Origin of the sequence: Clostridium amylolyticum (assembly GCF_900142075.1) — a bacterium.
GTDB classification, from domain to species: Bacteria; Bacillota; Clostridia; order Clostridiales; family Clostridiaceae; genus Clostridium_AA; species Clostridium_AA amylolyticum.
In genome coordinates, this window is record NZ_FQZO01000001.1 from 115343 (window position 1) to 173013 (window position 57671).

At 31.4% G+C, this 57671-nt stretch carries 57 protein-coding genes, 8 tRNA genes and 3 riboswitches (2 of these 68 running past the window's edge); of the genes, 52 read left to right on the forward strand and 13 right to left on the reverse strand.

The features are described 5' to 3' along the window. Positions 1 to 567 carry the 3' portion of a rod shape-determining protein gene (gene mreB, locus BUA82_RS00580; RefSeq protein ID WP_073003797.1) on the forward strand. It extends 468 nt beyond the left edge of the window, so the window shows 567 of its 1035 coding nt (coding positions 469-1035); its start codon lies off the left edge, out of view; the stop codon is at positions 565 to 567. Between the two features lie 275 nt (positions 568 to 842). On the opposite strand, the gene yyaC is transcribed toward mreB, so the two are convergent. Continuing rightward, positions 843 to 1370 carry a spore protease YyaC gene (gene yyaC, locus BUA82_RS00585; RefSeq protein ID WP_073003798.1) on the reverse strand — a complete coding sequence of 176 codons (528 nt, stop codon included), beginning with the start codon at positions 1368 to 1370 and terminating at the stop codon, positions 843 to 845. Positions 1371 to 1468: 98 nt separating this feature from the next. On the opposite strand from yyaC, the gene BUA82_RS00590 reads away from it, so the two are divergent. The 8 genes from BUA82_RS00590 (at position 1469) to metK (ending at position 4281) form a co-directional block, all read left to right on the forward strand. After that, positions 1469 to 2065, forward strand: coding sequence for a hypothetical protein (locus tag BUA82_RS00590; RefSeq protein WP_073003799.1), 597 nt, complete (start codon positions 1469 to 1471; stop codon positions 2063 to 2065). Positions 2066 to 2286: 221 nt separating this feature from the next. Continuing rightward, positions 2287 to 2372 (forward strand) — tRNA-Tyr (locus BUA82_RS00595). 22 nt (positions 2373 to 2394) lie between these two features. Next, a tRNA-Thr gene (locus BUA82_RS00600) sits at positions 2395 to 2469 on the forward strand. 5 nt (positions 2470 to 2474) lie between these two features. Beyond that, positions 2475 to 2560, forward strand: a tRNA-Tyr gene (locus BUA82_RS00605). Positions 2561 to 2576: 16 nt separating this feature from the next. After that, a tRNA-Val gene (locus BUA82_RS00610) sits at positions 2577 to 2652 on the forward strand. Positions 2653 to 2670: 18 nt separating this feature from the next. Continuing rightward, a tRNA-Thr gene (locus BUA82_RS00615) sits at positions 2671 to 2745 on the forward strand. Positions 2746 to 2750: 5 nt separating this feature from the next. Further along, positions 2751 to 2836 (forward strand) — tRNA-Tyr (locus BUA82_RS00620). 58 nt (positions 2837 to 2894) lie between these two features. Then, positions 2895 to 2995, forward strand: a riboswitch (SAM riboswitch). 101 nt (positions 2996 to 3096) lie between these two features. Then, positions 3097 to 4281 (forward strand): methionine adenosyltransferase, encoded by a 1185-nt coding sequence (gene metK, locus BUA82_RS00625; RefSeq protein ID WP_073003800.1) that lies wholly within the window; start codon positions 3097 to 3099, stop codon positions 4279 to 4281. A gap of 54 nt (positions 4282 to 4335) precedes the next feature. Here the strand turns inward: metK and nagA are convergent, their stop codons facing one another. Further along, positions 4336 to 5463: an N-acetylglucosamine-6-phosphate deacetylase gene (gene nagA, locus BUA82_RS00630; protein ID WP_073003801.1), complete on the reverse strand. Its 1128-nt coding sequence runs from the start codon at positions 5461 to 5463 to the stop codon at positions 4336 to 4338. A gap of 137 nt (positions 5464 to 5600) precedes the next feature. On the opposite strand from nagA, the gene recD2 reads away from it, so the two are divergent. The 6 genes from recD2 to prfB all read left to right on the forward strand — a co-directional run bounded on the left by recD2 (position 5601) and on the right by prfB (position 14522). After that, positions 5601 to 7832, forward strand: coding sequence for an SF1B family DNA helicase RecD2 (gene recD2, locus BUA82_RS00635; RefSeq protein WP_073003802.1), 2232 nt, complete (start codon positions 5601 to 5603; stop codon positions 7830 to 7832). A 13-nt stretch (positions 7833 to 7845) separates the two neighbouring features. Continuing rightward, entirely contained in the window at positions 7846 to 8871 is a 1026-nt protein-coding gene (locus tag BUA82_RS00640) for a hypothetical protein (protein ID WP_073003803.1), read from the forward strand. Next, positions 8847 to 9521, forward strand: a complete 675-nt coding sequence (locus tag BUA82_RS00645) for a ComF family protein (protein WP_073003804.1) — start codon at positions 8847 to 8849, stop codon at positions 9519 to 9521. The genes BUA82_RS00640 and BUA82_RS00645 overlap by 25 nt, the downstream gene beginning before the upstream one ends. A 497-nt stretch (positions 9522 to 10018) precedes the next feature. After that, a complete protein-coding gene (gene hpf / locus BUA82_RS00650; RefSeq protein ID WP_073003805.1) occupies positions 10019 to 10552 on the forward strand; it encodes a ribosome hibernation-promoting factor, HPF/YfiA family in 534 nt (177 codons plus the stop codon). Between the two features lie 260 nt (positions 10553 to 10812). Continuing rightward, positions 10813 to 13323, forward strand: a complete 2511-nt coding sequence (gene secA / locus BUA82_RS00655; RefSeq protein ID WP_073003806.1) for a preprotein translocase subunit SecA — start codon at positions 10813 to 10815, stop codon at positions 13321 to 13323. A 79-nt stretch (positions 13324 to 13402) separates the two neighbouring features. Next, positions 13403 to 14522 (forward strand): peptide chain release factor 2 gene (gene prfB / locus BUA82_RS00660; protein WP_143148543.1). Its coding sequence is split into 2 segments (ribosomal slippage): positions 13403 to 13480 and positions 13482 to 14522, totalling 1119 coding nucleotides; the frame shifts between segments, so codons are not numbered across the junction. Positions 14523 to 14570: 48 nt separating this feature from the next. On the opposite strand, the gene BUA82_RS00665 is transcribed toward prfB, so the two are convergent. Next, positions 14571 to 15899 (reverse strand): M28 family metallopeptidase, encoded by a 1329-nt coding sequence (locus BUA82_RS00665; RefSeq protein WP_073003808.1) that lies wholly within the window; start codon positions 15897 to 15899, stop codon positions 14571 to 14573. 139 nt (positions 15900 to 16038) lie between these two features. Between BUA82_RS00665 and BUA82_RS00670 the strand changes: the two genes are divergently transcribed. Beyond that, positions 16039 to 18195: a Tex family protein gene (locus tag BUA82_RS00670; protein ID WP_073003809.1), complete on the forward strand. Its 2157-nt coding sequence runs from the start codon at positions 16039 to 16041 to the stop codon at positions 18193 to 18195. A 73-nt stretch (positions 18196 to 18268) separates the two neighbouring features. Beyond that, positions 18269 to 18383: riboswitch (FMN riboswitch) on the forward strand. 139 nt (positions 18384 to 18522) lie between these two features. Beyond that, positions 18523 to 19104, forward strand: a complete 582-nt coding sequence (locus BUA82_RS00675) for an ECF transporter S component (protein ID WP_073003810.1) — start codon at positions 18523 to 18525, stop codon at positions 19102 to 19104. A 66-nt stretch (positions 19105 to 19170) separates the two neighbouring features. Here BUA82_RS00675 and rimI read toward each other — a convergent pair whose 3' ends face one another. From rimI to tsaE, 3 genes are read right to left on the reverse strand one after another with little or no spacing between them, the layout of a single operon-like run. Next, entirely contained in the window at positions 19171 to 19614 is a 444-nt protein-coding gene (gene rimI, locus BUA82_RS00680; RefSeq protein WP_073003811.1) for a ribosomal protein S18-alanine N-acetyltransferase, read from the reverse strand. A gap of 2 nt (positions 19615 to 19616) precedes the next feature. Then, positions 19617 to 20318: a tRNA (adenosine(37)-N6)-threonylcarbamoyltransferase complex dimerization subunit type 1 TsaB gene (gene tsaB, locus BUA82_RS00685; RefSeq protein ID WP_073003812.1), complete on the reverse strand. Its 702-nt coding sequence runs from the start codon at positions 20316 to 20318 to the stop codon at positions 19617 to 19619. Beyond that, a complete protein-coding gene (gene tsaE / locus BUA82_RS00690) occupies positions 20315 to 20776 on the reverse strand; it encodes a tRNA (adenosine(37)-N6)-threonylcarbamoyltransferase complex ATPase subunit type 1 TsaE (RefSeq protein WP_073003813.1) in 462 nt (153 codons plus the stop codon). Before tsaE ends, tsaB begins: the two co-directional genes overlap by 4 nt. Before the next feature lie 199 nt (positions 20777 to 20975). Here tsaE and BUA82_RS00695 point away from each other — a divergent pair, with 199 nt between their 5' ends. Continuing rightward, positions 20976 to 21893 carry a metal ABC transporter substrate-binding protein gene (locus tag BUA82_RS00695; protein ID WP_073003814.1) on the forward strand — a complete coding sequence of 306 codons (918 nt, stop codon included), beginning with the start codon at positions 20976 to 20978 and terminating at the stop codon, positions 21891 to 21893. Between the two features lie 84 nt (positions 21894 to 21977). Continuing rightward, complete coding sequence (locus BUA82_RS00700) at positions 21978 to 22598, forward strand: CBS domain-containing protein (protein WP_073003815.1); 621 nt, start codon at positions 21978 to 21980, stop codon at positions 22596 to 22598. A gap of 145 nt (positions 22599 to 22743) precedes the next feature. Here the strand turns inward: BUA82_RS00700 and BUA82_RS00705 are convergent, their stop codons facing one another. Beyond that, positions 22744 to 22944: a hypothetical protein gene (locus BUA82_RS00705; protein ID WP_073003816.1), complete on the reverse strand. Its 201-nt coding sequence runs from the start codon at positions 22942 to 22944 to the stop codon at positions 22744 to 22746. Between the two features lie 371 nt (positions 22945 to 23315). Between BUA82_RS00705 and BUA82_RS00710 the strand changes: the two genes are divergently transcribed. Next, a tRNA-Trp gene (locus BUA82_RS00710) sits at positions 23316 to 23391 on the forward strand. Between the two features lie 22 nt (positions 23392 to 23413). Continuing rightward, positions 23414 to 23488 (forward strand) — tRNA-Trp (locus BUA82_RS00715). A gap of 232 nt (positions 23489 to 23720) precedes the next feature. Here BUA82_RS00715 and BUA82_RS00720 read toward each other — a convergent pair. Beyond that, positions 23721 to 24113 (reverse strand): hypothetical protein, encoded by a 393-nt coding sequence (locus tag BUA82_RS00720; protein ID WP_073003817.1) that lies wholly within the window; start codon positions 24111 to 24113, stop codon positions 23721 to 23723. A gap of 349 nt (positions 24114 to 24462) precedes the next feature. Beyond that, positions 24463 to 24879 carry a DUF2871 domain-containing protein gene (locus BUA82_RS00725; RefSeq protein ID WP_073003818.1) on the reverse strand — a complete coding sequence of 139 codons (417 nt, stop codon included), beginning with the start codon at positions 24877 to 24879 and terminating at the stop codon, positions 24463 to 24465. Positions 24880 to 25109: 230 nt separating this feature from the next. Here BUA82_RS00725 and BUA82_RS00730 point away from each other — a divergent pair, with 230 nt between their 5' ends. The 7 genes from BUA82_RS00730 (at position 25110) to BUA82_RS00760 (ending at position 33889) form a co-directional block, all read left to right on the forward strand. Beyond that, positions 25110 to 25637, forward strand: a complete 528-nt coding sequence (locus BUA82_RS00730; RefSeq protein WP_073003819.1) for a type 1 glutamine amidotransferase domain-containing protein — start codon at positions 25110 to 25112, stop codon at positions 25635 to 25637. A gap of 114 nt (positions 25638 to 25751) precedes the next feature. Next, on the forward strand, positions 25752 to 26936 hold the full coding sequence (locus tag BUA82_RS00735) for a Y-family DNA polymerase (RefSeq protein WP_073003820.1): 1185 nt from the start codon (positions 25752 to 25754) through the stop codon (positions 26934 to 26936). 153 nt (positions 26937 to 27089) lie between these two features. After that, the gene (locus BUA82_RS00740; RefSeq protein WP_073003821.1) at positions 27090 to 27275 is read left to right on the forward strand and encodes an alpha/beta-type small acid-soluble spore protein; all 186 of its coding nucleotides are present in this window, start codon (positions 27090 to 27092) and stop codon (positions 27273 to 27275) included. 198 nt (positions 27276 to 27473) lie between these two features. Further along, positions 27474 to 28598 (forward strand): metallophosphoesterase family protein, encoded by a 1125-nt coding sequence (locus BUA82_RS00745; protein WP_073003822.1) that lies wholly within the window; start codon positions 27474 to 27476, stop codon positions 28596 to 28598. Then, positions 28595 to 31369, forward strand: coding sequence for an ATP-binding protein (locus BUA82_RS00750; protein WP_073003823.1), 2775 nt, complete (start codon positions 28595 to 28597; stop codon positions 31367 to 31369). Before BUA82_RS00745 ends, BUA82_RS00750 begins: the two co-directional genes overlap by 4 nt. 129 nt (positions 31370 to 31498) lie before the next feature. Then, positions 31499 to 32782: a CapA family protein gene (locus BUA82_RS00755; protein ID WP_073003824.1), complete on the forward strand. Its 1284-nt coding sequence runs from the start codon at positions 31499 to 31501 to the stop codon at positions 32780 to 32782. A 156-nt stretch (positions 32783 to 32938) separates the two neighbouring features. Next, positions 32939 to 33889 carry a metal ABC transporter substrate-binding protein gene (locus tag BUA82_RS00760; RefSeq protein ID WP_073003825.1) on the forward strand — a complete coding sequence of 317 codons (951 nt, stop codon included), beginning with the start codon at positions 32939 to 32941 and terminating at the stop codon, positions 33887 to 33889. A gap of 59 nt (positions 33890 to 33948) precedes the next feature. Here the strand turns inward: BUA82_RS00760 and BUA82_RS00765 are convergent, their stop codons facing one another. Continuing rightward, positions 33949 to 34506 (reverse strand): biotin transporter BioY, encoded by a 558-nt coding sequence (locus BUA82_RS00765; protein WP_083599712.1) that lies wholly within the window; start codon positions 34504 to 34506, stop codon positions 33949 to 33951. A gap of 214 nt (positions 34507 to 34720) precedes the next feature. On the opposite strand from BUA82_RS00765, the gene BUA82_RS00770 reads away from it, so the two are divergent. The 3 genes from BUA82_RS00770 (at position 34721) to yaaA (ending at position 37194) form a co-directional block, all read left to right on the forward strand. Next, a complete protein-coding gene (locus tag BUA82_RS00770; protein ID WP_073003826.1) occupies positions 34721 to 35620 on the forward strand; it encodes a 3'-5' exonuclease in 900 nt (299 codons plus the stop codon). 268 nt (positions 35621 to 35888) lie between these two features. Continuing rightward, positions 35889 to 36296, forward strand: a complete 408-nt coding sequence (locus tag BUA82_RS00775; RefSeq protein ID WP_073003827.1) for a CBS domain-containing protein — start codon at positions 35889 to 35891, stop codon at positions 36294 to 36296. A 127-nt stretch (positions 36297 to 36423) separates the two neighbouring features. Further along, positions 36424 to 37194, forward strand: coding sequence for a peroxide stress protein YaaA (yaaA, locus tag BUA82_RS00780; RefSeq protein ID WP_073003828.1), 771 nt, complete (start codon positions 36424 to 36426; stop codon positions 37192 to 37194). Positions 37195 to 37320: 126 nt separating this feature from the next. Here the strand turns inward: yaaA and BUA82_RS00785 are convergent, their stop codons facing one another. The 3 genes from BUA82_RS00785 to BUA82_RS00795 are packed head-to-tail and all read right to left on the reverse strand — an operon-like array spanning position 37321 to position 39206. Further along, on the reverse strand, positions 37321 to 37968 hold the full coding sequence (locus BUA82_RS00785; protein WP_073003829.1) for a DUF1292 domain-containing protein: 648 nt from the start codon (positions 37966 to 37968) through the stop codon (positions 37321 to 37323). 8 nt (positions 37969 to 37976) lie between these two features. After that, positions 37977 to 38627 carry a PspA/IM30 family protein gene (locus BUA82_RS00790; RefSeq protein WP_073003830.1) on the reverse strand — a complete coding sequence of 217 codons (651 nt, stop codon included), beginning with the start codon at positions 38625 to 38627 and terminating at the stop codon, positions 37977 to 37979. Positions 38628 to 38648: 21 nt separating this feature from the next. Next, positions 38649 to 39206, reverse strand: coding sequence for a hypothetical protein (locus BUA82_RS00795; protein WP_073005066.1), 558 nt, complete (start codon positions 39204 to 39206; stop codon positions 38649 to 38651). Between the two features lie 359 nt (positions 39207 to 39565). On the opposite strand from BUA82_RS00795, the gene rpsA reads away from it, so the two are divergent. From rpsA to mgsA, 21 genes are all read left to right on the forward strand, one after another. Then, positions 39566 to 40735, forward strand: a complete 1170-nt coding sequence (gene rpsA, locus BUA82_RS00800; RefSeq protein ID WP_073003831.1) for a 30S ribosomal protein S1 — start codon at positions 39566 to 39568, stop codon at positions 40733 to 40735. A 194-nt stretch (positions 40736 to 40929) separates the two neighbouring features. Further along, on the forward strand, positions 40930 to 41211 hold the full coding sequence (locus tag BUA82_RS20400) for a hypothetical protein (RefSeq protein ID WP_143148544.1): 282 nt from the start codon (positions 40930 to 40932) through the stop codon (positions 41209 to 41211). Between the two features lie 137 nt (positions 41212 to 41348). Further along, a complete protein-coding gene (locus tag BUA82_RS00805; protein ID WP_073003832.1) occupies positions 41349 to 41870 on the forward strand; it encodes a tetratricopeptide repeat protein in 522 nt (173 codons plus the stop codon). Positions 41871 to 41904: 34 nt separating this feature from the next. After that, positions 41905 to 43359, forward strand: coding sequence for an aminoacyl-histidine dipeptidase (locus BUA82_RS00810; protein WP_073003833.1), 1455 nt, complete (start codon positions 41905 to 41907; stop codon positions 43357 to 43359). Positions 43360 to 43486: 127 nt separating this feature from the next. Beyond that, complete coding sequence (locus BUA82_RS00815) at positions 43487 to 44362, forward strand: FUSC family protein (RefSeq protein WP_073003834.1); 876 nt, start codon at positions 43487 to 43489, stop codon at positions 44360 to 44362. A 36-nt stretch (positions 44363 to 44398) separates the two neighbouring features. Next, the gene (locus BUA82_RS00820) at positions 44399 to 45064 is read left to right on the forward strand and encodes a TVP38/TMEM64 family protein (protein ID WP_073003835.1); all 666 of its coding nucleotides are present in this window, start codon (positions 44399 to 44401) and stop codon (positions 45062 to 45064) included. A 102-nt stretch (positions 45065 to 45166) separates the two neighbouring features. Beyond that, on the forward strand, positions 45167 to 45679 hold the full coding sequence (locus tag BUA82_RS00825) for a GNAT family N-acetyltransferase (RefSeq protein WP_073003836.1): 513 nt from the start codon (positions 45167 to 45169) through the stop codon (positions 45677 to 45679). Positions 45680 to 45748: 69 nt separating this feature from the next. Further along, positions 45749 to 45914: riboswitch (cyclic di-AMP (ydaO/yuaA leader) on the forward strand. Positions 45915 to 45918: 4 nt separating this feature from the next. Next, entirely contained in the window at positions 45919 to 46527 is a 609-nt protein-coding gene (locus tag BUA82_RS00830; RefSeq protein ID WP_073003837.1) for a C40 family peptidase, read from the forward strand. Positions 46528 to 46626: 99 nt separating this feature from the next. Continuing rightward, entirely contained in the window at positions 46627 to 47328 is a 702-nt protein-coding gene (locus BUA82_RS00835; RefSeq protein WP_073003838.1) for a hypothetical protein, read from the forward strand. 203 nt (positions 47329 to 47531) lie between these two features. Then, positions 47532 to 47789 carry a DUF4321 domain-containing protein gene (locus tag BUA82_RS00840; protein WP_073003839.1) on the forward strand — a complete coding sequence of 86 codons (258 nt, stop codon included), beginning with the start codon at positions 47532 to 47534 and terminating at the stop codon, positions 47787 to 47789. An 11-nt stretch (positions 47790 to 47800) separates the two neighbouring features. Then, positions 47801 to 48367, forward strand: coding sequence for a Maf-like protein (locus tag BUA82_RS00845; RefSeq protein ID WP_073003840.1), 567 nt, complete (start codon positions 47801 to 47803; stop codon positions 48365 to 48367). 38 nt (positions 48368 to 48405) lie between these two features. Next, positions 48406 to 49092 carry a RadC family protein gene (gene radC / locus BUA82_RS00850; RefSeq protein ID WP_073003841.1) on the forward strand — a complete coding sequence of 229 codons (687 nt, stop codon included), beginning with the start codon at positions 48406 to 48408 and terminating at the stop codon, positions 49090 to 49092. A gap of 18 nt (positions 49093 to 49110) precedes the next feature. Next, positions 49111 to 50127: a rod shape-determining protein gene (locus tag BUA82_RS00855; RefSeq protein WP_073003842.1), complete on the forward strand. Its 1017-nt coding sequence runs from the start codon at positions 49111 to 49113 to the stop codon at positions 50125 to 50127. Positions 50128 to 50129: 2 nt separating this feature from the next. Continuing rightward, positions 50130 to 50975, forward strand: coding sequence for a rod shape-determining protein MreC (gene mreC, locus BUA82_RS00860; protein WP_073003843.1), 846 nt, complete (start codon positions 50130 to 50132; stop codon positions 50973 to 50975). Between the two features lie 16 nt (positions 50976 to 50991). Beyond that, positions 50992 to 51486 (forward strand): rod shape-determining protein MreD, encoded by a 495-nt coding sequence (gene mreD / locus BUA82_RS00865; protein ID WP_073003844.1) that lies wholly within the window; start codon positions 50992 to 50994, stop codon positions 51484 to 51486. 9 nt (positions 51487 to 51495) lie between these two features. Beyond that, positions 51496 to 54315: a penicillin-binding transpeptidase domain-containing protein gene (locus tag BUA82_RS00870; RefSeq protein WP_178140665.1), complete on the forward strand. Its 2820-nt coding sequence runs from the start codon at positions 51496 to 51498 to the stop codon at positions 54313 to 54315. Between the two features lie 160 nt (positions 54316 to 54475). Continuing rightward, positions 54476 to 55111, forward strand: a complete 636-nt coding sequence (gene minC / locus BUA82_RS00875) for a septum site-determining protein MinC (protein ID WP_073003845.1) — start codon at positions 54476 to 54478, stop codon at positions 55109 to 55111. Positions 55112 to 55130: 19 nt separating this feature from the next. Next, positions 55131 to 55928, forward strand: coding sequence for a septum site-determining protein MinD (gene minD / locus BUA82_RS00880; protein WP_073003846.1), 798 nt, complete (start codon positions 55131 to 55133; stop codon positions 55926 to 55928). A 15-nt stretch (positions 55929 to 55943) separates the two neighbouring features. Beyond that, on the forward strand, positions 55944 to 56210 hold the full coding sequence (minE, locus tag BUA82_RS00885; RefSeq protein ID WP_073003847.1) for a cell division topological specificity factor MinE: 267 nt from the start codon (positions 55944 to 55946) through the stop codon (positions 56208 to 56210). Positions 56211 to 56352: 142 nt separating this feature from the next. Then, entirely contained in the window at positions 56353 to 57462 is a 1110-nt protein-coding gene (rodA, locus tag BUA82_RS00890; protein ID WP_073003848.1) for a rod shape-determining protein RodA, read from the forward strand. 18 nt (positions 57463 to 57480) lie between these two features. Next, positions 57481 to 57671: the 5' portion of a methylglyoxal synthase gene (gene mgsA, locus BUA82_RS00895; RefSeq protein WP_073003849.1), read on the forward strand. It continues 178 nt past the right edge of the window; the window shows 191 of its 369 coding nt (coding positions 1-191); it begins with the start codon at positions 57481 to 57483; the stop codon falls past the right edge of the window.

The window sequence follows — 57671 nt, forward strand, 5'->3', positions numbered from 1 at the left end:
GATATTGGAGGCGGAACCACTGATGTAGCGGTTATTTCTTTAGGAGGAGTAGTAGTAAGAGCCTCCATTAAGGTAGCTGGTGATCAATTTGATGAAGCTATTATAAAATACATAAGAAATAAGTATAAGTTAATGATTGGTGAAAGAACCGCTGAAGAATTAAAAATCACCGTTGGTTCTGCATACCCAGGGTTAAGAAATGAATCTATGAACATTAAAGGGAGAAATCTTGTAACAGGTCTTCCAGATAATGTGTTAGTTACCACCAATGAAATGGTAGAAGCTTTGTCAGATACGGTTAAAATTATAGCTGAAACTGTTCATTCTGTTTTAGAAAAGACTCCACCAGAGCTAGTAGCCGATATAATAGACAGCGGCATAGTTATGACTGGGGGAGGGGCCTTACTCTTTGGTTTGGACATACTTATCGAAAAACAAACAGGCGTAAAAGTTATTTTTACAGAGGATTCTGTATCCTGTGTAGCAGTTGGTACCGGAAAAGTTTTGTCATATCTAGACAAGCTAGAAGTAGCACTTTCTGAAAGTGAAGTAACTATGATAGAGTAATTTAGAATTTAGAATTGAGAATTTAGAATGAAGGAGGAAACTCGAAGAGTTTCTTTGAATATATGAGAAAAGAAAGAAGCTTCAGCTGAAGCTTCTTTCTTTATTAGAACTAGAAAGCGTAAAATTACATTTTTCAAAAGCTTTTTATAGAATTTAGGAATTATTAAGTCTATCTCTTAAAGCTAAAAAACTCCATTAGGAGTTTTTGCTTTGTATCCTTCATTTTAAATTCTAAATTTTAAATTCTCAATTAAATAAGCATTCTAAGTTTTTAATTATTTTTGATTACTTAGATAATATGAGTAAATAATACCATCCACTATCACCTTAGCCATATCCATAATTAAGCTTAACCTAATACTTCTTGAAGTGAAAATTTCTGCATTGTCACAAGAATCTACTATTCCAATTATAGAAAACTCACCAACCTCGGGTAAGTTTTTTCCTACACCTTTTCCAGGGTGTATGGAATAATCTCTACAGTGAATTTCTCCCACAGAATCACTATCTCCTAAGCATGCATCTATTCCTAGTATATTACAATCTGGATGCTTAGCCTTTATTTCTGACAGCTTTTTTTCTAAGTTTAGAGCATGCATAGGTGATTTTATTGTTCCATATACAGGTAAAGGAATAAATTTTTCTAAAAGCATAGTGCCTACCAGCGGACCTAAACAATCTCCTATACATTTATCTGTTCCTATGCATACTATCACTGTTTTGTTGGTGATATAATTTCTCATAAAATATGCTATTTCATAATACGCAATATTAGATTGATGATGAATCTTCACCTTATTCAAAAACCACACCCCCTTTTTAATTTATATGAAGCTAATAGTATAAATATTAGAATAAAAAGTGCTATATTTGGAAAAATATATATAGAGGGGTGATTTATATGAAAAAAAAGTTTTTATCTATATTTGTGATATTAATAACCGCAATAACAGTATTTACAATGTTTCAAGGGTTTAAAGAAAAAGATGCAAATATTGATAGCAACCTATTTAAGGAAAAGTCTCCAAAAGTAAATTCTCTTAATACAGAAGAAAAGGAATCCAAGATAGACATAAGTAAAAACAATGAAGATGAAAACAAAAATATTAATCATGAAAAAGAAAATGATATCCATAATGAAGAAGATACAAATGATGTTCTTAAAGAGAAGAAAGTAGAAAAGGAGGAAGATTATAATCAAGATAAAAACTATGAAACTGCAGAAGTATTTAAGGTTAACAAAGATGAAATTAAAGATAAAATAACCTTAAATGAAAAAAGTAAGTTGCTACTTATTGCAGGAAAGCTGTCTATGCTGGATTATGCTAAAATAGTGGAAACAATGAAAAGCAGTGATGAAATGAATAGTGCATCTGAAATTTTTCAAATATTAAAGACTAGATTAAATGATGAGGATTATGCAAAAGTGAAAAAAATCTTAGAACCTTATATGTTTGTAGAAAATATTGAAAATAATATTTCTCAAAACAAAAATTAAATTGTAGAAATACTTATAATGTTCTTAAAAATAGTTATGTTATCTATACAAAAAAAATTGTGTCAAATGTATATTTTGATTATAATTAAAGAAATAATGAGCTTTAAAGACTATTAATGATTTAAATTGCTAATATTGACTTATATGGCAGCTTGAAATATAATGTATATGATTGTATACTATTCCTTGTCGGTTGGCATGTATGTGCTAATCAATAACAAGGAGGAGTTCCCGAGTGGCTAAAGGGGGCAGACTGTAAATCTGTTGGCTGACGTCTTCAGTGGTTCGAATCCACTCTCCTCCACCATTAAGTTAAATTTAGATATAATGCTGGCATGGCTCAACGGTAGAGCAGCTGACTTGTAATCAGCAGGTTGTAGGTTCGATTCCTATTGCCAGCTCCAAATATGGAGAAGTTCCCGAGTGGCTAAAGGGGGCAGACTGTAAATCTGTTGGCTGACGTCTTCAGTGGTTCGAATCCACTCTTCTCCACCATTATATCTATATTTATGGGAGCATAGCTCAGCTGGGAGAGCATCTGCCTTACAAGCAGAGGGTCACAGGTTCGATCCCTGTTGTTCCCACCATTTAATTTAATATATAATGCTGGCATGGCTCAACGGTAGAGCAGCTGACTTGTAATCAGCAGGTTGTAGGTTCGATTCCTATTGCCAGCTCCAATCATGGAGGAGTTCCCGAGTGGCTAAAGGGGGCAGACTGTAAATCTGTTGGCTGACGTCTTCAGTGGTTCGAATCCACTCTCCTCCACCACAAAAGACACTAATAATAGGTGTCTTTTATTGTTAAAATTGAATATGAATAAGTAATACTCTTATCAAGAGAGGTGGAGGGAAAGGGCCCGATGAAACCCGGCAACCGATGCATGTGCATTATGGTGCCAATTCCTGCAGTGATACTGCGAGATAAGAGGAGATGCAAGTAAGCCTCTTCTCTATGAAGAGGCTTTATTTATATTATTTTATGAAAGGAGTGAAAATTGTTTTTAACCTCTATGTTAAAAACAGAAAATTATGAAAAGATTATTTACATCTGAATCAGTAACTGAAGGACATCCAGATAAAATCTGTGATCAAATTTCCGACTCAGTTTTGGATGCTATACTTGAACAGGATCCTAGTGCTAGAGTAGCATGTGAAACAGCAGTAACTACTGGAATGGTAATGGTTATGGGAGAAATTTCTACCCATTGTTATGTGGATATTCCAAAGCTTGTTAGAGAGACTATAAGAGAAATTGGCTATGATAGGGCTAAATATGGTTTTGACTGTGACACTTGTTCAGTTTTAACTTCTATAGATGAACAATCCAGTGATATTGCAATGGGTGTTAACGAAGCGCTAGAATCTAAAAAAGGTGAGCTAGAAAAGGAAGATGCTGTAGGTGCTGGAGATCAAGGTATGATGTTTGGTTTTGCTACTAACGAAACCGAAGAATACATGCCTTTACCTATAGCTATGGCTCATAAACTTTCTAGAAAGCTTTCTGAAGTTAGAAAGAATGGCACACTTACTTATTTAAGGCCAGATGGTAAAACACAAGTAACCGTAGAATATGAGGATAATAAACCTGTAAGAATAGATGCTATAGTTATTTCAACTCAACATGGACCAGAAGTTACTCAAGAACAAATATATAATGATATTATGGAGAATGTAATTAAAACAGTAGTACCATCAGAGCTTATAGATAAAAATACAAAATATTACATAAATCCTACAGGCAGATTTGTTATAGGTGGTCCACAAGGAGACTCTGGACTAACTGGAAGAAAAATAATTGTAGACACTTATGGCGGTTACGGAAGACATGGTGGTGGAGCTTTCTCAGGAAAAGATCCAACAAAAGTTGACCGTTCAGCTGCTTATGCTGCAAGATGGGTAGCAAAGAATTTAGTTGCTGCTGGAGTAGCTGATAAGTTAGAAATTGAACTAGCTTATGCTATAGGGGTAGCAAAACCAGTATCTGTAGAAGTAGATACCTTTGGCACTGGTAAAATATCAGATGATAAAATTGTAGCAATAATTGAAAAAGTATTTGATTTAAGACCAGCTGCTATTATAAGAACCTTAGATTTAAGAAGACCAATATACAAGCAAACTGCTTCTTATGGTCATTTTGGAAGAACTGATCTTGATCTTCCTTGGGAAAAGTTGAACAAAGTTGAAGAAATTAAAAAAGAACTGGGAAATAATTAAAAACTTTTATAAAAAAGCTCATCCTCAAAAGGGATGAGCTTTTTTATATAGTTATTATATAATTTTTCCACCTATAATAACTTTTTCAATATTTATATCTTCATCAAAAATAACTAAATCTGCATCATAACCTTCAGCTATTTTTCCTTTATGATCTTCTACTTTACAGTGTTTAGCAGTATTGTAAGATGCCATTTTTACTATCTCATATAGAGGATAGTTAGTATTTTTATATACATTTCTTACGGCCTTATCCAAAGTTAAAACAGATCCAGCTAAAGAGCCATTGGCAATTCTTGCTGCACTATTAGAAACTATAACTTCTTGACCTCCAAGAGAGTATTTTCCATCTGGCATACCGCAGGCCATCATAGCATCAGAAACTAAAAGTACCTTGTCAGTTCCCTTTTGTTTATAGGCAACCCTAAGGGAAGGATAAGATATATGAATGCCATCAGAAATAGTTTCTGTGGTTATTTCACTATCAAAAATTGCACCTACCACACCAGGCTCTCTATGGTGGAGAGGGGTCATGGCATTATATAAATGAGTGGAGTGGCAAACACCGCATTCTATTCCCTCCATAGCCTGTTTATATGTAGCTTTAGTATGTCCCATAGAACTTACTATGCCTTTGCTAGAAAGATATTTTATTAATTCTTTTGCTCCTTCTACTTCTGGGGCTAAAGTTACACAAATCACGCTCTCTTCATAATCTCCAGCCATATACTTAAAGGATTCTATAGAAGGTGATAAAAGAAAATTAGGGTTTTGAGCACCTATCATTTCACCGTTTATAAAAGGACCTTCTAAATGTACTCCAAGAATATTAGCTCCATCGGTACCAGAAATTTTGGCTTCATGTATAGCCTTAACAGCTTTTTTAACCTCATCCTTGTCAACGGTCATGGTAGTGGGTAAAAAGGATGTAGTACCATGTTTAGATATCACTTTAGCTATGGTATTTAATGCATCAAAGGTACCTTCCATGGTATCTCTGCCTCCGGCTCCGTGAATATGAACGTCTATAAACCCAGGAGATACATAAGAACCTTTAGCGTCTATTATCATATCGTCTTCCTGGTTTTCAGGGTTTATTTTAACTATTACACCATCCTTTATTTTAACAGAGCCTTCCTCTATTCTATCTTGATAAATAATTTTACAATTTTTTATTAACATTTAATCACCTCATTGTGTCTTTTGGTTATAATTAATACTATGGTTTATAAATATTATACATTATTATTATGATATAATATTATATATTTGTAAAATTCTTTGTAGTAATTCTACTATTTTAGTTCAGGAGAGATGAAATGGAAGAAATTTCAGGCTTAATTGAAGATTTAATATATAAAAATCAAGATAACGGCTATGTGGTAGCAAAGTTAGATAATTCTAAAGACAGCATTACAGTGGTAGGGTATGTTCCTTATCTAATAGAGGGACAAAATGTAAAGCTAGGGGGAGAGTGGGTGAAGCATCCACAATTTGGCACGCAGTTTAAAATTTCTACCTGTGAAGAAATAAGACCAAATACCTTAAGCGGTATTGAAAAATATCTTTCCTCTGGGATTATTATGGGTATAGGACCTGTTACTGCTAAAAAGATAGTGGGAAAGTTTGGGGAAGATACTTTAACGGTATTAGATAAAAATATTGATAGGTTAAGAGAAATAGAAGGCATAGGGGACAAAAAGATAGAAACTATTAAAGACTCATATAGTAAGCAAAGAGAAGTACAAAATATTATGATATTTCTTCAAACTTATGGAGTAACTCCTACCCAATGTATGAAAATTTATAAAAGATTTAGCAGCCAATCCATTGAAGTTGTAAAGGGAAATCCTTATATTCTTACGGAAGAAATCTCAGGTATTGGGTTTAAAACAGCAGATAAAATAGCTAGGAATCTCGGTATGGAAAAAGATTCGCCTTTTAGGATTCAAAGCGGTATAAAATATGTAATAAATGAATTTTGTTCTGAAGGAAATACCTATATGCCTATGATAAATTTGGTTAAGGAGGCTTCTAATATCCTTAATGTTTCTAATGAAAAGATTATGGAAGGTATATATAACACCGCTTCTGAAAGTAAGATTATCATTGAAAACATAAAAGATGAAAATGTTGTATTTAATCTTCCTTATTACTATTGTGAACTTGGAATAACTAAGAACCTACTAAATATTGCATTAGTAAAATATTCAGATTTAAATATATCAGTGGAAGAAGAAATACAAAACTTTGAAAAAGAAAACGGTGTATCCTTTGCACCATCCCAAAAAGAAGCAATAAAAGGTGCCCTGGAAAATGGCGTAGAAGTAATAACCGGTGGGCCGGGCACAGGTAAAACTACCATTATTAAATGTATAACTCATATCTTTGAAAAGTGTGGCATGAGAGTGATAATGGGAGCACCCACGGGAAGAGCTGCAAAAAGGATGACAGAATCTACTGGAAGAGAGGCAAAAACTATACATAGACTTCTAGAAATGGGAGTAAAGGAGGATGAATTAGAGATTTTTTCTAAGGATGAAGACTCCCCTTTAGACTGTGATGTAGTAATAATAGATGAGGCATCCATGATTGATGTGGTACTGATGAATAGCCTTTTAAAAGCTATTAAGCATGGAACTAGGTTAGTTATAGTGGGGGATGTGGATCAATTACCTTCTGTGGGACCAGGAAATGTTTTAAAGGATATTATTAATAGCAGCTGTGCCCCTGTGATAGCTTTGAAAGAGATATTTAGACAGTCAAAAGAAAGTTTAATAACATTAAATGCCCACAAAATTAACCAAGGTGATATGCCCTTATTAAATGAAAAAAACAAGGACTTTTATTTTATTAATGAAGAAAATCCTGAAATGATACTTAATATACTTTTAGATCTAGTCAACAAGAGGCTACCTAAATTTAATAGTAATTGGGATAGATTAAAAGATATGCAAATTTTATCTCCTATGAAAAAGGGAAACTTAGGCGTAGTTAACCTAAATCTAAAGCTTCAGGAGATATTAAACCCATTTAAAGAAAATAAACCTGAAAAAATTTATAGGGATACTATTTTTAGAGTGGGAGATAAAGTAATGCAGATTAAGAACAATTACACACTGAAGTGGGTTAGAATATCTGGATTTGGAGAAAATGAAGGTGTTGGGGTATTTAATGGAGATATGGGCATCGTTGAATACATTGATGAAGACGAAGGTACACTTTCTGTTATATATGATGAAGAAAGAAAAGTTATTTATGATAATGCTACTTTAGATGAATTGGAGCTGGCATATGCCATAACAATACATAAAAGCCAAGGTAGCGAATTCCCTGTAGTTATAATACCAGCTTTCATGGGATCCCCATTTTTAATGAATAGAAATTTATTGTATACAGCTATTACCAGAGCGAAACAATTTGTAGTTATTGTAGGTTCTATTAAAGCATTGAGATTTATGGTGGAGAATAACAGAAGCTTTGAAAGGTATTCTTCCCTAGAGTGGAGGATATCCTCTGTAATAAATAGTGGTATGGTATCCAATAAGTAATGGAGGTATTATTGTGGTTATTGAACCTTTAAAAAATTCAAACATATATGATTATATCTTTAAGAAAATTCGCGATTGGTATGCTAGTGAAAAATTGTGTGTATTAAATTTAGTTACTACTCCATACAACACATCTTTAATATTAATAGATTTAATAAAGGAGCTAATTAGTCAAAATAAAAATATTCTCTATATTACTAATAAAGATGAAAAAAATATTGAAGTTTTAAAACATATAAAAAGAGAAAAAATATTTAAAAGTTATAGCTATTTTAGGAGTGGAGAAAATAATATTAGTGCTAATATTATTTTTACTAGTCATGAGAATGCCTTATATTTTAATAAAGCTGTAGATATTATAATTTATGACGATATAGAGGGGTATTCACCTTACTCCAAAGTAGAAATACAAGAGCTTTTAAATTATTTATATAGATATTCTCCTAAGATAATCGCCTATTCTATCGAACCTATATTTTTAAATACCACAGTAATAGATGTACCATGTATTAAAGGAAATTGCCCTATAACAGAACCCAGGTTTTTATCTACTCGCATAGATTTAAAGAAAGATATACCTTACATGATGTATGAATACTTAACCTGGTTTACTACCTTAAAGAGAAAGGTGGTTATATATACTCCTAATGAGGAGAGTTCCGACAGAATATATGAATATTTGTTGGCTTTAAAAGAAAATTTAAATACCCTTATTCATAGGTTTAGAGGTAATAAAAAAGATAGAAATTTGGAGTATTTACTAAAGAGCAGAGATGTATCTGTTATTGTAGTAACCAATGATTATGAAGATTATTTCGAAAGTTTAAGTAATTTGGATATTATTGTGTATAACTCAGAACATAGAAACTTTGATTATAAAAAGATAGTATATTTTTGCGGAAAAGTTGGATTATTTAATAGTAAAACAAAAGGTGAGGTGCTTTTATTAGCAAATGAAATCACAACGGAAATGGAAAAGGCTAAGGACATTACAAGAAGGTATAACATATTAGCATGGGAAAGAGGATTTTTAAGTTAATTAAAGGTTATTTTTATTATTTTTTAGAGCTATTGTACCCCTTTGATGATAAATGTCTTTGTTGTGGTGAGCAGGCTGAAAGCTATATATGTCCTAGATGCTTTAAAGGCATAAGCTTCGTAGATAAAGAATGTTTCACATCATTAGAAGACATAAACATTAGGTGCTATAGCTGCACATACTATTCTCATACTATGAAACAGCTTATATTAAACTTTAAATATAAAAGGGATTTTTTGTGTAGTGATTATTTTACTATTTTAATGAAAAATTATATTATAAATAATAATATAGAATTTGATATAATAACTTATGTGCCTTCAGATAAAAAAGCACTAAAGAAAAGAGGATTTAATCAAAGTAAGGTGTTAGCAACTAAAATAGCTGAAGTATTAGATAAAAAATGCCTAGATTTATTAGCAAGAAAAAGCGGCGCTTTAGAACAGAAGAGACTATCTAAAGAAGATAGGTGGAATAACTTAAAAGAAAGCTTTTCAGCAAAACCTACAGTAGAAATTAAAGATAAAAAAATACTTATTATCGATGATGTTTTTACCACGGGAGCCACTGCTTATTATTGCGCAAAGGCATTAATTTCTAGTGGAGTAAGTGAAATAATAGTATTGACCTTGGCCAAAAGTAATGTATAATATTACTGTAGCTAGGTTTGTGGTTGAAAGTCGATGCCAGTCGCAGGCAAAACGATCCACGTAAGTTAAACAAAGTTTTAATGATCATGGTGCGGCTTAGAAGTAAGACCTGCCAGTATAAACTGAGAGAGTTAGTAGTGAGAGGGTAATTCTGGGTAGCAAAAGCTCCAGCAGGCGAGTGTGGGGTCAAAGACCAGGTCAACTAGCTAATAAAAAAAGTTATCAACATTAGTTGATAACTTTTTTTATTCCTCCACATATTATTATAACCCTTTTCTAATAATATAGCAAAGGGAAGCTGCTAGAGATACTTAATGATATAAAGAGGAAATGATGGTTAAAATATATTTAATATATTAAATATTCTGTTAATTTGTCCCCTATTGTGTTGTTAAGGAAGAATTAAGAAGGTAAAATAAATGTATAAACATCAACTTTAAAGATATATATTTAATAATAACTAAAATTTCTTTAAAGTTTGGAAGGAGCTGGATTATATGAAAGTGACAGTAATAGCAAAAAACATTCAATTAACCAATGCATTAAAGGAAGCAGTAGAAAAGAAAATTTCAAAGCTTTCAAAATATTTTAATTCTGATGTAGAAGCAAAGGCTACCTTAAGTGTTCAAAAGAACAGGCAGAAAATTGAGGTTACCATTCCTTTCAACGGTGTTATTCTAAGAGGTGAAGAATCCACTGAAGATATGTATAAATCTATAGATTTAGTTGAAGAAAAGCTAGAAAGACAAATAAGAAAGCAAAAGACAAAATTGGCTAGAAGGCAAACAGGAGATTCCTTAAGATTCTCAGCCATTGAAAGTCTTAATGGAGATTATTATGAAGATGAAGACGCTAAAATAGTTAAAACAAAAAGGTTTACTATTAAACCTATGAATGAAGAGGAAGCACTTTTACAGATGGAACTTTTAGGACATAGCTTCTTCGTATTTTCTAATGCTGAAACAGGAGATGTAAATGTCCTTTATAAGAGAAAAGATGGAAATTACGGTTTAATTGAACCGGAATACTAAATAATTGAGAATTTAGAATTGAGAATTTAAAATGAAGGAAGAAACTCACAGAGTTTCTGTGAATATATTAAAAAAGAAGCTTCCGCTGAAGCTTCTTTTTTTTATATATTTGTAAGTTTTTCTGGCTCTTTTTCAGAAAAACTATCCTTCATTCTCAATTTTAAATTCTAAATTCTCAATTGTTTTTATATTGATATCTTTGATAAATAAGTGTTATAATCTAAGTTGTATTATTATAACGGAATTGTGAGGATAATAAAATGGGATTATTTGATAAAATTTTTGGAACCTACAGCGAAAGGGAAGTAAAAAGAATAGTACCTATAGCTGAAAAGATCGAAAGCTATGATAATGAAATGAAAGCTTTAAGTGATGAAGAACTAAGGGCTAAAACCTTTGAATTTAAGGATAGAATAACTAAAGGTGAGTCTTTAGACCATATATTACCTGAAGCTTTTGCTGTAGTAAGAGAAGCCTCTAGCAGAGTGCTAGGTATTAAACATTATAAGGAACAGCTTATAGGAGGAGTGGTTCTTCATCAAGGAAGGATTTCTGAAATGAAGACAGGAGAAGGTAAAACTCTAGTGGCAACACTTCCAGCTTACCTTAACGCATTAACAGGTAAAGGAGTTCATGTAGTTACAGTGAATGACTACCTAGCTAACAGAGATAGAGAGTGGATGGGTCAAATTTATGAATTCTTAGGTTTAACCACCGGAGTTATTCTTCATGACCTTAATAACGATGAGCGTAGAGCTGCTTACAATGCTGATATTACTTATGGAACTAACAATGAGTTTGGCTTTGACTATTTAAGAGATAACATGGTTATCTATAAAGAAGAAATGGTGCAAAGAGAACTTAATTTTGCCATAGTGGATGAGGTGGACTCTATACTTATAGATGAAGCAAGAACTCCACTTATAATATCTGGAGCTGGAGAAAAGTCTACAGATTTCTATAAGATAGCAGACTTCTTTGTTAAGAGACTATTTAAGGAAAAACATTTTACCATAGATGAAAAAGCTAATGCGGTTATGCTTACAGATGAAGGTATAAAGGAAGCAGAACTTGCTTTTGGAGTAGAAAACTATGCAGATGCTGAAAATATGGAACTGCAGCATTATATAACTCAAGCTTTAAAAGCAAATTATTCCATGAAAAAAGATAAAGACTACATGGTTAAAGATGGAGAAGTAATAATAGTAGATGAGTTTACCGGAAGACTTATGGAAGGAAGAAGATACTCTGATGGTTTACATCAAGCTATAGAAGCTAAAGAAGGTGTAAAAGTTGAAAGAGAATCAAAAACCTTAGCTACCATTACTTTCCAAAACTATTTTAGAATGTATGATAAACTTTCTGGTATGACTGGTACTGCTCAAACAGAAGAAATTGAGTTTAGAGAAATATATGGACTTGATGTAGTGGTTGTGCCTACTCATAAGCCAGTAATGAGAACTGACTACCCAGATGTGGTCTATAAATCATCAAAAGGAAAGTATAATGCCATAGTTGAAGATATAGTTGAAACTCATAAAAACGGTCAGCCTATATTGGTGGGTACTACTAGTATAGAAAAGTCAGAAATGATTTCATCATTACTTAAAAGAAAAGGAGTACCTCATCAAGTACTTAATGCTAAGTATCATGAAAAAGAAGCAGAGATTGTATCCCATGCTGGTGAGTTTGGAATGGTTACAATAGCAACAAATATGGCAGGTAGAGGTACTGATATAAAGTTAGGTGAAGGTGTAGTAGAAGTCGGAGGACTAAAGATAATAGGTACTGAAAGGCATGAATCAAGACGTATAGACAATCAGTTAAGAGGACGTTCTGGTCGTCAAGGTGACCCAGGTAGTTCAAGATTCTATATTTCACTAGAAGATGATCTTATGAGAATATTTGGATCAGATAGGCTACAAGGCATAGTAGATAAACTTGGTTTGCAAGAAGATGAAGCTATAGAAAGCAAGATGGTAACAAAGTCTATTGAAAACGCCCAAAAGAAAGTGGAAGGAAATAACTTTGATATCAGAAAGACTTTACTTGGTTACGATGACGTAATGAACATGCAGAGAGAAATTATATACAAACAAAGAGCACAGGTTCTAAATGGAGAGAATTTAAAAGACCAAATTCAAGAAATGATAGAAGAAGTTATTAAATCAGCTGTGGATTCACATATTAGTGGCGTTGAAGAAAACTTCCAAGAGGACCTAAAGAACCTATTAAGCTATATTGAAGATTTATATCTTCCACATGGAAGTATAACTTTAAATGAACTTTCAGACTTATCCAATGATGAGATTAAGAGTAAATTCATTAACTTCAGCCATAAATTATATAATGAAAAAGAAGAAGAATTCGGGGAAGAACAAATGAGAGAAATTGAGAGAGTAGTTCTTCTTAGAGTTGTAGATTCTAAATGGATGGATCATATAGATAATATGGATCATTTAAAACAAGGTATAGGACTTAGAGCATATAAGCAGCAGGATCCTGTTCAAGCATATCAGTTTGAAGGTAGTGCTATGTTTGATGAAATGATATACAATATCAAAGTAGACACAGTTAAATTCTTATACCATGTTAAAATTGAAAGTGTACCTGAAAGAGAAAAAGTTGTAGAAGAAACTTATACTAATTCCACTGATGACTCAGTTAAAAAACAACCTATTAAAAAAGAAGAAAAAATTGGTAGGAATGATCCATGCCCTTGTGGTAGCGGTAAAAAATATAAGAATTGTTGTGGTAGAGAAGTAGTATAATATTATAAAGATAGGTTTATGCCATAGGTATAAATCTATCTTGTTCTTTTAAGTTTTAAAATAAATAAGGGGTGATTAGATGCTGTTAGAACTAGACAATGCATTAAACAGTATTAAAGAACTAAAAGAAACTTTAAATGAAATGAGTGTTTCACTTTGACCCAGAAACTCTAAACAAGAAAATTGCTGAACTAGAAAATAAGATGCAGGAACCTGATTTTTGGGAAAATCCATCTAAAGCTCAAGAAATTACTCAAGAAGCTAAAAGAATGAAGGATAAGTTAGAAAAGTATCATAACTTAAATGAAAAATTAGAAGATAACCAAGTTCTTCTTCAATTATTAGAACAAGATGATGAAGAGTCTTTAAAAGAAATAATTAAAGAGATAAAAGTATTATCTGAAGAGGTTGAAAGCTTTAGAATCGAAACTTTATTATCAGGTCAGTATGATAAAAACAATGCTATACTTACCCTTCATGCAGGTGTGGGAGGTACTGATGCCCAGGATTGGACTGAAATGCTACTTAGACTTTATACTAGATGGTGTGAGAGAAAAAAATATTCTATAGAAACTATTGATTTCCTTTCTGCTGATGATGCGGGGATAAAGGGTGTTACTCTTAAGATAAAAGGAGATTACGCTTATGGATATTTAAAAGCTGAAAAAGGAATTCACAGGCTTGTTAGAATTTCACCTTTTAATGCTAATGGAAAAAGGCAAACTTCTTTTGCCTCCGTAGAAGCAACTCCAGAATTAACTCAAAGCCAAGATATTGAAATAAATCCAGTAGATTTAAAAATAGATACCTATAGGTCTGGTGGAGCCGGTGGTCAGCATGTTAATAAAACCGAATCGGCCATTAGAATAACACATTTACCTACAGGTATAGTGGTCCAATGTCAAAATGAAAGAAGCCAGCACAGTAATAGGGAAACTGCTATGGCAATGTTAAAGTCTAAGTTAATAGAACTTAAGGAAAGAGCCCATAAGGAAAAAATCGAAGACCTTACTGGTGAGCTAAAAGATATGGGATGGGGAAGTCAGATAAGATCGTACGTGTTTCATCCATATACATTAGTAAAGGATCATAGAACCAACGCTGAAACAGGTAATGTGGATGGGGTTATGGATGGAGATATAGATATGTTTATTGCTGAGTATCTTAAGAAGAGCAGTAATGGTACTATATCTATATAAAATAAAGAGGATTTATCACTTATATCATAAGTGATAAATCCTTTAATTTTAATCAGCTTTCAAATAAAAAATGGTAAGTAAAAATGAAAATAGTAAAGAAATAATTAATCCGGGATAATTATAATAAATATATAGGTTTTCCTTATAACTTTCTTTAATGAGTACTTTAGAGAAAGCACTAAAGGTATCTTTTATGGAGGAGATGCCTATAAAGTCACTTTTATCCCTGGTACTATGAATCCTTTCTAAATCCTCTTGGCAAAAGGTTACCGCTTCAATACCCATTTTTCTAAAGTACTCATGATCGCTGGAGTCCTCGTAACTATGGTTATAAGATATATTTCTATCTCTAAAGGATTGAGATAAATTCTTTATTAAGTTTGTAGCTTCACTATCATTTTTACCGCCCATTAGGCTTAAAGGTATGGACTTATCGCTTCCTATCATATCAAAGTTGTATATTTTTGAGTTTTTTATATCATTATAATTCCTATCAACAAAAGCTTTAGATCCTAAACAACCAAATTCTTCTGCATTAAAGGCTACAAAAATAATGTCTTTATCAGAGGATCCTAACTTACTTACATATCTTGATAGTTCCATTAAGAATGCCGTACCAGAGGCATTATCTAAGGCCCCATTATATATATTTCCTAAACTATCTGAACCTATGTGATCAAAGTGAGCAGTTATTATTATAGAAGGTTTATGGCTGTATATACCTTTATGCAATGCGGTGATGTTATCTACTTCTGTCTTTTGTATTTCATAGGGTATACTTAAATTAATTTTATTGTCTTTATTTAATTCAAGTAAAATATCCTTATAAGTACTTGCTGCTATCATTATATACATATCCAAAGCAGAGTTAGCTATAAAGGAACTTCTAAAGTTAAAATCTTCGTTTTTAGGTACAAATAATACTATTTTACTGTTATCAGTTTTTACTAATATAGAGGATTCAGTAATATTAGTATCCTTAATGGAAAATTTTATCCTGTTAGTTCTAAAATTTATAAAGTCCTCTTTATATTGCAATCCATATTTATAAGTTTTTATTATATTGTTATCTTTAGAAAGAACTTCAAGGGTAGGAGTTGTACTGTTTAATTTAGGATAATCTACCTGGAAAGACTGATGGAAGCTATCTTTATAGGGGATTAAATTAGAATTTATAAAAGATTCTTTTATAAATTCCCCAGCTATGTTGTTTTCAAAGCTGCCAGCAAGTCTTCCTTTTAAATTATCTGAAGATAAGAAGTTTATATCATTTATAATTCTTTGGGTGTCAAAACTAATTAATTTTATATAATAGGAAAAAAACAGATTAAGTGATAATAAAAAACATACTAAAAGATATTTTATCGTAATTCTCATATTTACCCTCATTAAATAATTTATATAGATACTTATGAATTAATAATACTATATATTACATGCATAAAATACCAATTACTTGAAAATCATTGTGAAAAACTATATAATAAATAATTGTACTAGGATAAAGGAGGCTTTTATGAATAATATACAGAATGTTTTAGCTAAAGAGCTTGAAATTTCATTAAAACAAGTAAATAGTGTAATAGAATTGCTAGATGAAGGCAATACAGTACCATTTATCGCCAGATATAGAAAAGAAAAAACTGGTGGATTAACAGATGAAGTATTAAGAAAATTAAGTGAAAGATTAGAGTATTTAAGAAACTTACAGCAGAGAAAAGATGATGTTATACGACTTATAGAAGAGCAGGGTAATCTTACAGAAGAAATAAAAAATAACATACTAAACTCAGAAACTATTACAGAAGTAGAAGATATATATAGACCCTTTAAGCCTAAAAAGAGAACAAGAGCTACCCAAGCTTGTGAAAAAGGGTTAAAACCTTTAGCTTTAAGCATATGGGAAGGCAATTTACATAGGGACTTAAATGAAGAAGCAGCTATGTTTATAGATGAAGAAAAAGGAGTTAATTCTGCTTCAGAGGCATTAGACGGGGCAACGGACATAATAAGCGAAATGATATCTGATAATGCTGATTTTAGAAAATGGATAAGAGCTTATGTAAAAAGAGAAGGAATAGTTCTTACTAAAGGCTCTTCTTCTGAATCCACTCCTTATGAGATGTATTATGATTATAAAGAACCTGTAAGAAGCATACCTCCCCACAGAATACTAGCTATTAACAGAGGAGAAAAAGAAAAAATATTATCAGTTAAAATAACAGTGGATGAAGATAGAATTATTAATTACTTGAATACCAATTGCTTTAAAGGAAACAAAAATACAGATTATATAATAGAAAAATCCGTTAAGGATTCTTTAAAAAGATTAATATATCCTTCTGTGGAAAGGGAGATAAGAGCAGAACTTACTGAAAAAGGTGAAGAAGGAGCCATAGTTATATTTAAAGCTAATTTAAAGGCACTTCTTATGCAAGCTCCTATTAAGGGTAAGAGAGTTATGGGGTATGACCCTGGATTTAGAACTGGCTGTAAGGTAGCGGTATTAGATGATACAGGAAAGTACTTAGATAAGGCTACTGTATATCCCACAGTTCCTAGAAAGGACATTAAAGGCACCATAAGTACCTTAAAAGAGCTTATATACAAATACAATGTGGACATTATATCTTTAGGTAATGGAACTGCTAGCAGAGAGTCAGAAGAAGTAATCAGCGAAATGTTAAGCGATATTAAAAAGGAATGTAATAAGGATATATACTATGTAATAGTATCAGAAGCAGGAGCTTCAGTTTATTCAGCTTCAGAATTGGCACAAAAAGAATATCCAGATTTAGATGTTACCATAAGAGGAGCTATTTCTATAGGTAGAAGACTTCAAGATCCTTTAGCAGAGTTAGTTAAAATTGATCCAAAATCCATAGGAGTAGGACAATATCAGCATGATGTGGCAGGTAAAAGATTGGATGAGTCTTTAAAAGGGGTAGTGGAAGATGCTGTAAACTCAGTAGGGGTAGATTTGAATACAGCCACACCTTCGCTTTTATCTTATATAGCTGGTATAAGCCCTTCTATAGCTGAAAATATAGTTACATTTAGAGAAGAAAATGGTAAGTTTAAAAACAGGAAGGAACTATTGAAGGTTAAAAGGCTTGGTCAAAAGGCCTATGAGCAGTGTGCAGGGTTTTTAAGGGTTACAGATGGCAAGGAACCCTTAGATAATACTTCTGTGCATCCAGAGTCCTATGATAAAGCAAAGGCACTTATGGAAAGGCTTGGATATAGCGAAGAAGATTTAAGAAAAAGCAGACTTAAAGATATAGATGAGAGAGTAAGTTCCATAGGTATGGAAGCTTTAGCTAAGGAATTAGATATGGGAATACCTACCTTGCAAGATATAATAAAAGAAGTTAAAAAACCAGGAAGAGATCCAAGAGAAGAGTTACCAAAGCCTATTTTTAAAAGTGGAGTTATGGATATAACTCAGCTTCAACCAGGAATGATACTTATGGGAACAGTGAGAAATGTTTCAGATTTTGGTGCTTTCGTAGACATCGGCGTGCATCAAGATGGGTTGGTGCATAAAAGTCAAATGGCAGATAAATTTGTAAGACATCCTTTAGATATCGTTAAAGTAGGTGATATTGTAGAGGTTAAGGTATTAGAAGTAGATGAAAAGAGAAAGAGGATATCTCTTTCCATGAAAAAATAATAAAACTTAATAGCAAATATTTATATTGCATTTTATCTAAAACTTGAATATAATATAAGTATAAATAAATAACAATTATCTTCAGGGCAGGGTGCAAATCCCTACCGGCGGTAAAGCCCGCGAGCCGTAAGGCATGATTCGGTGAAACTCCGAGGCCGACAGTAAAGTCTGGATGAAAGAAGGTAGAAATGTTTTTGAATTGTTTTTCACGCCCTGATAATTTATCAGGGCTTTTTTATTTCTAAATATTATCTAACAAAAGCCTAAAACAATTCAGCAGTTCTCCATGAAGGTATGAGTTAATATTATCTTTAGGAGGTTTTATTAATGAATAACAATGTTTCAAAAACCACAAATTTCTTGGTGAAAAGTGCTGTACTTTCAGCTATTGCAGTAATCTTTATGTATTTCGAATTTCCAATTTTACCTGCTTTTCCATTTTTAAAAATTGATTTAAGTGATGTACCTGCATTAATAGGTGGATTTGCTTTAGGGCCAGCAGCGGGATTAATCATTGAAGCTTTTAAAAATGTGCTTATAATTATAATAAGAGGATCAGAAAGCGGTGGGGTAGGAAATCTTGCGAATTTTATTATAGGAGCTTCTTTTGTATATCCGGCAGCTCTTATTTATCACAGAAGAAGAACTTTTAAAAGTGCATTAGTATCCATGTTAGTAGCTATTGTTTCTATGGCATTTTTTGGAGTTTTAGCAAACTACTTTATACTTATACCTTTGTATATGAAAAACATGCCAACAGACAAGCTTATTAATTATGTTATTTCAGGTATAATACCATTTAATATGATAAAGGGAGCTATTATTTCTGTATCTACCCTAGCAATTTATAAAAAAGTTTCACCTGTAATTCAAAAAGAAAATCTAATAAGTAGCAAAAAACTTGCATAAAAAAGTGGGGATTAATTTAATCCCCACTTTTTTAAATTTAAATATAAAAATATTTAAATTATTAAACTAAAAGTATTTCCACATTATAAGGGCATCTTCATGATTGTCTTCGTAATATGCTTTACGTATTCCTTCTTCTTTAAAGCCATATTTTTTATAGAGATTCTTAGCAGGTTCGTTAGAGCTTCTAACCTCTAAGGTCATAGCGGTAACCAGTTGATATTGACACTGCTTTATCATAGCTTTCAGTATGCTATCACCTATACCTGTACCTCTATAATCCGGATGTACAGCGATATTAGTTATATGTGCTTCGTCTATTATTATCCACATGCCTCCATAGCCTAAAACACTACCATCTTTTACAGCTACAAAATACTTTGCAAACATATTTAATAGTTCTTTTTCAAAGGAATCCCTGCTCCAGGCTATAGGAAAACTTACATTACTTATTAAGAGTACATCTTGAAGATGCTCTTCCTTCATTGGAAGAATTTCATATTCCTGCATTTTTATTTCCCCATCTTTTTATCATATTCTCGTTCTGCTTGAGGCTTTCTTAAGTATATTGGAGCAGAAATATTTAAAGAATCATGATTACCTTTTAATAATTCTTTTAAACCAAGTTCACCTAAAGCAGAAGCTCTAGGAAAGTTTAGGTGTTTTGGAGCAAAGATAGAATCTTTGAAATTTGCTTTTAAATAATCACTGTGCAATAAAGCACCGTCGCCAACAAAATGTATTTTTTCATTATATTTTGTAAGTATTTCCACCAGTTCTTCCAAGGATAATGCCATATATTCAGTTAAAGGCTTTAATTCACCATTTTCATAGGTATAGATGCAAGAGTAAACATTGTTTCTTAAGGCATCCATCATGGAACATATAATTCCTGACTGGGTGAATATATTGTATGCTAAGGCATCTAAAGAGGATACTGATACGCAGGGTTTACCACTACCCATGGAAAGTCCCTTTACAGTAGCCATACCTATTCTAAGTCCAGTAAAAGAACCCGGTCCTTTGGAAACAGTAAAGCCATCTATTTCTTCTATGGATATATTTAAATCCTTAAGGAGGGTTTGGAGCATAGGCATCAATAACACAGAATGCTGCTTTTTATAATTAAGATTAAACTCTCCTAAGGTACCTTCTTCAGAAACCAATGCTACAGAGGCAGTTTCTCCAGAAGATTCTATACTTAATACTTTCATAGTTCCAGCTCCTTTATATAGTCATATCTATCACCGTGAGGGGTGATATTAATTATCCTGTAATTTTCCCCCTCATCCGGCACTTTATTTATACTAATATGAACATAGTCTTTAGGTATTAATTCTTCTATATATTCAGCCCATTCAATTACACTTACCGCAGAGGAAAATATGTACTCATCAAAACCAATAGCATAGATTTCATCAGGGTCATTTACCCGATAAACATCAAAATGGTTTAATTTAATTCTTCCACTATCATATTCATTAACTATGGTAAAGGTTGGGCTTGTGATATTTTCTTCTATGCCTAAACCTAGGGCAATACCCTTGGTAAGGTGAGTTTTACCAGAACCGATATCCCCATCTAAACAAAAAATATCCCCTGGTTTTGACATCTCGCCTATTTTTTTGCCTAAAAGCAGGGTTTCTTCTAAGTTATTAATTGTTAATTTCATTACTAAACCCCTTTCTTTAAAGAAAAGTACAGTATATATTTTAACCAATAAACTAAAAAAAAGAAAGTAATAGTGGACATTTAAACCATATTATATATTAATTATTGATTAAATAGTTTATTAATTAATGTAAATAAGATAAAATAAGAATAATGACTTTGTAAATTTACTAAATTGTACTGGTAAAGAGGTGGATTTCATGAAAAAACAAAATGCAGTTATTATTTTGATAGTTACTATAATTTTAACTGCTATAGGTTGTAATACACCTAAGATAAACGAACCCAATACCCCTATATCTGAAGAAAGAGATACAGTCTTAAATATTACTACTACAAATAAGTCCTTATATTATATGGTAAAGGATATCATTGGAGATAAACATAATGTGGATTATATGTTTAAGGATGAAAAATCTCTTTGGAGCTTTGTTTATAGCGATGACAGTTTAAACAATATAGCTAAGAAGGATCTATTTATATATATGGGCAGCAATTATGAACCCTGGGTACCAGCTTTCAATGACAACATAAAAAAGAGCAAGGTAGGAATGATAAATGCATCTCGTGGGGTGAAAATTTTAAATCTCACTAAAAGTAAAACCTACGGAAATAAGGAAATAAAAGAAAACCCATATTACTTTATGAGTATAGATAACTATAAGATAGCTCTGCTAAATATTAAAAATGCAGTACAGGATAAAGATCCTAAGAATAGACAATTTTACGAACAAAACTTTAATAATAAAATTAAGATGGTAGATGAAAAAGCAGACAAGCTTAAAAGTTTAGCTGATGAACTGAAGGAATTTTATGTAGCCCTTCCTAATGATAATTCAGATTATCTTATAGAGTACCTAGGATTAAAATCAATAAAGCTAAATGATGTTCTAAAAAATGAAGAGGAAGTAAAGAAGTTTGATGATAAGGTTAAGGATAAAAAAGGAAAAATTCTGTTTTTTTATACTGAGGATGCGGAAAAAGAACTATATGAACCTTTAATTTTAAAGTATTCCATGAAACCGCTAAAAGCACCAGGTATTAATGGAGATATGGAATATAGCTATTTACTTGATGAGCTTATTAAAAATTTACAGAACATAATAAATAATAAATAAAATTAATTTAAATATAGCATAAATAAAATAATTAATTGTATAATTAACTTATATAAAAGGATAAAACCAAAGGAGGGCTATTATATGCTGGTAAAATCAATAATGGTTTCTAAAGAAAATCTTACCACTGTAACCCCAGAAGTATCCATTAAAAAGGCTTTAGAGCTTTTAAATGAAAAGGGTTATTTATCATTACCAGTGGTGGATGGACAGAAGTTTTATGGGGCGATATCTAAAGAAAAAATTTACTCTTTCTACTTTGAAAAAGGTGAAGACAAGAAGTCTGTTTTAGAAGACTTTACTGTGGAGCAGCTTCTTAGGAAGGACATACCTACTATAGAAACTTGGAAAGAGGTAGAAAATGCTGTTGTACTTTTAGAATCACAGAAAATTCCTTTCGTTGCTGTAGTGGACGAGTTTGAAGATTTTAAAGGAATTTTAACACATAAGGCAGTATTTCAACAATACACTCAAGTGTTTGGATTAAATAAAGGGAAAAGATTAGCAGTAATCGCTTTTGATGTTCCTGGACAGATATCCAAGCTTGCTAGAATACTTACTGAAAATAATGCTGACATAATAAGTTTTGTGGCTGTAGATCCTGAAAGTGTTACAGAGGTTAAGGAAATAGTAGTAAGGATGAAAACAGACAAAATTGACAAAATCGAAGAAGAAGTAAGGGCTGCAGGATTTAAGATAATTTAGAATTTAGAATGAAGGAAGTTTTTCTGATGGAAAGAATCAGAAAAACGTACAAATATAATTTAAAATATATAAGTAATTAAGGGAAGCCGTTTTGGCTTCCCTTAATTACTTTTTAGATTACCTTGATGCTAAATCACTTATTATGTTATGGCCAGAAATGAAATAAATCCAGTACAGAGGAAAGAATTTTATTACGCCAACTTTTATAAATCCCTATACCGAAAGATATTGCACCAATTATTGTTAGTGGTATGCCTAATGTTGCGTTGGTATTATCTTGAAATGCAAAGTAAAAGCAAATCATACCTATAGTAATAAATAATAGGCATGGCATTATTTTCTTCATTAACACATTCTCCTCCCGATTATTGGAATATAAATATAAGTTAATACTAAATTACAGCAAATTTATATGTTAATTATAACATTAATTCCAATTTAATTGATGTCTTAAAAAAATAAGTATACCATTATCTTTTATATAAATATTGGTTGTCAATTTTTAAACTCCTTCATCATACTATATAATTATAAGGTACATTGCTTTGTACAATAAAGCTCTTAGTTTTAACGGTTTTTCATCCTGCATTTTATATTCTAAATTATTCTTTAATTTTTACTGTGGTATTTACTTTACCATTAAGATTTTTAAACTAACTGTAAAATTACTATTGATATTTTTTTGAATCTGTTATAGAATAGTTATTGTCCATGTGAAGGGGTATAGCTCAATTGGTAGAGTAGCGGTCTCCAAAACCGTTGGTTGCGGGTTCGATTCCTGCTGCCCCTGCCAAACAATGGATATAAACAAATATAGGGGTATGGCTCAACGGTAGAGTAGTGGTCTCCAAAACCATTGGTTGTGGGTTCAAATCCTACTGCCCCTGCCAAAATAAAAGTCACTAGAAAGATTTTCTAGTGACTTTTGTTTTAATTATTTAAAATATAATTTCAAAAATGGATTCTGTGAACAGCGTTATAAATCAATAATAAATCATGAACATTTGAAGCATAAGCATCTGCATTATTTATCCCATAGCTAACCGCTCCTAATACCCAATTTATTCAATTGTTAGTATAAGGAGTACTAAATCCTGGATAAATTCTTAATCATACTATATGTTAATCAAGGCTTGCATTAGGTAACGGGTCATGTACTTTTTTAAATAATTTACTGATGATTCTTTCATTTTCAATGATTGGTAAGAATATAGTATCATCACTTGCGATAACCTGGTATATGTTGGAATCAGTTTTTATTAGGTAACAATTTTCTTTTTCAACGAATTCTAATTTACCTTCTAATAAATCATCTTTCGGGCCATAAAGAAGTACTTTATTATCCTGCATGATTGAAAGTCTATATACTTTTCCATTACTGGCATCTGTTGATAAATAACTTCCTGTTGAAATGGACTCTGAAACCTTATGCGGTATTAGAAAATATAAATTTAAAGAAGCTGAAAGTAGAATTATAAAGTATAAAATAAATTTTAAGATTTTTTTTCCTTTCATTTTACTAGAAACTCCTCCCATTTTTTAATTCATTAATGTTATAGGAAAATCGTTATAATATTACTCGTATAATTTCGTTACAGTATTTGTAAATATATTAATATTATACCATGAAACCCAAAAATATAGAAGGAAGATTAGTATAATGTTGTAGATACAAAAATTTCAACGTTTTAAAATGAATATAAGGAATTATTTAAAACGGCGAGAGTTCGAAAATAACATACAGAAGAATTGAAAATATAATAATAGAGTTATATTTTATTAAATAAATATAGGCTTAGGAAAAATATGCTGATAAAAAGCTCATCCGCAGTTTAAAATAGTGGATGAGCTTTTTATAATTTTTTTATTGTGATTTTCCTTTAGAAAATCCTAAGGAATCTTTTAATATTATCATAAACCATATAAGTGCTACACCTAGAACTAAGTGGCCAGTGCCAGCGATGTGATTGAGGCCTTTGAAGTCTGCACCATTTACTTGAAGAATACCTCTTACCAACATGGTAGCGCCTGTCCAAATTAAACCTATGTTATAAACAATATACCATTTATTAAAATTCTTACTTTCATAGAATTTTAAGCTTTTAGATGCTAGAGTTAATATAAAAAAGAATAAAAATCCTAAAGTTAATAAATGAGGATGTACAGTTTTTAGTGCTGTAATACCTGTAAAACCATTTAACTTAGTATACTCTCTAAAAAATACCCCCACAGATAATCCAATAATTAGATATAAAAAAGATGCATTGTAAAGTTTTTTCATAATAACAATTCCTTTCATTTTCATAATAGATATTTAATAATTATTATTATAAGATAATTATTAAATTACTTCAATAGAAAGTAGTTATATTTATATAATTTTATTAGCAGAGATTTATAAGAGCATTTTAAAAAAATTGAATAATATATTTATAATATATTAATTATAAGTTCATAAAGTGTATAGATACTTTTGGTAAGCTTAAGTAAAACGTTTAAAGGAGGATTAACATGAAAGAAAATAAGAAAATACTTTGCTTTGTAGCTGAGCTTTTTGAAGATCTCGAATTGTGGTATCCTGTACTGAGGCTTAGAGAAGAAGGCATAGAAGTTAAGTTGGTAGGAAAAGAAGCTAATAAGGTGTATAAGGGCAAAAATGGAGTTCCTGCAACTACGGATTTAGCTTTTAATGAGTTGGTTGCAAAAGATTATGATGGCGTTTTGATACCTGGAGGTTATGCACCAGACAAATTGAGAGTTATAGAAGAAGCTTTATATTTAGTTAAAAATATGGATGATATGAATAAGCCCATAGGACAGATTTGTCATGCTGGACAGGTTACTGTGTCTGCTGGAATTTTGAATGGGAGAAAGGTAACTAGCGTAAAAGCCATAAAAGACGACATGGTGAACGCAGGTGCACAGTGGGTGGATGAAGAGGTAGTGGTGGATGAAAATTTAGTATCCAGCAGAACTCCTGCAGATTTACCTGCTTATACAAAAAAGTATATAGAAGTGCTAAATAATACTAGTGTATAAATTACCTGATCTAAATATTTAAAGAAAAAGCTTAAATGACCTATGTTATTTCATAGGTCATTTATATTTGCTATAATATAAATGTATTTATATTAAGAAGGAATGATTGATTTTATGAATAAAATAATATTTCATATCGATGTTAACAACGCATTCCTTTCTTGGAGTGCTGTATATAAGCTTCAGCAAGGGGAAAAAATAGATATAAGAACCATTCCCTCTGCTATTGGAGGAGATGAAGCTTCTAGAAGAGGAGTTATTCTAGCAAAGTCTAATCCGGCCAAGAAGTTTGGAGTAGTTACTGGAGAAAGCATATTTACTGCAAAGAAAAAATGCCCAGAGCTCAAATTATACCCTTCAGATTTCAGTATTTATAGATACTATAGTCAGGAGGTCATAAGGATATTTAGTGAGTATACTCACATTATTGAAAAATATTCTATCGATGAAAGCTTTCTTGATGTTACTAACATTGTAGGAAACAATCCTTATGCTCTTGCCTTTGAAATAAAAGAAAAAATAAAAAAAGAGTTAGGTTTTACAGTGAATGTAGGAATATCTAATAATAAACTTTTGGCAAAAATGGCTTCGGAATTTGAAAAGCCTGATAAAATACATACTCTTTTTCCAGAAGAAATAAAACAAAAATTATGGCCTTTACCTGTAGGAGAACTTTTCATGGTAGGTAAAAAAGCAGAAACTAGGTTAAATAATATGTATATATTTACTATAGGAGACTTAGCTAATTATGATGTAACACTACTTAAACAAAAATTCAAAAGTTATGGAGAAATGATATGGAAATATGCTAATGGTATGGGAGAAGCTGAAGTAAATTATTCTGAAGAAGAGGCTAAGATAATAAGTAATTCCGTTACTTTACCTACAGATGTTCAAAGTAAGGCAGAAGCCAATAAGGTGTTAATGGAAATAGCAGAAAAGCTATGTAGAAGATTAAGAGACATGAATAAGTATTGCACTACGGTTTCAGTGCACATTAGGACCTCAGACTTTATAAATTATTCCCATCAAAAAAAGCTTAAAACAGCCACCAATTCCACTAAGGTAATATATGATATAGTTGCAGAACTTTTTCAAAATAAATGGCAGTATGAACCCATAAGGCTTCTAGGAATTTCCCTTTCTAACCTATGTGATGAGGTAATAGAACAAACCAGCTTTTTTCATAATTCTAATAACAATATAAAAAATCAAAAGATAGATAAGGTTATGGATGCCATTCAAGATAAGTATGGAAAAGAAGTTATAAATAGATTATCATCTTTAAATGATAAATAAAAAAATGGAAATTACATTAAAGTATGGCTAATATGCATAAAATTAATGAGTTTATTAATTGTGAATCGGGTTAATATAATAGTGTAAGCCAAAGAGATGAAAACCTCAGAAGCTTACAAATTTACCAAATCAAAACCAAAGGAGGAATAGGCAATGGCAAATAGAGTGCTAGTTCCCGAATCAAGAGAAGGACTTCGTAACTTTAGAAATGAGGTTGCAAAAGAACTTGGAGTTCCTTTCAGCGATTACAATGGAGATCTTACCTCTAGACAATGTGGTTCTGTAGGTGGAGAAATGGTAAAACGTATGGTACACGAGTACGAGAGCAAGTTAAAATAGGAAATTACTTGTACTTTCAGTAGTAAATTCAAAGCTGTAATTTAGCTTCAAGAAAGTGAGGCAGTGATTATGGTTATGGATGTACCTCCAGAAAGCATAGGCTCGTACTAAATGGAGAGGCACTTAATGTGCCTCTTTTTTAATTCTTAAAATTATGTTAAAATGGGAACAAAGGTTCGTTTTGGAAGGAAGATTTATATGGATAAGATAAAAATATTACATTTTGCAGATATACATTTTGATACCCCCTTTAGTGACTTATCTGTTTCTATAGCAGAGGAAAGAAAAGAAGATTTAAGGGAAACTTTTGGAAAAATCATTGATAAAGCTATAGAAAGTAAAGTTGATATTATATTAGCAGCAGGGGATTTGTTTGATAATACTACAGTGATGAAGACTACTTTAGATTATATGATTAAGAAATTTAACGAAGCAAAGGATATCAAAATATTTATTTCTCCTGGAAATCATGATCCTTATAATAACAAGTCCTTTTATAATCTGGTTAAATGGCCTGATAATGTTCATATATTTAAAGAGGAATACGAGGCAGTTGAAATTGAAGAATTAAATACCGTAGTACATGGTATAGGCTTTTCAAAGATTCATGAAAGAACATCTCTACTAAAAGGCATTAAAGCCTCAGATAAAAATCATATAAATATCATGGTTATGCATGGAGATATTAGCTCTAACGGAAACAATGACTATAACCCATTTACCCTACAAGAAATAGGTGAAAGTAATATGGATTATTTAGCCCTAGGACATAGACATAGCTTTTCAGGGATATTAAGGGAAAGGGATACTCATTATGCTTATAGTGGAAATCCGGAAGGAAGAGGCTTTGATGAAACTTCAGAAAAGGGAATAATAATGGGAGAAGTTTCTAAAGGTAGAGTAAATTTAGCTTTTTATCCTATACAGAAAAGAAAATACTATGTAAGTGAAATAGATATTACTGGTGCTGATAATTATGAGTATATAGTAGATACCATATTAAATACCCTTAGAGAATATGGAGAGAATAATCTTTTTAAAATAATATTAAAAGGAGAAATAGATGAATATTTTTTACTAAATAAAGGTATACTTCACAACAAGTTAGATAAAATTTTTTATTATGTGAAGCTTATAGATAACACTACTATAAAGATAGATTTAGAAAGTATATCAGATAAATTTACTCTAAAAGGAATCTATGCAAAAAAGCTATTACAAAACATTAAGGAAGAAACTGATGAAGATTATAAGATTCTTTATGAAGAGGCATTAAAGCTAGGATTTCAAGCTCTCTCAGGGGGTGAAATAAAAATAAAATGATCATTAAAAAAATAAATATAAAAAGTTTTGGAAAATTAAAAAATGAAGAAATTAATTTTATCCCAGGAATTAATGTAATATATGGAGAAAATGAAAAAGGAAAAAGTACCATTCAAGCCTTTATTAAAACCATGTTTTATGGGTTTTCAGGAAAAAGAACTAAGGATATAAAAACTAATGATAGATTAAGATATACTCCTTGGACAGGGGATAAGCCTTCAGGAGAATTAACCATTAAAATGCAAGATAATACCTTCATACTTCATAGAAGCTTTGGAGCTACTAAAAAAGAAGATAGTATTTCAGCTTATGAAGCTTTAACAGGCAATGCTATAGATTATTTAAATGATTATACCCCGGGAAATTATCTTTTAGATTTAAGTGAAGATGGCTTTGAAAAAACCCTAAATATAAAGCAGCTTAATTCATCTATAACCAAGGGAAAAGAAGATGAAATAATTCAAAAAATATCCAACCTCCAGGAAACCGGTGAAGAAGATATATCCTTTGATAAGGCTTACAATGTTCTTATGGATACTAAAAAGCAAATAACCAACGCAAGAAAAACCGGAGAACTAGACTTAATAAAAGAAAAGCTGTCTAAGCTTTATGAAGAGTATAATAATTCACTAAGATTAGGGGAAGAAAATATTGAGAGTCAGCTTAAACTTAATGAATTATATGAAAAGAGGAGCAGCTTAGAAAAAGAATTAAAAAAATTGGAATTATATAAAAAACATATGAAAAAGACTAAGATTCATAAAGAATACAAAGAACTGGTGGAATATCTTAGTAAAAGTGAAAGCTTAAAGGCTGAAAAACAACAGGTTCAAGAAGGTCTTAACTTTACAGAGGGAGTAATAGATGATTTATATATTTCTACGCTGAAAGAAGAATATGCAGCATATATACAACTTAAAGAACTTCTAGCAGAAAGAAAAGAAGAACTTAAGGCCATAAAAGAATTATATGAAGATAAAATAAAAGAAATAAATCATAGATACCAGGGCTTTATTGAGTTAGGTGATGATACTGAAAGTAAAGTGAGAAACCTACAGTGGGAAAATAATAAAATTGATTTAGAAATAAAGACTTTAGAAGAAGCAAATAAAGAAGTAGAAAAGTTAAATGATGAAATAATAAAATATAGAAATGACATGGGGACTTTTATAAAACTTGATGGTAAAAAACAGGAATGTGATAGATTGCTAATTAACTATGAGGAAAAGCTAAAGGAGTTAAAGGCAAAAGTTGAAACTTACGGCAATATAAATAAGCCTAGAGCTTCAAATACGCTTTCAACAAAGGTTCTAGTTAATTATGTGATTTTGGTTATAGCACTTCTTATAACTATTTTTACCGCTGTAGATATTATTAATATTCCTAATAAATTGATAAAGTATACAATTTTAAGCTTATGTTTTATTGCTATGGTGTTTTTTCTAATTAGATCAAAGAAGCTCAATGATATAAAAAATAGTATGAAAATCTTAGAAAATGAAGATAGAGAATTGAAAGTTCTAGAAGCACAGATAAATGAATTGGAAAATAAAATTGATGATTTAATGAAAGAACTAGAGATTACAAATTATCCAGAGTTTATTAAAGGGCTAAAAAAATACGAAGAGCTATGCAAAAAGATAGAAATAGTAAATATTAAAATAGAGGATAGAAGTAAAAATATTAATGAGCGTAGATATAATGAACTTATAGCACAAAGAGAAGACAATGAAAGGATTCTAAACACCTTATTTAAAATTACTGATTCCCATTCCATTGAAGACTTTCTAGGAAAATATAATGTGTTTAAAGATATTAATATTGAGTCAGATATGCTTAAAAGAGAAATACTAAATCATGAAAATTCTATAAATTCACTTATAGAAGAAGGTGAGAATAAAGAAAAGCTTATTAGGAAAAGACTACAAGCTATCAATATGCACAATATCCCTTTAGATAGATTTTCTATAGAAATACAAAATCTTTCAGATAAGCTTAAAAAACTTAAAGATGTGGAAAGTGAGTTTAAAGCTATAAACAATACTTATAAAGCTTTATTAAAAGATAGGGATATAGAAAGCTTAAAAGATGAAATAGGAGATATATCCTTAGAAAACTTAAATATAGAATATAAAAGTGAAGAAGAAATAGATGAGGCTTTAAAGAATCTTAACTCTGAAAATATTAGTGTGGAAAAAGACATTAAAGATTTGGAAAACTTTTTAAAGAACATTTTTTATAAGGTGTCCCCAGTGTGGATTATCGAAGAAAATATACACACAACTAAAGAGCTAATAGAGGAGCTAGAAAAGAAAGTAAAAGTCATTGAAATAGCATTAGATACTTTAATGGAAAGTTTTAAAGAAATTCAAAAAAGTTTTGGACCTCTTTTAAACCACCAAGTAACCAAGGTATTCAAGGCTATAACCAAAGATAAATATAGTGAAATAAAAGTATCTGAAGATTATAGTCTAACCCTAAGAGATAAAGAAGAAAATCTTCTTTTCAATGCAGATTATCTAAGCAGCGGAACTTTTGATCAGATATATTTATCCTTAAGGCTAGGCATTATTCATTTAATTTTTGGAGAAAAAGTTGTACCTATAATCCTGGATGATGCTTTTGTACAATATGATGATTTAAGGCTTAAGAATGTTTTAGAGTTTTTAGTATTATTATCTGAACATAAGCAGATTATTTTATTTACTTGTCAAAAGAGAGAAGTGGAAATGTTAAAGAATGTTTCCAATGTTAATGTAATAAATCTATAATTTAACGTAATAAATCTAATGATTAAATAAAAATAGCTTGATTTTATATCAAGCTATTTTTTAGGACTAAAAATTCCTTTATGTGGATATAATGTATAAATGCTAGTCCATATAAAGGAAGTGTACATTATGAAAAGAAGAATTGTAAGAATTTTAGTATGTCTATGGGTGTTCATAAGTTTCTTAGGATGTGGGACTGCTATAAAGGATAAAAATATCCCTAAGGATTCACTGCCTATAGCTCAGGAAAATGAAACTACATCTAAAGAAAACCATCTAACGGAAAGCCCTGCATCAAAGGAACCTGATTATGTGGATATAACCATATCCTCTGTAGGAGACATTTTGATTCATAGTGGAATTTATAAAAGCGCTTATGATGAAAAGAATAAAAGTTATAATTTTAATGAGCAGTTTAAGTATGTTAAGCCCCTACTAGAGAAGGCTGATATAACTATAGCAAATTTAGAAACTACTCTTTCAGGACAAGAAGCTGGTTACTCCGGTTATCCTACCTTTAATTCTCCTGATAGCATAGTAGATGCTTTAAAGGAATGTGGAGTGGATATATTGACAGCCTCTAATAATCATAGACTGGACAAGGGCGAAAAAGGCTATTATAGAACCATAGATACAGTAAGAAATAAGGGATTAGATATTATTGGTGTTAAAAGGTCAGAAGAGGAAAAAAGTTATGTTATTAAGGATATTAAAGGGGTAAAAGTAGGCTTAATAAATATTGGATATGAGAGCAAGCTTAAGGATGGTACTAGAACCCTTAATGGAATACCTATTCCTAAAAAACTTAATAACCTAATTGATTCCGTAGATTATAGCGATATGACAGAAGCTTATAAAAAAGCTGAAAAATTGGTGATGGAAACAAAATCTCAAGGTGCAGAACTACTCATCGTGTTTATGCACTGGGGGAATGAATATGAGAGAAAGCCCAATGATGGGCAAAAGAAAATGGCAAGAAAGTTATGCGAACTAGGGGTAGATGTAATTTTTGGTGGACATCCACATGTACTACAACCAGCAGAATATATAAGTGAGGGTAATAATGAAACTTTTGTATTTTATTCACAAGGTAATTTTATATCCTCTCAAAGAATTGAAACTATAAATAATGTGTATTCTGAACAAGGGATTATTGGCAATGCCACCTTAAGGCGTTATAAAAATGGCAAAAGAGAGATTATAGAAGCAAGCTATATTCCCACTTGGGTTAACCTAAAAAATTCACCTAAACTTATATATGAGGTTATACCTGCGGAGGAAGCTTTAAAGGATAAAGGGGTATTTAAAAATATAAATTCCAAGGATATAGAAAGAATAAGTTATTGTAAAGATAGTGTGGACAAACTTATGAATTCTATGGACACAAAAGCGGTATTTAAAAGTACAAAATAATAAGAGAAGCTTCTGTAATTAGTTACAGAAGCTTCTCTTATTATTGGTATTTAGGAAAAAAGCTAATGAAATTTTATGGGATGTATTGACAATAATATAAAAAGCATATAAAATCTTAATAGATGCAAATGATTTGCAAGTAGAAGGGAGAAATTTATGTTCAAGAAATTATTAACTATAATGCTGATATCTACTGTTGGGGTAGGATTATCAGGTTGTAATATAGCAGTAAATAAAAAACAAGTTAATACACAGGAGGGGAATGCCTCAAAAATAAAGATTGTGGCTTCTATAAACCCGGTGAGAGAATTTGCTCAAGCTGTGGGAGGAGATAAGGTGGAAGTTACTACATTAGTGCCTGAAGGTGTTGAAGCTCATGACTTTGAACCCAAACCTAAAGATATAGAGATGCTTTCTAAAGCCAATATATTTGCATATAGCGGGGTGGGCATGGAAGGCTGGCTAGATAAGGTGCTGCAAACCGTATCATCTAAAAAGAATCTTAATATAGTAGATACCAGTGAAGGGGCTACTTTAATGAAAATTGATGGGGATGCTCATGATGAAGATAAAGAAGAAGATCATGACCATAACGATGGAGAATATGACCCACACTTATGGCTTAGCTTAAAAGAAGCAAAAGTTCAGGCTTTAAATATAAAAGATGCACTTATAAAAGTTGATGAAAAAAATAAAGACTACTATGAGAAAAACTATACTGAATTTGCAGGCAAACTAGATTCTCTATATGATGAGTATAAGAAAAAGATTGACGCATTACCTAATAAGAATTTTGTTACAGGACACACCGCCTTCGCATATCTATGCAGAGACTTTGGCTTAATACAAAAGGGTATCAGCGGAATAAGAGCAGAAGGAGAGCCAACTCCTCAAAAAATGAAAGAGCTAGTAGAGTATGCAAAAAAGAACAATATAAAAACAATCTTCATGGAAGAAATGGCATCACCAAAGGTTTCTGAAACCTTAGCAAAAGAAGTAGGGGCAAAGGTTGAAAAGATATACACCATAGAAAACAAAGAAGATAATAAAACCTATTTAGAAATGATGAAAGACAATCTAGAAAAGATTTATAATAGTTTGAAGTAAAAAATGGCAGCCATATGAGTTATTGCGAAACAACTCATAACTCATATGGCTGCCATTACTTATATATAACCTTCTTTTTTTGCTCTAAGTGACACAGGGACTGCAACTAAGGATGCCACTATGCATTTTAATAAATCTCCAGGTAAAAAAGGGATAGTAGTTAATTTTAATATGGTATAAAAGTTAAGATCTTTATGTACAAGATACTTCATATTAAAATAGAAAAATATTATTCCAAATAAATATATTATAACTGTACCTGCCAGGGATGATAGGAAGTAATTTAGTACAGTTTTATTTAGCTTGGTGGATATGGTTCCTGCCACATAGGCACAGGCTATGAAACCTATAACAAAACCAAAAGTAGGTCTAAGGGCAAAGGTTAAGCCAGCTTGTCCATTAGAGAATACCGGTAAGCCTATAAATCCCATGGTAACATATAGTATTTGAGATAGTGCTCCACCTTTAGCACCTAGGATTAAGGCTGATAACAGGCAGAATAAACTTTGAATGGTTATAGGAACTGGTCCTATAGGAATGCTTAATTGAGCTCCTATGGCGGTTAAAGCAGCAAATAAGGCTATTAATACTAAATCTTTTGTTTTCATTTTCTTCATAATGACACTCCTTTGATAGTTAACTAATTTGTTTATATGGTTAACAATTAATATTTTAATATCAATTATGTTACAAGTCAATTAATAAGTTCAATATTAGTTGTATACAGGTTAATAAAAGGATAAAATATAATAAGTAAGGATATTCATGGTTGTATATTTTAAAAAAATATACACATATATGATTAGTGATGTATTAGGAGGCTTCTTATTAATGGGGTTTGTTATATTAGATTTAGAATTTAATAATATGAGGGGAATAGATGAATATTTTCCTGCACAAAGAGAAAATGATACAGATAACTTAGAAAATATCTGTGAAAATGAAATTATTGAGATTGGTGCAGTTAAGTACGACGTTTATATGAAGGAACTAGGGGACTTTAAGTGTTATATTAAACCAAAGATTTTTAAAACGCTTAATCCTAAGGTTCAAGAGATTACTGGTATAACAGAAGATAAATTAGTAGATGGTATAGAGTTTACTCAGGCTATGAAAGAGTTGAAAGAATTCTGTGGAGAAAATAATACCCTATGTTCTTGGGCAAAAGATGATATAGCAGAACTTATCATTAATTCTAATTATCATAGATATAAAGACATAGATTGGATTAACAAATATCTAGATATACAAGAATATTGCACTAAAGTTTTAGCCCATAAAAAGTCATTAAGCCTAAAAAATGCACTGGAAGAACTCAGGATAAAAGTAGAAGAAGATAAGCTGCATGATGCATTAAATGATGCTAGATATACCGCTGAGGTATTTAAAAGATTATATAACAGCAGAGTGGTGAAAAATTATATAGTAAATGATGTTTACAATATGCCTGCTGTGATGATAAGGGATTTTAAAGATGTGGTACTGGAGGATAGCGAAACAGAATTTTTATGTCCTAGATGCCACTCTAAAGCTGAAAAAGAACAACCACTTAAGCTTTTCAATTGGAGATTTTTAGCTTTAGGGTTGTGTCCTAAATGCAAATGCAGGCTACTTCAGGAGGTAGTTATTAAAAAAACCCTTAGTGGACAAAAAGTTTATACCAATAACAGTACTATAATAAACGAAAGCGATTATTTGAATTATAATTATAAATTTAAAAAGATAGTTTAATTAAAAGAAGGGAGGGAGGCAATTAATTGCCGTAAATATGAAAAAAAATACTACAAAATTAGCTTTAACAGCAGCTGCTATAGCGGCTTTAGTATCAATTATTAAAAAGGATAAGAAGAAAAAGGATGAGTATTCCTCTTAAGGTGCACTGGCTGCACCTTTTTATTTGAGTTCATTGTAAACAAAATATGAAAATGTAACATATGCAATTAAAGTATGATAAAATAATAGTGGTAAAATAATTTTAAGAGATAGGAAAGGATATAGTATGAATATAGCATTTTTTTTAACTCCAAAGCATGAAGTGGTTTTCGAAACTGTGGAGTCTACCATGAGGCAGGTACTAGAAAGGATGGAACATCACGGCTATACAGCTATTCCACTTATAGATAAATCAGGTAAGTATGTTGGCACATTAACTGAAGGGGATTTGCTATGGAAGTTAAAAAGCACTCCAGGGTTAAATTTTGATAATATAAGCCAAGTAAGCGTTAAAGATATTAAAAGAAGGGTAAAGCATAATAGCGTTTACATCAATGAGAATATAGAAAGTCTAATTTCCTTAGCTGCGCGTCAAAACTTTGTACCCGTGGTTGATGACAATGGAACTTTTATTGGTATAATTAAAAGAAGTGATATAATAAACTATTGTTACAAACATATGGATAAGAATTAATTTATCCGATACTAACCGCCCCTAATACCCCCACTTCTTTAAGCGGTGGGACAAGGGGAGTTAAGAATCACTTGAGATCCCTCAATTATCATTATTGGGGGATTAAATATATTTAGGGGGGGATACAATGATTACCATAATTTCACCAGCAAAAACCCTAGACTTTACTGAAGATAACAGGATTGATCTTCACTTAAAACCCTTGTTTTTGAAAGAAGCATCAATTATAGCTAAGGAACTGAAAAGCTACTCACCAGAAGAAATTGAAAAGCTTATGAGAATATCTCCTAAATTAGCTGAACTAAATTATTCTAGATATAAAGAATGGAATAAGAAGGAGACAGATAATATTAAACCAGCGATTTTAGCCTTTAGAGGAGATGTATACCAAGCTTTAAATGTGGATACTTTAAGCGAGGAAAATCTAGATTTTGCTAATAATCACTTAAGGATATTATCAGGTTTATATGGAATATTAAGGCCCTATGATACCATCATGCCTTATAGGCTAGAGATGGGTACAAGCTTGAAGTTCCATGAGTATAATAACTTATATGAATTTTGGAGGGAAAAGCTTACGGAGAAATTTCGGAAAGAGTTAAGCGGCCATAAGCATAAAGCTATAATAAACCTAGCTTCAGAAGAATATTCCAAAGCTATAAATTTTAAAGAGCTACCTAAAGATATTAAAGTAATTAATATTGACTTTAAAGAATTTAGAAATGGTAAGTACAAAACCGTAGGAATATTAGCCAAGAGGGCAAGAGGATATATGACAAGATATATACTAGAGAATTACATAGATAACCCAGAGGAGCTCAAGGATTTTGATCTGGAAGGATATGGCTTCCATGAGGATATGTCTTCTAATAAAAACTGGGTTTTTATTAGAAATTGAGAATTTAAAATTAATGAGGAAACTCGAAGAGTTTCTTTGAATGTAGTAAAAAAGAAGCTTCAGGTGAAGCTTCTTTTTTTGAGGGATAGATAAGATAAACCTTATATTTCCTCTCACTTTTCAATTCTAAATTGCTTCATAAGCTGCTGCAATATAATCAAATTCTTCAGCGTCGGTGATTTCACCATAGGTATCTTCGCTGAGACCGGGATAATAGTATAGTATAAACTTTTCATCAGCATTTTTCATGTTTTGAATTATTATATATTGTTTATCTTCTGCACAGTCCTGCAAGGTTGCTAGAACACTATATCTCTCAGATAACCCAGTCTTATTATTTGTTAGATTTAGGTAGTAGCTATTATGATGAGTTATATTAAGTTTTTCATGGTCGCATTGTGCTATGAAAGAATTTTTTCTGCATCCTAAACAGCTATTGAAATTACAGGTTAAGTTACAGTTTAGACAAGCACATTTGCTACAGTTTTCTAATTGCATAAGAGCTTCTGAGTTTTGAGATTTATAATTTTTTACAAGATCTAAGGAGTCATCCTTTTTTAAAAATCCAAAAACCCCTTTATTTTTATTTTGCTCTTCTGATGTCTCTATAAGTTTCAAATACTTATCTAGCACTGGAAGCTTTATATAATATTTTCTTTGCTTTAAGGTCTCATTATCTATAAAAGGTTTAATATTGTCAATGGCATAATTGATGTCTACATAGACTTTTCCAAAGGAATCTTTTTCTGATTTAATAAAATCTTTTTCATTCATTAGATCACCTAATTATTTTTGTATTTTTCTAGCTCAGCATCTAAATCTAGTTTATTGAGCTCTTCAAATTCCTTATCAAAATTGTCTAAGTTTGAAAGGTCTTTAAGCCCGTCTGCCATGGCTTCTTTTCTTTGAATTTTTCTTTCTATATCATCAATATTTATCTTATTGCTTGTGGATTGAACATTAGCTAAAATTTCATTAACCTTTTGGTTAGCGTCAGCATTATTAACCCTAGCAGCAGCTTCATCACGATAGCTTCTTGTCTTTTCAATTTCTTGTTCTAATGTCTTTAGATTTTCTTTAATAGCTTCAGCTTTCTTAGCAGCATCCTCATAGCTGGCTTTTAAGGACTCATACTTTTTGTCTGCCTCTAATTTTCTTTGTAATGCCTTCTTAGCTAATTCTTCGTTACCCTTAGAGATTGCAAGCTTTACCTTTTCATCAAATTCTAAGGATTCTTTCTTTGCGATTTCCATCTTCTTTTCTATTTCATGAACATTTCCTAAGATTTGTGCTGAGCTTAATTTAGCTTTATTTAAGGATTCTTCCATGTCTCTTATCTTTTGGTCTAAAAGTGCAATAGGATTCTCCATATTGTCTAATGTATCATTTACCTTTGCCTTAAACATATTTGATATTCTTGAAAAAACACTCATACATATACCTCCATTTAATTTTTATTTTCTTTTATTTTTATTAATAATATTTACGATAATACTTAACACTATCAAAAACATTATTATTTTAAATATGGTTTTTAATATTCCAAAGGAAGAATAGTTATATGGTTTACCGTAACTTCTTGTACTTCTTCCTAAGCTCCAAGGGATAGGAATAGGAACATAGGTGTTTTTAGAGCCTTCATACTTTTCATTCTGTTTTTTGCTTGTAGAACTACTCTTCGTACTTGTAGAATTATTCTTTGTGTCAGTTGATGTTTTTGGAGTAGTAGAAAAACTTCCTGATTTAAATCCTCCAGAACTGCTCTTAGAAGAGCTTTTACTGCTGGAGGAAGTGGATGGTTTTGAAGGAGTACTGCTTTTGAAGCTTCCTGATTTAAAACCTCCTGAAGATGCTTTACTTCTAGTACTTCCTCTAGGAGCTGCCCAGGCTGCAGTGGTATTAATACCTTTGCCTGCCAGGGCAAAATTATCTAGTGTAAATCCAGCAAAAACAAAGCTTAAAGTTAAAATTAAAGTTAATAGTAAAAAACGTTTTTTTCTTATCTCACACACCCCCAAAAAATACCCTAATCAGTAAAAATATATTAGCTAATCTATAAAATAATTATATGGTATAAAATACTGCATAACAAGGAATAAAATAACCCTTTAAAGGTTATAGAATGACTAATAATGCAAATTGCTGATTTTTACTGATTAAAGCTCATAATATCTAATTATTTCACCTGTTTATAGTATATTTCAAGTAATTGTAATTATTAAACAATATTATAGCACAGCTAACTAAACAAATTAACACTTTTTACAAATAACTTGTAACTTAATATAAGCTTGTATAAAATGATATTATATGAATAAAATCTAATGATATAATAGTTATTATAAGCATTACTTTAAGGAGTGATATATAAATGTCAGAAGAAATTAACAATGAAGAGTCTATGCAAGACATGATGCAGCAGTATGAGTTTAAAAAAATACATACTGGAGACATTATTAAAGGAAAGGTTTTAAAAGTAACTGATTCTGAGGTGTTTGTTAATATAAATTATTTTAGCGATGGTGTAATACCTAAGAATGAAATTACACCTTACGAAGATGAAGACTTAAATAGCATTATTAAAGAAAATGATGAAATTGATGTAATGATAATAAAATCTGATGATGGAGAAGGTAATGTATTATTATCAAAGATAAAAGCTGACGGTATCAAAGGATTAGAAGAATTAGAAGAAGTTTATAATACCCAAAAGTCCATGGAGGTCTTAGTTAAAGAAGCAGTTAAAGGTGGAGTTATAGGTTATTATAAAGGTATAAGGATTTTTATTCCCGCTTCTCAGTTAGCTCTTCATTATGTAGAAGACCTTAAGGAATTTGTAGGTAAAGAACTACAGGTGAGGATAACAGAATTTGATGAGGAAAAATCTAAAATAGTTGCATCAAGAAAAGTTATAGAAAAAGAAGAAGCAGAAAATAAAAAAGATAGGCTATGGAAAACTATTAAAAAAGGAGAAAAGAGAGAAGGAAAGGTTACTAGGATAGTTAAGTTTGGCGCTTTTGTAGATATTGGTGGGTTAGAAGGATTAGTGCATATTTCAGATTTATCTTGGAGCAGGATACAAAATCCTAATGAAGTGGTTTCTGAAGGAGATAAAGTTACAGTTTATGTTCAAGATATTGATATTAATAGACAAAGGCTATCTTTGGCTATAAAGGATGTTAATATTAACCCTTGGAAGGAAGTTAAAAATAAATTTAAGGTAAACGATGTAGTGCAAGGTAAAGTAACTAAGTTTATATCTGTAGGTGCCTTTGTAGAGATAAACCCAGGGGTAGAGGGATTAGTTCATAATAGTGAAATTACTGAAGAGAATATAGCAAAACCTTCTGATATATTAAAGCTTGGTGAAATAGTAAATGTTAAAATAATAGATATAGATTATTCTAATAATAGAATTTCTCTAAGTATTAAAAATGCATCAGAGAGCTCTAAAGAATATTTAAAATATAATGACGAAAAAGAAGATGTAACTATTGGAGACTTATTAAAAGACAAACTTAAAAATTTCAAATTTGATTAAGAAAAACCCGGTTAAGCCGGGTTTTAATTTATTCAATATGATTTAAAATATATAAAAGTAAGTAATATAGAAGTGATGTAATTAAATTGTAATAATTATTAATTATATTGTAACACAAATAGTATAACAAAATATTACTATAGAATTAGAAATTAAAAAGTATAAAGTTCGTAGATATTGGAGTGTGATGACTTGTGGAAAGAATTTTTAAAAAGAATTCATCCTATACGCGAAGTACAGTTAGTTTAATATCTGGATTGTTAATAGGTACTTTAATAACTTATTTCTTATTCTCAATAACTAATTATTATAGTTTTGGCTTTGTATTGTTATTTTCTATTATAGCATCTACATATTACATGATTAAAAAGAATAAAATGCTAAGTTCCCTTGAAGATAGTTTATATCTATTTATATTTGGATTTTATTTTGGTTTTGTAATGCTGATACCTTACTTTGTAATTATTAGAATTTGATTATTTTATAAGACTCTAAGAATACGTTTAGTATCTTTTATAACGTTTTCTTAGAGTTTTTTTGCATTGATACTATTTTATGGGGGTGTTATAATTATTTAAACATATTAAATACTATAAGGTTGGTTGATTATATAATGGATAATACTCCTGAATATTTAAAAGAAAAACATTTTAACATAAGGTATCATATAGTGATTGGGTTATTGTTTTTAGTTATATCCATGCTATATAGTTACTTTATTTTCCTGTTTATTTTATATATAATTTTTTCAATATATAGTTATATAAAAGCTAATGGGAACTATTCAAAGGAATATAATAAAGCATTGAAATATTATAAAACATCTAATTATAGCAACTGTCTTAATACCATAGAAGATATGTCTACAAATTATGTTATTGAGGATAATATTAAAATAATAAAGGCTTTATGTCATTTTAATTTGAATGAATACCAGGATTATATAAAAGATATTTCTGAGGTGAAAAGTAAGGAATCCAATAATGATTTATATATATTATTAAATAAAGCAGTTTCATATAAATATTTAGGTGAAAAACAAAAAGCTTTAGAAGTATATAATTATTTAGAAAAAGCTTTTCCACACAGTCCATTAATAAAAGAATCCATTATGGAAATAAAAAATCAAAATTAAAAAATTATTTCAATGAATTAAGAGGTGATATTCCATGAAGGCATTAAATAATATTGAACCTATAAAAGTTTTTAAGTTTTTTGAAGAAATATCTCAAATACCTAGAGGTTCAGGCAACGAAAAACAAATTAGCGATTACCTAGTTAATTTTGCTAAGGAAAGAAATTTAGAAGTTATTCAAGATGAAGCATTAAATGTGATAATTAAAAAAAGAGCTTCAAAAGGATACGAAAATGCCCCTGTTACCATTATACAAGGTCATATGGACATGGTATGCGAAAAGAACAGAGATACTGTACATGACTTTGAAAAGGATCCTATTAAATTAAGGATAGATGGAGATTATGTCTATGCACAAGGTACTACACTAGGTGCAGATAATGGTATTGCTGTAGCTTATGCGTTAGCAATATTAGACTCTGAAGATATACTTCATCCTGCATTAGAAGTTATTATAACTACTGAAGAAGAAACAGGCATGGGAGGAGCTCTTGCTTTAAACCCAGAAAATATTAAAGGAAGAGTATTATTAAATATAGATTCCGAAGAAGAGGGAAAACTACTGGTAAGCTGTGCTGGAGGAATAAGAAATAAAGTTTCGCTGCCTATTTCCTGGGAAAGCTTTAGTGCTGAATATGAGGCCTTAGAAGTTCAAGTTAGAGGGCTAAAAGGTGGACATTCAGGTATGGACATAATTAAGCAAAGAGCTAATTCTAATAAAATTATGTCTAGAATATTAGCTGATATAAGTAAGGTAATAGACTTTAGAATAATATCTTTAAATGGTGGTTCTAAAACTAATGCTATACCTAGAGAAATGGATGCTATATTGGCAGTAAGAAAAGAAAATGTTAAAGGCTTAGAAGAAGCTTTGAATAAGTGGAATGAAACTTTATCTAATGAATATACAGTTTCAGATCCTGATATTAAAGTATCTATTAAAGAATATGAATATGCAGTAGAAAAAGTATTCTCGAAGGATAGTACAGATAAGGCTATAAAGCTTTTATACTTAATTCCTAATGGTATACTTACTATGAGTTTAGAAATTCCTGGATTAGTTCAAAGTTCCACCAATCTAGGGGTGGTAATCACTGGTGATGAAGCCATAGAATATCATAGTGCAGTTAGAAGTTCTGTAGGAAGCTTAAAAGAAGATGTTCTGGTAGAAATAAGTATGCTTGCAGAACTCCTAGGAGCTCATTATGAAGCTAAAGCTGGTTATCCCGAATGGCAATATGATCCTAACTCAAAAATAAGAAGTTTAAGTGAAGAGGTATATAAAAATTTAACTGGTAAAGATGCTGAAATTGTTGCCATTCATGCTGGCATAGAGTGTGGATTGTTTAGGGAAAAGTTTGGAGAAATTGATATGATATCCTTTGGACCAAACCTATACGATGTACATACTCCCAATGAGCATATGAGTATAACATCAGTTAAAAACCTTTGGCAGTTTATCATTGAATTATTAAAAGAAATTAAATAGAAAAAGTGAGGATTTTAACTTAAATTAAAATCCTCATTTTTTATTGGTAAAAAAATTATTTGCCATATGCCTTGAATCTTTATTATAATAACATATAATAAAGATATATACCTATGGCGGTGATTTTTTGAATATTAATCTTAATATAGGATTGAGAATTTACAAAACAGCTTTCTCAATCTTTTTATGTGTACTGATTTCAAATCTTCTAGGCATATCAGCTTTTTATCCTTGTATAGCAGCGGTAATTTCCATGGAAAGTACTGTGATAAACTCTTTTAAAGCAGGAGTAAACAGAATGCAAGGCACACTTTTAGGAGCAGTGATTGGACTAGCGTTTAGCAGTATAAAGCGAAATAGCCCTGTTTTATGCGCTTTGGGAACCATAATAATAATAGTAGTGTGCAACAAATTTAAATGGAAGAAAGCTGTAGTTATTTCATGTACGGTATTTTATGCTATAATGATAAATCTTTCTCAAAAAACTCCATTTGAATATAGTTTCAATCGTCTTTTAGATACCTCCATTGGAATTGTTATATCCGTGGCTGTAAATTACTTGATATTTGCACCTAAGATTCATGAAAGAGTAGGAGACTTATATTTAAATATTAGATATAATATAGAAGACAAAATGAGATTTTTAATAAAAAACCATTATATAGAGGAATTAGGGGATTTAAGAGGACTTTTAGATAAATATAATTCACTAACTAAATCCCTTGAACAGGAGACGGTTATTTATAGGGAAGAAGATATAAGCGATGATATGGAAAGGCATATAAGTTCATTAAAGTATTTTGAGATGATATACATATATTTTGAAGCTTTAAGTATGGTTAATTATAATAGGTGCTGCATTAGCAAGGAAAACCTAGAAGCTTTAGAAATAATATTAGGGGATAAGTATAATTATAATTTAGACAACACTATGAATAATGAGGAGAATATAATATATAATTATAATATAAAAAAGATTATACAAGCATTTAAATCTGCTTAAAATTTATTGTGTTAGTAAATTGGGGAAGGTATAAAAATGAAAAAAATCGATAAGATAAGATTAGCAATTCTAATAGTAATGGTATTTACTGTATCATTATTGATGTTTAAGCATTGGGGATTTATTCGGAGACTTTCGGTTCATAAACTTGTAAGATATATAGAAAGCAAGGGACCATTGTCAGCTTTAGTTTTTCTTATAATATTTGCTTTAAAGCCATTCTTCCTGGTATTACCTTCGGCTATGATATCTGTAGTGGGAGGAATATTATTTGGACCTATAAAAGGACTGCTACTAAGCGTAATAGGATTTTATTTATCAGGAACCATTGCCTACTGGATCTCTAGGCTTTTAGGACGTTCTTTCGTAGAAAAAATATTAGGGAAACGTGCATTAGCGCTGGATAACAATTTGGAGAAAAATGGATTTAAGATTTTGCTTTTGTTAAGATTACCACCAGTATTACCTTATGACCCTTTAAGTTATACTTGTGGTTTAACTAAAATTAAATACTGGGACTTTATATTTGCTTCCGTTATTGGAATATTGCCTGAGACCACATGTTATTCTTTTTTAGGTAAGAATATTTTTAAACCACTATCTCCACAGTTTTTAATTCCTTTAGCATTTATAGTAATTGCAACTATTTCATCTACTTATTTCTTTTCAAAATCTAAAAGTCTCTCTGGAAATAAAAATTAAATTAAGTTATATATTAAGTTTGGGAATCTATTTCTCAAACTTTTGTTTTTTAAAAGGATTTTATAATAAAATGTAGAATTATTCTTTCATGAGGTGATATTAATGTTGAGTTTTAGTGTGATCAACCAAGATATATCCATATCTAGTATAGTGAAAGAAGATATACTTAAGGTCCAAAAGTGGATAGAAAAACAAAATCATTACCTTGATGAAAGTTTTTATGTTAATTCTTTAGATGTTAATGAATTTATAAAAAGATTTATTGAGTATTACGTGTGTGAAGATGAGATTTTTTTGAAGATTGTAAGAGATGGTAACATCATAGGTATAATTAAAGGCAGAGTAGAAAAGAAAGAGGAAATGGAATTATTTATATGGTTTTTTATGGTGGATTGTGATCTCAGAAATAAAGGTATAGGGAAAAGGGTGCTAAATATAATTGCTGACCATTGCACAAAATCTATTGGAGTAAATGTCCTTGCTGCAGGGGTGTGCTCTTCTAACTTAAAAGCTATTAAGTTTTGGGAAGAAAATAATTTCAAAAAGGTAAGAGTTACTAAGAACTTTTTTGATAATATAAATAAGGATCTTATTGTATATAGAAGGATTTTATAAAAAAATCCTTAATAAGTTAATATTTTATTAACAAAACTAATAGATAATTTGTTTTTCTAAAAAATATAATATAGTGTAAGGCTGAATCTCAATTATTGAGTACGGAGTAACCAATTAAAGAGGTTAATCTGGGCTTTTTCTATATTGCAGTGAGCAATTGATTTTTTTAGCACAGTAGGTAGTGACTTTAAAACTAAACCTGACAGCTAACTCCGGAAGCCAGAAGGGAGGGGGAACAAATGAAGCTTACTTGTAGTAAAATCTTTTCTGGTTTGCTTTTTTCGTCTACTGTAGTAATAGCACTTGTAGCTCAGGGAGAAATGGCAAAGGCAGACACTACAACTAAGAGTCAAGAAGGTATAATAATCCGAACCACTAACATGGTGGGTAAAAAGACCATTAAAGTACCCCAAAGACAAAGTAAAAGAGAAAAACCAAAGCCGGTTAACCAAAGCAATACCTATTCTCGAGGGGATATTGCCAAAGCATCAGGTGTAGTTGCTTATGCATTTAAGTTTATTGGAACACCTTATGTATATGGGGCGGATGGCCCTAGCTCTTTTGATTGTTCAGGACTTACACAATATGTGTATAAGAATTTCGGCGTAAATCTTGATCATTATACAGGCTCCCAATTTCGATCTGGTGTGGCAGTATCAAAAACTCAGTTGCTACCAGGAGATTTGGTGTTTTTTAATACCGTAGCACCCATTGGACATGTAGGGATCTATATAGGGGGTGGAGAGTTTATACATGCTCCATCTAGTGGCAAAACTGTCACAATTTCTTCTCTGAATGATAGCTATTATGCTAAGAGATATGCCGGCGCCAGAAGGGTGCTTAAATAAAAGTGAAAAACTCGACATTTAATGTCGGGTTTTTTTTAACATATTAACCCTCTTATTTTAATATTAATAATTAACAGTTAAATAGAGTGGGGTGTTAACATGAGATACACAAGATATAATTACGAGAAAAAAAATAATAAGATTAAAAATGTAATTTTAGCTTTTGCTATCCTTCTATTATTAGCTTTAGGAGTAGGAACTGTTATGTCTAAGCTTCTGTTTAAGGATGGGGGTAGTAATAGTTTGCTTCCTAATTTAAAAAGTTCTGAGAAAACCGCAGAGGATACATCTAAAAATAGTGACAGTGTAAACTATGCAATTTTTCAAGGGGGATATTATTCGAAAAAAGAAGGTGCTGAGGAGACTAATAATAAATTTAAAGATAAATATAATTCTTTTGTAGCTCAGGATGGAGATAAATTTAGAGTTATTATAACAGTGGTTAAGGATGAAGAAGCAGAGAAGATTGCAGAAGCTTTAAAAAAAGATTCCATTAGTTTTATTAAAAATAGCGCAAATATAAAAAAAGATGATTTATGCAATGATGAAATTGCTGAATCCATAGAGGCATTGATGCAATTTAACAAAAAGTTAAACGAACCTCAGGTGAAATCCATTGAAACTGCTAAACTAAAGAAATGGAGTTCCGAGCTTAAAAAGCCAGAAAAAGATTCTAAAAATCTAGGGATTTTAGAAGAGATAAATAAATATATACAAGCTATGCCTGAGGAGTTTAAAAAAGAAAATCAAAAAGATCTTACTATATTTATATATAATATTGTAGCTAAATTTAAGATATAGTGGACAAACCAAAGGAATCAAAAAAATGTACAAATTGAATAATCGCTGAGGGCGATTATTTTTTTGTAATTATTTATATCCTAGGGAATTAAATACTTTAATTCATAAAAGTAAAATATTTTTTAAAAAAAGTCTTCCTACTTGTTATGAGGTTTATTAAATGATAAACTATATAAGATGTAAAGCTAAAGTGAGGGATAATATTGAGTACTTCTAATAAATCATTTTCCTTATTACTATGTATAATTTTAGGAGCTATTTTTGGCAGTATAATAGGAGAGTTTTTAGGGAGTTATTTTCCTTCATTAAAAATCTTAAGTACTGTTTATAGTATTGGAACTAAAGCTCCTGTATACATAGACTTAAGAGTATTGACTTTAACCCTAGGAATTACTTTTAATTTAAACATCATGACTATTTTAGGGGTTATAATGTCAATAATAATATATAGAAAGTATTAGGATGTGATAGTTTGAAGATAGTGTTAGCGTCTGCTTCTCTAAGAAGACAGGAACTTCTTAAAAGGATAACACCTGATTTCCAAATAGTTGTGAGCAATTTCCATGAAGATTCTGTAGCCTTCAAAAATGATGCTAAAGAATATGTTATGGAACTCTCTAAAGGGAAGGCTCAAGAAGTTGCTGCTAGAATGAATATGGAAGCAATTATCATAGGGGCCGACACTATAGTTATGTTGGATAATAAAGTTTTGGGAAAACCTAAAAATGAATTTGAAGCTTTTCAAATGCTTATGAGCTTATCTGATAATTGGCATGAGGTTTATTCTGGTATTACTTTGATAGATACTAAAAATCAGAAGATTATCTCTGATGCAGTATGTACAAAAGTAAGGTTTTCTAATATTACAAAAGAAGATATACAAAAATACATAGAAACCGGTGAACCCATGGACAAAGCAGGTGCCTATGGCATTCAAGGATTTGGCGGAGTGTTTGTTGAAAAAATTGAAGGCTGCTACTATAATGTGGTAGGACTTCCACTAAATACACTTAGCCGAATGCTAAAACAATTCGTATAATAATAGGGGGAGGGCAATCTGTAATAAAGGAGAGTACTATGAAACCCAACTTAAGAATTATAGATTTACCTCAAGAGGAAAGACCCAGAGAAAAACTTTTAAAATATGGAGCTGAGCATCTTTCTAATGCAGAATTATTAGCAATAGTCCTTCGTGTAGGGAGTAACAGTGAAAACATAATCCATCTCTGTGACAGGATACTTGGATTTACAAATGGCCTTGAAGGATTATTAAACTTATCACCTCATGAGCTTATGACCTTAAAAGGTATAAAAAGCGCAAAGGCTGCTCAGTTATCGGCTGTAGCTGAAGTGGCTAAAAGGATGAGAAATTTAAGTCCAAATAAATTAGAAAAAATAACGAGCCCCCGTGATGCAGCAGAATTGGTTATTGGGGAAATGAACATTTTAAAACAAGAAGTTTTGAAGTTAATAATGTTAAACACTAAAAATTGTGTAATATTTAAGAAAAACATCTTTGTTGGGAGCTTAAACTCTTCAATAGTTCATCCAAGAGAGATATTTTCTGAGGCATTAAAAGCAAATAGCGCTTCAATTATAGTGTGTCATAATCATCCTTCAGGAGACCCTGAACCTAGCAGTGAAGATGTTAATATAACTTTGAGGCTTAAGGAATGTGGCAAGATTGTGGGAATTGATTTGATAGATCACATTATTATCGGTGGAAATTCATACGTAAGTTTAAAAGAAAAAGGAATAATTTAACATGAAAGGGGAATAAAAATGGCTTTATTTGGAATGACAAAGGATATGGGAATAGATTTAGGAACAGCAAATACACTAGTTTATGTTAAAGGTAAAGGGATAGTTTTAAGAGAGCCTTCAGTGGTAGCTATTAATAATATAACTAAAAGACCTCTTGCGGTAGGTAGCGAGGCAAAGCTTATGATAGGTAGAACACCAGGTAACATTGTTGCCATAAGACCTTTAAAAGATGGTGTAATAGCTGATTTTGATATAACTCAAACCATGCTTAAAAAGCTTATAGAAAAGGTTACTTCTAGAAGTGCTTTTACAAGTCCTAGAATAATAGTATGTTTTCCTTCTGGTGTTACAGAAGTTGAAAAAAGAGCTATTGAAGAATCCACTAGACAGGCAGGAGCAAGAGAAGTAGTTCTTATGGAAGAACCAATGGCTGCAGCTATCGGTGCAGGACTTCCTGTAGATGAACCTACTGGAAGTATGATAGTAGATATGGGCGGTGGTACCACAGAAATAGCTGTTATCTCCTTAGGTGGTATTGTTACCAGCAAATCCCTTAGAATAGCTGGAGATGAACTAGATCAGGCGCTTATCAGTTATATTAAAAAAGAATATAATCTTATGATAGGTGAAAGAACTTCTGAAGCTATTAAAATGGAGTTAGGATCTGCGTTTAAAACGGATGATGAAGAAAGAACTATGAATATAAAAGGAAGAGATTTAATTTCAGGTCTTCCTAAAACTATAGAAATCACAGAAACTCAAATAAGAGAAGCCTTAAGAGAACCTATTTCTTCTATAATTGAAGCTATAAAAACTACTTTAGAAAAGACACCACCAGAATTAGCAGCAGATATAATGGATAAAGGAATTATGTTAGCAGGTGGAGGAGCACTTTTAAGAGGACTGGATATGCTAATAAATTACGAAACTCATATGCCGGTACATATTGCTGAGAACCCTCTTGATTGTGTGGCTTTAGGCGCTGGAAAAGCTTTAGATAATTTTGATAGCATAGCTAAGGGACAAAGAGGCTAATTATGAAGTTTTTTAAAAACAAACTGGCAGTTACTATTTTAGTACTGTCAGTTGGCTTTTTAGCTTTAATTGCTTATAGTGTCAAGAGGGAGAATAAAAATATCGTTGCTAGTGGAGCTGGAACATTGCTAAATCCTATTCAAAGAGTGGTTTATGGAATAAATACCAAAGTACAAGATTTTATGGATTTTGCATTTAATTTTAAAGATGTAAAAGCAGAGAATAAAAAACTTAGAGATGAAAATGAAAAGTTAAAATCAGAAGTATTAGAATATGATAATTTGAAGAGTGAAAATGAAAGATTTCGTCAAATTCTTGATTTCAAAACTCAAAGATCTGAATATAAATACACTGGAACCAATATCATAAGCATAGGTGGTGCTGGCTTTTTAAACACTTATGCAGTAGATAAAGGGGAAAAAGATGGATTAAGAAAAGGAATGGTAGCTATAAGCAACCAAGGTCTGGTTGGTCAGGTATCAAGAGTGGAAAGCAATTGGGCAATGGTGGATTCTATCATTAATGAAAACATAGCTGTAAGTGTTACGGTGCAAAGTACAAAGGAATCTGTAGGAATTGTTAAGGGCTATAGAGATAGTAATAATAAATTACTTGCTAAGGTGTATAATCTTCCGCTAGATTCAGAGGTTAAACCAGGAGATATAGTATCTACTTCAGGGTTAGGACGAATTTATCCAAAAGGAATAAAAGTTGGAACTGTAATATCTGTGGAAGAGGATAAAGGAAAGCTTATGAAAGTAGCCGTTATTCAGCCTTTTGTTGATTTTAACAAGCTAGAAGAAGTTTTTATGGTAATTCCAGAAGATATTCGTAACATTCAGTATTAAATTTGGAGATTAAAATATGAAAAAAGTAATTTTAACTTTATTATGTATTGGATTTTTAATATTAGACAATACTTTACTTCCTTTTTTTGCTATCAATACCTTTTATCCCAGTATTTTAATGGTTTTTGTACTGTGTTATGCTATAGTTAGTGATAAATGGGATGCTTTAGGTATAGGGGTGTTTTCTGGTTTATTACAGGATATATACTTTTTCCATGGATTTGGAGTGAATGCCTTAGTTAACATGATAGTTTGTCTTATTGCTTCTTATGTAGGTGAGAGTATATTTAAAGAAAAGAAACTTATTCCTGTTATTACGACGTTTTTTTTAACTATACTCAAATACATATTAGTATTTGGATTACTATACATAACTAAGACCAAGACGCATATTGAAGGTGTTATTTATGTAGGACCCTTATCCATGCTCCTTGCATTTTTTATGTATAAGTGGGTATATAGGCTATCCCAAAAAAGTTATATGAAAAAAGATTGGAAATTTAATGAATAGGTGATGGCGTTGAAGAAGAATAAAATGAGCAGGTATACCGCTCTTGTTATTATAATGTTGGTAATATATATTGCCATATTGTCAAAGCTTGCTGTTTTGCAAGTTTTTAAGCATGATGATTACAAGGATAGGGCTAACAATAGATCTGTAAGACAAATTCCAGAGCAAGCTCCTAGAGGAAAAATATTAGATTCTACTGGAGCTATTCTCGCTGATTCTAGACAAAGTTATACCGTTGAATATATTGAAACCACAGATAGTGAAAAAGAATTTTTTGACACCATGACAAAAGTTTTTAAGCTGCTAGATAGTCTTGGAGAAAGTCAAAAGGATGATTTTAAACTTAAGATAGATAATGATAAAAAGTTCTATATTGAGTATACGTCCTCAGACCCTTCTGCAATTAAAAAGCAGGATCTGAGATTTAAAAAAGATAGAGGATTAGATTTCTATTTAAAAGATGAGTTAGATTATTTTAAAAAGAAGAAAACTGATTTAAATGAAGAAGATCAATTAAAGCTAGAAGATGAAATGCTTAAAGTTTCACCAGAAGGAATGTTCTATAGATTGGTGAAGCAATATGATCTTTATAAACTTATACATCCAAACCCCACTGAAGAAGAAAAAAAGGTTTATAGTAAAAAGGATCCTAAAGAAATAACCCAAGAGTTATTACAGAAGTATTCTATAGAAGAGCTAAGAAGATATATGGTGGTTAAGGATGCAATTAAAATGCAAAGTTATTCAGGATTTAAGCCTGTGACCATAGCAGCTAATATAAAAGATGATAGTGCTTTTATATTCATGCAAAAGCTTAATGATCTACCAGGTATTGATGTTAGGCTTCAACCTATAAGATTTTATCCTTATGGAAACTTGGCTTCTTCAGTAATCGGATATTTATCTTCCATTAATGGAGATCAGAAAGATAGATATGAAGAAAGAGGTTATGACATAACCACAGATACCATAGGAATAAGTGGTATAGAAGCAGCTTATGAAGATAGGTTAAAAGGCTCTAAGGGAGGTACTACCGTTAAGGTTAACAAGGTGGGGAGAAAAACTGAAGAATTATTTAGGTTAGACCCTTATCCTGGAGATAATATTCAGCTTACCTTAGATAAAAATCTTCAATATACTGCTCAGAGAGCTTTGAAAGAAACTTTAGAAAATTTACAAAAACAAAAGTTTATTGATGGAGGCAAGACTGCTGTAGGAAATGCTAATAGAGGTGCTGTGGTTGCTACGGATGTAAACACCGGAAAGGTACTAGCTTTAGCCAGCTTCCCAGACTTTGATCCTAATATATTCACCATACCCGGAAAATTAACACCAGAACTTAGCAAACAGTATTTTAATCCTGATTTTGATGCTTTTGCTAAAGATTATATAAACAAAACTAGCTCTTCACAAACTGTAGAACAATTATTCCCTAAGGATTCTAATGGTGCTAGAAGAGATTCTTTTGATGTATATCCAAAGCCGTTCTTTAATTATGCAACCCAAGGAACGGTACCTACTGGTTCAACTTTTAAAACTGTTACAGCTACAGCAGGACTAGAAGAAGGATTAATTACACCAGGAGAAAAAGTTCTTGATCAAGGGATTTTTAACAAATATCCTGAATTTAAAAATTATCAAGGTAAATGCGATATTTATGAGCGTTCCCATGGTAGCCACGGTTATGTAGATATGGCAGAAGCTTTTAGGGTTTCCTGTAACTATTATTTTTATGAAGTAGCTTATAGGCTTTATAAAAAAGACGGTTTAGATAAGCTAGCACAGTATGCATGGAGATTAGGGTTAGGATCTGATCCTAATAGTAAAGGTAAAGTTGGCAGTGGTATAGAAATCGCTGAAAACACTGATGGACAGGTGTATAATTTAAAATCCTATACGGAAACAGTTGCCTTTAGTGCTAAATTTGAATTAGTAGAAGCGTTAGAGGCTGGTTATTATAAGTTTGCTCCTGAAAGAGGAAAAAAACATACCCCTTTTAATATTGCTTATGATAAAAATGATGATGAAGCTTTAGACAAGGCTAAAAGTGAAGTTAAGGACTATATTATTAATAAGATAAAAGCACAAAGAAAAGAAAATAAAAACGATGAATTTAATGAGATAACTAAAGAATTAAAAGTAAAGTTCGAAAATCTTATTGGTAAGTATAACAAAGAAGAGCAAAAGAAATATAGCAAAAGTGATGTTGAAAATGCATCCTATAATATGGCAAGATACATCGTTTTTGATAAGTCAGGGGATATAACCTCCCCTGGTAACTTAACAAATGCTTCCATAGGTCTTGGAATGAATAACTTTACTCCGTTGCAGATGACAAATGCTGTTGCAACCATAATAAATGGTGGAAAAAGGTACAAAGTGCATCTAGTTGATAAAATCCTTAATCCAGATAATAAGGTAGTTGAAGAAATTAAGCCTGTAGTAGTAGATGATCTTAAACTTAAGCCTTCTACAGTAAATGCCATCAAAGAAGGTATGAGAAGAGTTAACCAAAGTGGAGCTTTCAAAGACTTCCCCATATCTTCAGGTGGAAAGACAGGTACTACTCCTTATAGACCTGATCAAAGAGAAATTGGAAGATCAGCCTATGGTGTGTATGTTGCCTTTGCACCACTTGAAAAACCGGAAATAGCCGTAACAGTTGTTTTATATGATGTAGGTCATGGTAGTAGTTCAGGACCCGTAGCCAAAGCGGTGCTGGAAACATATTTTAGAGATAAAATTAAAGCAGAGTTCCCAGGCTATAAATCTTCCTCTACTTCCTATAGTTTAGATCCAAAAGTGGAAGAAGTAAACACTGGTAAATAATAAAAGGCTGCAGGAACAGTTTCTGCAGCCTTTTTGTATAAAATATTTAATTATATATGAGGTTTATTAATTTATTATATAATTAATTGTAAAATAGAGAAGGATTTATTAATAATCTGTTGAAATATAATAAAGTATGGCTTAGGTTTGGAGGTTTCACATGATAGACAATAGGATTATAATTAAAGGTAATAAAGAAGGACTTACTGCAGTTATTAATATGTATAAGTTCAAAGATTTTGATGATATGCTAGAGGTATTAATTGAAAAGCTCTCTAATGGAAAAAAGTTTTTTAAAGGAGCTACCCTTACAATTAATATTAATTTAAAGCTAATCGATGAATTTCATATGAAAAAACTTAAGCATGTACTTTTTGAAGAATATCTTATAAAAGACTGTGTATTTGTGGATAAGGATGATACATCCAACAAAGTATTTAATGGGGTTCATGAAGGAAGAACAAAGTTTATCACCAGGACCATAAGAGGAGGACAAACTATTAATTATCCCGGTAATATCGTTATCATCGGAGATGTTAATAGTGGAGCAGAAGTTCATGCTGAAGGAAATGTCGTTGTATTAGGAACTATAAAGGGTCAGGTTCATGCAGGCTCTTCTGGTAATGTAAAGGCTTTTATAGCAGCTTATAATCTTCAACCAGAGATTCTTCAAATTTCTGATATAATTACTATATCTCCTGATGATGAAGGAAAACCGGAGTATCCTGAAGTGGCCAAAATAAAGGATGGAGTAATAGTTGTAGAACCGTATTTACCTAATAAATATAATTATTAATTGATTTGGAGGGATTTAAATGGGCGAATCTATAGTAATAACATCAGGAAAAGGTGGTGTAGGAAAAACTACCACTACAGCCAATATAGGAACAGCACTAGCATCCATGGGTAAAAAAGTGGTGCTTATAGACGGAGATACTGGATTAAGAAACCTTGATGTATTAATGGGTCTGGAAAATAGAATAGTATATACACTTGTGGATATTGTAGAGAATAGATGCAGAACGAAACAAGCACTGATAAAGGATAAAAGATTCCCAAATCTATTTCTTTTACCCACAGCTCAAACTAAGGATAAAACAGATATTAGTTCTCAACAGATGTTAAAGTTGGTGGAAGAATTAAAAGAAGAACATGATTTTGTAATAATAGACTGTCCAGCGGGAATTGAGCAAGGGTTTGAAAATGCTATAGTAGGAGCAGATAAGGCTATAGTGGTGGTTAATCCTGAAATTACATCTGTAAGAGATGCTGATAGAGTTATTGGTAAGTTAGATGCTAAAGGACTGGAAGATCATCAAGTGGTTATTAACAGACTAAATTATGAAATGACCCAAAAAGGTGACATGCTTGATATCAGCGATATAATTGAAACTTTATCAGTGAAGCTTTTAGGGGTGGTTCCGGATGATAGGAGCATTACAATATCTACCAATAAAGGGGAACCCATAGTATTAGATGAAAAGGCAGCCTCAGGACAAGCTTTTAGAAACATTGCAAGTAGATTACTGGGAGAAGAGGTTCCGTTAATGAACTTAAATACAGAAGAGTCTGGCTTTTTTGGAGCTTTAAAAAAGCTATTCAAAAAAAAGTAAAGAGGAGGGAGAAATATGGATTGGTTAAAATTTTTCTCAAATAAACCTACTCCTAAGGAAGTGGCAAAAGATAGACTTAAACTTATATTGATACACGATAGAGGTAATTTATCTAATGAAACCCTAGAACTTATAAAAAGTGAAATATTAGAGGTTCTTTCAAGATACATAGAAATAGATGTTTCTGATGTGGACATTGCAGTAACCACTTCAGAAAGTCTTGAAGGTAATTCTCCTTCCTTAGTAGCTAACATACCTATTAAAAATGTAAGATCTAGATAATTAAGGCGCCAGGCACGTGACACGTGACGAGTGATATCCATCACTCGTCACGTGTCACGTGCCTGGTGCATATTTACTAATTGATTCATATGGAGTTTAAGTTTATAATAATATATAGCTTTTAATTTTCGGAGGGGTATTAATGCTCAATAAACTTAAGATAGATTCAAAATTATTAAAAGAAATGGATTGGGGTATATTCATAACCTCCATAATCATATTGCTTTATGGAGCGATAAATATATATATAGCCATAGGATCAAAATATATGAAGCTGCAACTAGCTTGGCTTTTATTAGGGATTTTTGTGGTCTATATAATATTGCTAGTGGATTATACTATAATAAAAAATTATGTGGGACTATTATATTGGGGCTCTGTAGCCATGCTATTGTCCACCAGAGTGCTGGGTACTGTAGTTAATGGTGCTAAAGGATGGATTGCCATAGGTAGTAGGGCAATTCAGCCAGCGGAATTTGCCAAGCTAGGCATGATGCTTATGTTGGCTAAAAAGATAGATGAAATGGAAGGTAATATCAATAATTTTAAAAGCATAGTCACTCTAGCTTTTTATTGTGCTGTGCCTATGATACTCATAGTGGTACAGCCCGATATGGGAATGACCATGGTATGTTTTTTTATAGCTTTAGGAATACTTTTTGTAGCAGGGCTGGATATGAAGGTTATTTTAGGAGGCCTATTAAGCTTAGTTGTTGCTATTATGGCTGTATGGCCACTTATACCTGGTTATATGAGAAGAAGAATTACCAGCTTTATAAATCCTGAAGGGGGAGATCCGGATGCTGCCTTTCAGCTTTTACAAGCCCAAATAGGAATTGGATCAGGGGGATTCTTTGGAACAGGCTTAACCCCAGGACAAAAGTTACCTTCTAGTTATGTGGCTCAGTTTGTACCAGAGGCTCATACTGACTTTATTTTTTCAGTTTTAGCGGAAAATTGGGGATATATTGGTGTAGTTATACTGCTTTTACTTTATGGAATAATTATTTATAGGTTTATTCAAACCGCTAAAGAGTCAAAAGATATTTTTGGCTCCATAATATGTATTGGAGTAACTTCAACCTTCTTATTCTCTGTATTACAGCACATAGGTATGAACATTGGTATTATGCCTATTACAGGTATTACGCTCCCATTGGTTAGCTATGGAGGAAGTTCAGTGTTAACCACTTTTATGTCCATTGGATTGGTTATGAACGTATCTATGAGAAAGAAAAAAATTGTTTTTTAAATAAAGGGGATAGGACTTATGAATATTGCTTTAATTGCTCATGATGAAAAGAAAGATGATATGATTGAATTTGTACAAAGGTATAGAAGTGTATTAGAAAAACACAATTTATTTGCCACAGGCACCACGGGAAAACTTATCACTGAGCATACTGGTCTACCAGTTCATAGATTTTTATCTGGACCCATAGGTGGAGATCAACAAATAGG

Coding starts and splice junctions, on each gene's coding strand:
- metK (WP_073003800.1), top strand. CDS start 3,097: ATGAAAAGATTATTTACATCTGAATCAGTAACTGAAGGACATCCAGAT.
- BUA82_RS00745 (WP_073003822.1), top strand. CDS start 27,474: ATGGATAAGATAAAAATATTACATTTTGCAGATATACATTTTGATACC.
- BUA82_RS00725 (WP_073003818.1), bottom strand. CDS start 24,879: ATGAAAAAACTTTACAATGCATCTTTTTTATATCTAATTATTGGATTA.
- yaaA (WP_073003828.1), top strand. CDS start 36,424: ATGATTACCATAATTTCACCAGCAAAAACCCTAGACTTTACTGAAGAT.
- tsaB (WP_073003812.1), bottom strand. CDS start 20,318: ATGAAAGTATTAAGTATAGAATCTTCTGGAGAAACTGCCTCTGTAGCA.
- BUA82_RS00785 (WP_073003829.1), bottom strand. CDS start 37,968: ATGAATGAAAAAGATTTTATTAAATCAGAAAAAGATTCCTTTGGAAAA.
- BUA82_RS00665 (WP_073003808.1), bottom strand. CDS start 15,899: ATGAGAATTACGATAAAATATCTTTTAGTATGTTTTTTATTATCACTT.
- mreC (WP_073003843.1), top strand. CDS start 50,130: ATGAAGTTTTTTAAAAACAAACTGGCAGTTACTATTTTAGTACTGTCA.
- hpf (WP_073003805.1), top strand. CDS start 10,019: ATGAAAGTGACAGTAATAGCAAAAAACATTCAATTAACCAATGCATTA.
- mreD (WP_073003844.1), top strand. CDS start 50,992: ATGAAAAAAGTAATTTTAACTTTATTATGTATTGGATTTTTAATATTA.
- BUA82_RS00730 (WP_073003819.1), top strand. CDS start 25,110: ATGAAAGAAAATAAGAAAATACTTTGCTTTGTAGCTGAGCTTTTTGAA.
- BUA82_RS00645 (WP_073003804.1), top strand. CDS start 8,847: ATGGGAAAGAGGATTTTTAAGTTAATTAAAGGTTATTTTTATTATTTT.
- BUA82_RS00770 (WP_073003826.1), top strand. CDS start 34,721: ATGGGGTTTGTTATATTAGATTTAGAATTTAATAATATGAGGGGAATA.
- nagA (WP_073003801.1), bottom strand. CDS start 5,463: ATGTTAATAAAAAATTGTAAAATTATTTATCAAGATAGAATAGAGGAA.
- BUA82_RS00830 (WP_073003837.1), top strand. CDS start 45,919: ATGAAGCTTACTTGTAGTAAAATCTTTTCTGGTTTGCTTTTTTCGTCT.
- minC (WP_073003845.1), top strand. CDS start 54,476: ATGATAGACAATAGGATTATAATTAAAGGTAATAAAGAAGGACTTACT.
- rpsA (WP_073003831.1), top strand. CDS start 39,566: ATGTCAGAAGAAATTAACAATGAAGAGTCTATGCAAGACATGATGCAG.
- BUA82_RS00735 (WP_073003820.1), top strand. CDS start 25,752: ATGAATAAAATAATATTTCATATCGATGTTAACAACGCATTCCTTTCT.
- BUA82_RS00835 (WP_073003838.1), top strand. CDS start 46,627: ATGAGATACACAAGATATAATTACGAGAAAAAAAATAATAAGATTAAA.
- tsaE (WP_073003813.1), bottom strand. CDS start 20,776: ATGAAATTAACAATTAATAACTTAGAAGAAACCCTGCTTTTAGGCAAA.
- rimI (WP_073003811.1), bottom strand. CDS start 19,614: ATGCAGGAATATGAAATTCTTCCAATGAAGGAAGAGCATCTTCAAGAT.
- BUA82_RS00765 (WP_083599712.1), bottom strand. CDS start 34,506: ATGAAGAAAATGAAAACAAAAGATTTAGTATTAATAGCCTTATTTGCT.
- minD (WP_073003846.1), top strand. CDS start 55,131: ATGGGCGAATCTATAGTAATAACATCAGGAAAAGGTGGTGTAGGAAAA.
- BUA82_RS00590 (WP_073003799.1), top strand. CDS start 1,469: ATGAAAAAAAAGTTTTTATCTATATTTGTGATATTAATAACCGCAATA.
- rodA (WP_073003848.1), top strand. CDS start 56,353: ATGCTCAATAAACTTAAGATAGATTCAAAATTATTAAAAGAAATGGAT.
- BUA82_RS00755 (WP_073003824.1), top strand. CDS start 31,499: ATGAAAAGAAGAATTGTAAGAATTTTAGTATGTCTATGGGTGTTCATA.
- recD2 (WP_073003802.1), top strand. CDS start 5,601: ATGGAAGAAATTTCAGGCTTAATTGAAGATTTAATATATAAAAATCAA.
- BUA82_RS00820 (WP_073003835.1), top strand. CDS start 44,399: ATGAAAAAAATCGATAAGATAAGATTAGCAATTCTAATAGTAATGGTA.
- BUA82_RS00675 (WP_073003810.1), top strand. CDS start 18,523: ATGAATAACAATGTTTCAAAAACCACAAATTTCTTGGTGAAAAGTGCT.
- BUA82_RS00810 (WP_073003833.1), top strand. CDS start 41,905: ATGAAGGCATTAAATAATATTGAACCTATAAAAGTTTTTAAGTTTTTT.
- BUA82_RS00790 (WP_073003830.1), bottom strand. CDS start 38,627: ATGAGTGTTTTTTCAAGAATATCAAATATGTTTAAGGCAAAGGTAAAT.
- BUA82_RS00750 (WP_073003823.1), top strand. CDS start 28,595: ATGATCATTAAAAAAATAAATATAAAAAGTTTTGGAAAATTAAAAAAT.
- BUA82_RS00805 (WP_073003832.1), top strand. CDS start 41,349: ATGGATAATACTCCTGAATATTTAAAAGAAAAACATTTTAACATAAGG.
- BUA82_RS00760 (WP_073003825.1), top strand. CDS start 32,939: ATGTTCAAGAAATTATTAACTATAATGCTGATATCTACTGTTGGGGTA.
- BUA82_RS00700 (WP_073003815.1), top strand. CDS start 21,978: ATGCTGGTAAAATCAATAATGGTTTCTAAAGAAAATCTTACCACTGTA.
- BUA82_RS00740 (WP_073003821.1), top strand. CDS start 27,090: ATGGCAAATAGAGTGCTAGTTCCCGAATCAAGAGAAGGACTTCGTAAC.
- secA (WP_073003806.1), top strand. CDS start 10,813: ATGGGATTATTTGATAAAATTTTTGGAACCTACAGCGAAAGGGAAGTA.
- BUA82_RS00775 (WP_073003827.1), top strand. CDS start 35,889: ATGAATATAGCATTTTTTTTAACTCCAAAGCATGAAGTGGTTTTCGAA.
- BUA82_RS00670 (WP_073003809.1), top strand. CDS start 16,039: ATGAATAATATACAGAATGTTTTAGCTAAAGAGCTTGAAATTTCATTA.
- radC (WP_073003841.1), top strand. CDS start 48,406: ATGAAACCCAACTTAAGAATTATAGATTTACCTCAAGAGGAAAGACCC.
- BUA82_RS00695 (WP_073003814.1), top strand. CDS start 20,976: ATGAAAAAACAAAATGCAGTTATTATTTTGATAGTTACTATAATTTTA.
- BUA82_RS00855 (WP_073003842.1), top strand. CDS start 49,111: ATGGCTTTATTTGGAATGACAAAGGATATGGGAATAGATTTAGGAACA.
- BUA82_RS00720 (WP_073003817.1), bottom strand. CDS start 24,113: ATGAAAGGAAAAAAAATCTTAAAATTTATTTTATACTTTATAATTCTA.
- BUA82_RS00825 (WP_073003836.1), top strand. CDS start 45,167: ATGTTGAGTTTTAGTGTGATCAACCAAGATATATCCATATCTAGTATA.
- minE (WP_073003847.1), top strand. CDS start 55,944: ATGGATTGGTTAAAATTTTTCTCAAATAAACCTACTCCTAAGGAAGTG.
- BUA82_RS00705 (WP_073003816.1), bottom strand. CDS start 22,944: ATGAAGAAAATAATGCCATGCCTATTATTTATTACTATAGGTATGATT.